The sequence below is a fragment of the Mesorhizobium sp. L2C066B000 genome, from assembly GCF_000502335.1.
Taxonomy (GTDB): domain Bacteria; phylum Pseudomonadota; class Alphaproteobacteria; order Rhizobiales; family Rhizobiaceae; genus Mesorhizobium.
Window position 1 is genome coordinate 115,343 of sequence record NZ_AYWZ01000012.1, and the last position, 57,411, is coordinate 172,753.

At 63.4% G+C, this 57,411-nt stretch carries 51 protein-coding genes and 1 pseudogene (1 of these 52 running past the window's edge); 21 read left to right on the forward strand and 31 right to left on the reverse strand.

The annotated features are described in order from the left end of the window. From X733_RS143645 to X733_RS143625, 5 genes are all read left to right on the forward strand, one after another. A protein-coding gene (locus tag X733_RS143645; protein ID WP_023819512.1) for a glycosyltransferase family 2 protein crosses the window boundary here: on the forward strand, nt 1-363 show its 3' portion. The gene continues 633 nt to the left of window position 1, outside the view; 363 of the gene's 996 nt are visible here — the last part of the coding sequence; the start codon falls outside the window, past its left edge; the stop codon is at nt 361-363. Beyond that, on the forward strand, nt 360-1,307 hold the full coding sequence (locus X733_RS143640) for a glycosyltransferase family 2 protein (protein WP_023668797.1): 948 nt from the start codon (nt 360-362) through the stop codon (nt 1,305-1,307). Before X733_RS143645 ends, X733_RS143640 begins: the two co-directional genes overlap by 4 nt. Further along, the gene (locus tag X733_RS143635) at nt 1,297-2,247 is read left to right on the forward strand and encodes a glycosyltransferase family 2 protein (protein WP_023668796.1); all 951 of its coding nucleotides are present in this window, start codon (nt 1,297-1,299) and stop codon (nt 2,245-2,247) included. The genes X733_RS143640 and X733_RS143635 overlap by 11 nt, the downstream gene beginning before the upstream one ends. 75 nt (nt 2,248-2,322) lie before the next feature. Further along, nucleotides 2,323-3,219, forward strand: a complete 897-nt coding sequence (gene galU, locus X733_RS143630; RefSeq protein WP_023668795.1) for a UTP--glucose-1-phosphate uridylyltransferase GalU — start codon at nt 2,323-2,325, stop codon at nt 3,217-3,219. Between the two features lie 190 nt (nt 3,220-3,409). After that, nucleotides 3,410-5,788: a polysaccharide biosynthesis tyrosine autokinase gene (locus X733_RS143625; protein WP_023816349.1), complete on the forward strand. Its 2,379-nt coding sequence runs from the start codon at nt 3,410-3,412 to the stop codon at nt 5,786-5,788. An 88-nt stretch (nt 5,789-5,876) separates the two neighbouring features. On the opposite strand, the gene X733_RS143620 is transcribed toward X733_RS143625, so the two are convergent. Further along, nucleotides 5,877-6,578 (reverse strand): metallophosphoesterase family protein, encoded by a 702-nt coding sequence (locus X733_RS143620; RefSeq protein ID WP_023689995.1) that lies wholly within the window; start codon nt 6,576-6,578, stop codon nt 5,877-5,879. A 71-nt stretch (nt 6,579-6,649) separates the two neighbouring features. Further along, nucleotides 6,650-8,557, reverse strand: coding sequence for a propionyl-CoA synthetase (locus tag X733_RS143615; RefSeq protein WP_023689996.1), 1,908 nt, complete (start codon nt 8,555-8,557; stop codon nt 6,650-6,652). A gap of 218 nt (nt 8,558-8,775) precedes the next feature. On the opposite strand from X733_RS143615, the gene X733_RS143610 reads away from it, so the two are divergent. From X733_RS143610 to X733_RS143595, 4 genes are all read left to right on the forward strand, one after another. Further along, nucleotides 8,776-9,573, forward strand: coding sequence for a DUF2259 domain-containing protein (locus X733_RS143610; RefSeq protein ID WP_023689998.1), 798 nt, complete (start codon nt 8,776-8,778; stop codon nt 9,571-9,573). 545 nt (nt 9,574-10,118) lie between these two features. Next, nucleotides 10,119-10,406, forward strand: a complete 288-nt coding sequence (locus X733_RS143605; RefSeq protein ID WP_023684213.1) for a PqqD family protein — start codon at nt 10,119-10,121, stop codon at nt 10,404-10,406. After that, a complete protein-coding gene (locus X733_RS143600; protein ID WP_023668789.1) occupies nt 10,406-10,840 on the forward strand; it encodes a lasso peptide biosynthesis B2 protein in 435 nt (144 codons plus the stop codon). Before X733_RS143605 ends, X733_RS143600 begins: the two co-directional genes overlap by 1 nt. After that, on the forward strand, nt 10,837-11,832 hold the full coding sequence (locus X733_RS143595; protein WP_023694189.1) for an HPr kinase: 996 nt from the start codon (nt 10,837-10,839) through the stop codon (nt 11,830-11,832). Before X733_RS143600 ends, X733_RS143595 begins: the two co-directional genes overlap by 4 nt. Nucleotides 11,833-11,840: 8 nt before the next feature. Here the strand turns inward: X733_RS143595 and X733_RS143590 are convergent, their stop codons facing one another. From X733_RS143590 to X733_RS143520, 15 genes are all read right to left on the reverse strand, one after another. Next, nucleotides 11,841-12,866 carry a nucleotidyltransferase family protein gene (locus tag X733_RS143590; protein WP_023703566.1) on the reverse strand — a complete coding sequence of 342 codons (1,026 nt, stop codon included), beginning with the start codon at nt 12,864-12,866 and terminating at the stop codon, nt 11,841-11,843. A gap of 448 nt (nt 12,867-13,314) precedes the next feature. Next, nucleotides 13,315-14,298 carry a dihydroxyacetone kinase subunit DhaK gene (gene dhaK, locus X733_RS143585; protein WP_023819513.1) on the reverse strand — a complete coding sequence of 328 codons (984 nt, stop codon included), beginning with the start codon at nt 14,296-14,298 and terminating at the stop codon, nt 13,315-13,317. Between the two features lie 22 nt (nt 14,299-14,320). Then, nucleotides 14,321-14,746, reverse strand: coding sequence for a hypothetical protein (locus X733_RS143580; RefSeq protein WP_023668784.1), 426 nt, complete (start codon nt 14,744-14,746; stop codon nt 14,321-14,323). 10 nt (nt 14,747-14,756) lie between these two features. Next, complete coding sequence (gene ptsP, locus X733_RS143575) at nt 14,757-16,343, reverse strand: phosphoenolpyruvate--protein phosphotransferase (protein ID WP_023819514.1); 1,587 nt, start codon at nt 16,341-16,343, stop codon at nt 14,757-14,759. Beyond that, nucleotides 16,327-16,629 carry an HPr family phosphocarrier protein gene (locus X733_RS143570; RefSeq protein ID WP_023684207.1) on the reverse strand — a complete coding sequence of 101 codons (303 nt, stop codon included), beginning with the start codon at nt 16,627-16,629 and terminating at the stop codon, nt 16,327-16,329. The genes ptsP and X733_RS143570 overlap by 17 nt, the downstream gene beginning before the upstream one ends. A 21-nt stretch (nt 16,630-16,650) precedes the next feature. Then, nucleotides 16,651-17,040: a dihydroxyacetone kinase phosphoryl donor subunit DhaM gene (dhaM, locus tag X733_RS143565; protein ID WP_023690004.1), complete on the reverse strand. Its 390-nt coding sequence runs from the start codon at nt 17,038-17,040 to the stop codon at nt 16,651-16,653. After that, complete coding sequence (dhaL, locus tag X733_RS143560) at nt 17,037-17,639, reverse strand: dihydroxyacetone kinase subunit DhaL (RefSeq protein WP_023732533.1); 603 nt, start codon at nt 17,637-17,639, stop codon at nt 17,037-17,039. Before dhaL ends, dhaM begins: the two co-directional genes overlap by 4 nt. Nucleotides 17,640-17,709: 70 nt before the next feature. Next, nucleotides 17,710-19,353: a dihydroxyacetone kinase subunit DhaK gene (locus X733_RS143555; protein ID WP_023819515.1), complete on the reverse strand. Its 1,644-nt coding sequence runs from the start codon at nt 19,351-19,353 to the stop codon at nt 17,710-17,712. A gap of 64 nt (nt 19,354-19,417) precedes the next feature. Further along, complete coding sequence (locus X733_RS143550) at nt 19,418-20,431, reverse strand: ABC transporter ATP-binding protein (protein WP_023816344.1); 1,014 nt, start codon at nt 20,429-20,431, stop codon at nt 19,418-19,420. Further along, nucleotides 20,424-21,536: an ABC transporter ATP-binding protein gene (locus X733_RS143545; protein WP_023816343.1), complete on the reverse strand. Its 1,113-nt coding sequence runs from the start codon at nt 21,534-21,536 to the stop codon at nt 20,424-20,426. The genes X733_RS143550 and X733_RS143545 overlap by 8 nt, the downstream gene beginning before the upstream one ends. A 2-nt stretch (nt 21,537-21,538) precedes the next feature. Then, nucleotides 21,539-21,742, reverse strand: a complete 204-nt coding sequence (locus X733_RS143540; RefSeq protein ID WP_023694181.1) for a hypothetical protein — start codon at nt 21,740-21,742, stop codon at nt 21,539-21,541. Nucleotides 21,743-21,956: 214 nt separating this feature from the next. Further along, a complete protein-coding gene (locus tag X733_RS143535) occupies nt 21,957-22,907 on the reverse strand; it encodes a carbohydrate ABC transporter permease (protein WP_023711245.1) in 951 nt (316 codons plus the stop codon). Next, the gene (locus tag X733_RS143530; protein ID WP_031198535.1) at nt 22,904-23,851 is read right to left on the reverse strand and encodes a sugar ABC transporter permease; all 948 of its coding nucleotides are present in this window, start codon (nt 23,849-23,851) and stop codon (nt 22,904-22,906) included. The genes X733_RS143535 and X733_RS143530 overlap by 4 nt, the downstream gene beginning before the upstream one ends. Nucleotides 23,852-24,080: 229 nt before the next feature. Then, complete coding sequence (locus tag X733_RS143525) at nt 24,081-25,529, reverse strand: ABC transporter substrate-binding protein (RefSeq protein WP_023819516.1); 1,449 nt, start codon at nt 25,527-25,529, stop codon at nt 24,081-24,083. Between the two features lie 254 nt (nt 25,530-25,783). Continuing rightward, nucleotides 25,784-26,482 carry a PIG-L deacetylase family protein gene (locus X733_RS143520; protein ID WP_023816342.1) on the reverse strand — a complete coding sequence of 233 codons (699 nt, stop codon included), beginning with the start codon at nt 26,480-26,482 and terminating at the stop codon, nt 25,784-25,786. Between the two features lie 26 nt (nt 26,483-26,508). On the opposite strand from X733_RS143520, the gene X733_RS143515 reads away from it, so the two are divergent. The 5 genes and pseudogenes from X733_RS143515 (at nt 26,509) to nhaA (ending at nt 33,555) form a co-directional block, all read left to right on the forward strand. After that, a complete protein-coding gene (locus X733_RS143515; protein ID WP_023816341.1) occupies nt 26,509-27,399 on the forward strand; it encodes a DMT family transporter in 891 nt (296 codons plus the stop codon). A gap of 40 nt (nt 27,400-27,439) precedes the next feature. Beyond that, a pseudogene (locus X733_RS01000000166485) lies at nt 27,440-29,924 on the forward strand (ATP-dependent helicase C-terminal domain-containing protein). 32 nt (nt 29,925-29,956) lie between these two features. After that, nucleotides 29,957-31,282, forward strand: coding sequence for an ActS/PrrB/RegB family redox-sensitive histidine kinase (locus X733_RS143510; protein ID WP_023692667.1), 1,326 nt, complete (start codon nt 29,957-29,959; stop codon nt 31,280-31,282). Nucleotides 31,283-31,368: 86 nt separating this feature from the next. After that, nucleotides 31,369-31,932: an ActR/PrrA/RegA family redox response regulator transcription factor gene (locus X733_RS143505; protein ID WP_023672848.1), complete on the forward strand. Its 564-nt coding sequence runs from the start codon at nt 31,369-31,371 to the stop codon at nt 31,930-31,932. Nucleotides 31,933-32,367: 435 nt separating this feature from the next. After that, on the forward strand, nt 32,368-33,555 hold the full coding sequence (nhaA, locus tag X733_RS143500; RefSeq protein WP_023819517.1) for a Na+/H+ antiporter NhaA: 1,188 nt from the start codon (nt 32,368-32,370) through the stop codon (nt 33,553-33,555). 51 nt (nt 33,556-33,606) lie between these two features. On the opposite strand, the gene X733_RS143495 is transcribed toward nhaA, so the two are convergent. Further along, entirely contained in the window at nt 33,607-34,107 is a 501-nt protein-coding gene (locus tag X733_RS143495; protein ID WP_023819518.1) for an MmcB family DNA repair protein, read from the reverse strand. Nucleotides 34,108-34,626: 519 nt separating this feature from the next. Between X733_RS143495 and X733_RS143490 the strand changes: the two genes are divergently transcribed. Together X733_RS143490 and X733_RS1000000169725 are read left to right on the forward strand one after the other, a co-directional pair. Then, nucleotides 34,627-34,908 carry an NAD(P)/FAD-dependent oxidoreductase gene (locus tag X733_RS143490; RefSeq protein WP_023819519.1) on the forward strand — a complete coding sequence of 94 codons (282 nt, stop codon included), beginning with the start codon at nt 34,627-34,629 and terminating at the stop codon, nt 34,906-34,908. Then, nucleotides 34,908-35,174, forward strand: coding sequence for a hypothetical protein (locus X733_RS1000000169725; RefSeq protein ID WP_155923952.1), 267 nt, complete (start codon nt 34,908-34,910; stop codon nt 35,172-35,174). Before X733_RS143490 ends, X733_RS1000000169725 begins: the two co-directional genes overlap by 1 nt. Nucleotides 35,175-35,179: 5 nt before the next feature. Here X733_RS1000000169725 and X733_RS143485 read toward each other — a convergent pair whose 3' ends face one another. The 3 genes from X733_RS143485 to cueR form a co-directional block, all read right to left on the reverse strand. Beyond that, the gene (locus X733_RS143485; RefSeq protein WP_023819521.1) at nt 35,180-35,365 is read right to left on the reverse strand and encodes a hypothetical protein; all 186 of its coding nucleotides are present in this window, start codon (nt 35,363-35,365) and stop codon (nt 35,180-35,182) included. A gap of 911 nt (nt 35,366-36,276) precedes the next feature. Continuing rightward, nucleotides 36,277-37,224: an IS1595 family transposase gene (locus X733_RS143480; protein WP_023819522.1), complete on the reverse strand. Its 948-nt coding sequence runs from the start codon at nt 37,222-37,224 to the stop codon at nt 36,277-36,279. A 683-nt stretch (nt 37,225-37,907) separates the two neighbouring features. After that, on the reverse strand, nt 37,908-38,327 hold the full coding sequence (gene cueR, locus X733_RS143470; RefSeq protein WP_023703112.1) for a Cu(I)-responsive transcriptional regulator: 420 nt from the start codon (nt 38,325-38,327) through the stop codon (nt 37,908-37,910). Nucleotides 38,328-38,565: 238 nt separating this feature from the next. Between cueR and X733_RS143465 the strand changes: the two genes are divergently transcribed. Further along, nucleotides 38,566-39,183, forward strand: coding sequence for a L,D-transpeptidase (locus X733_RS143465; protein ID WP_023692663.1), 618 nt, complete (start codon nt 38,566-38,568; stop codon nt 39,181-39,183). A gap of 182 nt (nt 39,184-39,365) precedes the next feature. Here the strand turns inward: X733_RS143465 and X733_RS143460 are convergent, their stop codons facing one another. From X733_RS143460 to X733_RS143435, 6 genes are all read right to left on the reverse strand, one after another. Beyond that, nucleotides 39,366-39,935: a NifU family protein gene (locus X733_RS143460; RefSeq protein WP_023685140.1), complete on the reverse strand. Its 570-nt coding sequence runs from the start codon at nt 39,933-39,935 to the stop codon at nt 39,366-39,368. Between the two features lie 188 nt (nt 39,936-40,123). Further along, nucleotides 40,124-40,615 (reverse strand): universal stress protein, encoded by a 492-nt coding sequence (locus X733_RS143455; protein ID WP_023672856.1) that lies wholly within the window; start codon nt 40,613-40,615, stop codon nt 40,124-40,126. Between the two features lie 101 nt (nt 40,616-40,716). Beyond that, nucleotides 40,717-41,784, reverse strand: coding sequence for a tryptophan--tRNA ligase (gene trpS, locus X733_RS143450; RefSeq protein ID WP_023672858.1), 1,068 nt, complete (start codon nt 41,782-41,784; stop codon nt 40,717-40,719). Nucleotides 41,785-41,956: 172 nt separating this feature from the next. Next, the gene (murJ, locus tag X733_RS143445; protein ID WP_023819524.1) at nt 41,957-43,564 is read right to left on the reverse strand and encodes a murein biosynthesis integral membrane protein MurJ; all 1,608 of its coding nucleotides are present in this window, start codon (nt 43,562-43,564) and stop codon (nt 41,957-41,959) included. A gap of 76 nt (nt 43,565-43,640) precedes the next feature. Then, nucleotides 43,641-46,436, reverse strand: a complete 2,796-nt coding sequence (locus X733_RS143440) for a [protein-PII] uridylyltransferase (protein WP_023690023.1) — start codon at nt 46,434-46,436, stop codon at nt 43,641-43,643. 33 nt (nt 46,437-46,469) lie between these two features. After that, nucleotides 46,470-47,312: a glycosyltransferase family 25 protein gene (locus X733_RS143435; RefSeq protein WP_023819525.1), complete on the reverse strand. Its 843-nt coding sequence runs from the start codon at nt 47,310-47,312 to the stop codon at nt 46,470-46,472. Nucleotides 47,313-47,488: 176 nt separating this feature from the next. Here X733_RS143435 and X733_RS143430 point away from each other — a divergent pair, with 176 nt between their 5' ends. The 3 genes from X733_RS143430 (at nt 47,489) to X733_RS143420 (ending at nt 51,361) form a co-directional block, all read left to right on the forward strand. Continuing rightward, entirely contained in the window at nt 47,489-49,996 is a 2,508-nt protein-coding gene (locus X733_RS143430) for a heavy metal translocating P-type ATPase (RefSeq protein WP_023819526.1), read from the forward strand. A 43-nt stretch (nt 49,997-50,039) separates the two neighbouring features. Continuing rightward, nucleotides 50,040-50,423 (forward strand): DUF305 domain-containing protein, encoded by a 384-nt coding sequence (locus X733_RS143425; RefSeq protein ID WP_023819527.1) that lies wholly within the window; start codon nt 50,040-50,042, stop codon nt 50,421-50,423. Between the two features lie 92 nt (nt 50,424-50,515). Beyond that, entirely contained in the window at nt 50,516-51,361 is an 846-nt protein-coding gene (locus X733_RS143420) for an aldo/keto reductase (RefSeq protein WP_023819528.1), read from the forward strand. Between the two features lie 28 nt (nt 51,362-51,389). Here X733_RS143420 and X733_RS1000000167290 read toward each other — a convergent pair whose 3' ends face one another. The 4 genes from X733_RS1000000167290 to mutS form a co-directional block, all read right to left on the reverse strand. Continuing rightward, on the reverse strand, nt 51,390-51,938 hold the full coding sequence (locus tag X733_RS1000000167290; protein WP_023690027.1) for a hypothetical protein: 549 nt from the start codon (nt 51,936-51,938) through the stop codon (nt 51,390-51,392). 128 nt (nt 51,939-52,066) lie between these two features. Next, a complete protein-coding gene (locus X733_RS143415; protein ID WP_023690028.1) occupies nt 52,067-52,627 on the reverse strand; it encodes a TetR/AcrR family transcriptional regulator in 561 nt (186 codons plus the stop codon). Nucleotides 52,628-52,693: 66 nt separating this feature from the next. After that, nucleotides 52,694-53,158, reverse strand: a complete 465-nt coding sequence (locus X733_RS143410) for a nuclear transport factor 2 family protein (RefSeq protein WP_023685130.1) — start codon at nt 53,156-53,158, stop codon at nt 52,694-52,696. A gap of 73 nt (nt 53,159-53,231) precedes the next feature. Next, the gene (mutS, locus tag X733_RS143405) at nt 53,232-55,961 is read right to left on the reverse strand and encodes a DNA mismatch repair protein MutS (protein WP_023752996.1); all 2,730 of its coding nucleotides are present in this window, start codon (nt 55,959-55,961) and stop codon (nt 53,232-53,234) included. Between the two features lie 164 nt (nt 55,962-56,125). Here mutS and X733_RS143400 point away from each other — a divergent pair, with 164 nt between their 5' ends. Continuing rightward, entirely contained in the window at nt 56,126-57,307 is a 1,182-nt protein-coding gene (locus tag X733_RS143400; RefSeq protein WP_032911386.1) for a glycosyltransferase, read from the forward strand. Nucleotides 57,308-57,411 lie beyond the last annotated feature (104 nt).

Here is a 57,411-nt window from a genome sequence, read left to right on the forward strand (position 1 = left end):
CAGATGGTCTACTATCCGCGTTCGTCGCTGAAGGGCCTGTATTTTCAATATCTCGGCTATGGCCGCGGCCGCGCCAAGAATGTGCTCAAGCACCGCATGATCCCGAAAGCTCGGCAGATGATCCCGCTGCTGGTGGCGCCGGTCGTCCTTCTCGCGGCATTTTCCTTTATCCACTGGCTGGCGGCGGTGCCTCTGCTGGTCTGGGCTTCGGTCTGTCTGGGCTACGGCGCTTTGACCGCCATCAGCCAGCGCAATCCCAGCAATGTGCTGACAGGCATTTCGGCGATGGTCATGCATTTCGGCTGGTCGCTCGGGTTTTGGCTGCAACTGCTCGGCTCGCGATCGCAGCGCGGGGTGGCATGATGGTCGCCGACAGCCGCCGCATCGACATCTGCGTCTGCACGTTCCGGCGGCCGGAACTGGCCGACACGCTGCGGTCGCTCGCTGCCATGGATATGCCTGCCGGTTTCGGCATCGGCGTCATCGTCGCCGACAATGACGACGAGCCGACCGCCGAGCCGCTGGTGACCGCGCTGGCGAGCGAATTGAAGCTCGTGGCCCGCTACCGGCACGCCCCGGCGCGCAACATCTCGGTTGCCCGCAACGCCTGTCTTGATGCCAGCACGGCCGATTTTGTCGCCTTCATCGACGACGATGAAACCGCTTCCCGGCAATGGCTGGCCGAACTGATTGCTATCGCGGAGACAAGCGGCGCCGAGGCCGTGCTCGGTCCGGTGCGGGCGCTCTACCGCTCGGATGCGCCGGACTGGATGCGCAAGGGCGATTTCCATTCGACCTTGCCGGTCTGGGTGCAGGGCGAAATCCGCACCGGCTACACCTGCAACGTCCTTTTGAGGATGAGCGCCGACAGCTTGCGCGACCGTCGTTTCAGCCTGGCGCGCGGCCAGAGCGGCGGCGAGGACACCGAATTCTTCGACCGCATGGTCAAGGCAGGCGGTCGCATCGCCTTTGCGCCGGAGGCGTGGGTCGAGGAAGTCGTGCCGCGTTCGCGAGCCGCTTTCGACTGGCTGCGCCGCCGCCGCTTCCGCTTCGGCCAGACGCACGGCCACCTCATCGGCCATGACGCAGGCGTGATACAGCGTGCGAAGGCTGTCGGCCTTGCCTCGGCCAAGGCCGCCTATTGCTTCGGCATGGCGGCGTTGACTGCGATTAGCCCGGTCCGCCGCAACCGCAGCGTGCTGCGCGGCATCATGCATGTCGGCGTCGTCAGCGGCCTGGTCGGTATCAGCGAAATTCGCCAATACGGACTGTCTTCCCCGCAGCAAGGAGGCAAGCGTGCAGCCTGACGTCTCCTTTGTCATCGCAGCCCACAATGCCGCGGCCACGCTCGACCGGGCGATCGCAAGCGCCATGGCCCAGCGCGATGTCAGCGTCGAAATCATCGTCGCCGATGACCAGTCGCGCGACAACACGCTCGACGTCGCAAGAGCCTATCCAAAAGATGTCGTCAAAGTGGTTGCGCTGCCGGCAAATCGTGGCCCTGGCGGCGCCAGGAATGCCGGCCTCGACCTCGCCACAGGCCGCTGGGTCGCGGTGCTCGATTCCGACGATGCCGTCCTGCCCGGGCGGCTCGCCGCCATGATCGCGCGAGCCGAAAGTGCGGGCGCTGTAATCGCCGTCGACAACCTCCAGGTGGTGCGCGAGGACGGCATTGCCGAAGCGACGATGTTTCCCGCCAAATATCTGGAGGGCCTGCGTGAAATCACGCTCGCCGACTACATCGCTGGCAACATCGTTTTCGAATCCACGTTCAACCTTGGCTATCTCAAGCCGATCTTCCAGCGCCGTTTCCTGATCGAAAACGGGCTTCGCTATGATGAAAGTCTGAGCATAGGCGAGGATTACATCCTGCTCGCCAACGCGCTGGCCAAGAGCGGAAAATGCGTCGTCGAGCCGACGACCGGCTATATCTACCACATCCGCACGGGCTCGATCTCGCGCGTGCTCGAGCTTCACCATATCGAGGCGATGCGCAAGGCCGACGCGGTCTTCGCCGAGACCAATTCCATGGATGCTGCTGCTGCGGCCGCCTTCGCCAAACGCGCCCGCAGCCTGCGCAAGGCGGCATCGTTCCTGTCGCTGGTCCAGCACATCAAGGCGCGTTCGCCGTTGAAAGCGATACGCACCGCGCTAAGTGATCCGGCGGCTGTCAGGCACATGTCGATGCCGATCGCCGTCCGCCTCAAAAGGGTGGCGGCGCAGTTTGCCGTCGGCGCGGAGAGGTAAGGAGGGCGAGTACATGAAGACGTTTGTTCGTGGCCTGCAACAGGCTGAAATCGATCTGCTCAGAAGGAATTTGCGATGAAGAAAATCAGGAAGGCAGTCATCCCTGTGGCGGGGCTTGGAACACGGTTCCTGCCGGCAACCAAGTCGATTCCGAAGGAGATGCTGCCCGTGGTCGACCGGCCGGTCGTCCAATATGCGGTGGACGAGGCCTTCGAAGCCGGCATCGAGCACATCGTGTTCGTCACCGGCCGCAACAAGGCTGTCATCGAGGACTACTTCGACCTGCACCCCGAACTGATTGGAACGCTCGAACAAACCGGCAAGAAGACCCAGCTGGAGGCGCTCGAAAGCATGCTGCCCGTGGCCGGCGCCACCAGCTTCATCCGCCAGCAGTCGCCACATGGTCTCGGCCATGCGGTGTGGTGCGCACGCGAAGTCATCGGCGACGAGCCCTTCGCCCTGCTGCTCCCCGATATGGTGTCGTTCGGTCGCCGAGGTTGCCTGGCTGAAACAGTCGATCTCTATCAGCAGACCGGCGGCAATGTGATCGCCGTCGAGCGCTGTGATCCCAGCGAGACCAGCAAATACGGCATCGTCGGGCGCGGCGCCGAGACAGGCAGCGGCTTCGAGGTGACGGCCATGGTCGAAAAGCCGGCGCCGGCCAATGCGCCGTCGAACTATTACATCAACGGCCGCTACATCCTGCAGCCCGAGATCTTCTCGCTGCTGGGCAACCAGCAGCGCGGCGCCGGCAACGAAATCCAGCTTACCGATGCCATGGTGCGGCTGGCGAAAAGCCAGTCTTTCTTTGCCCAGCCTTTCAATGGCCGCATGTTCGACTGCGGCTCCAAGGAAGGCTTCATAGAGGCGACCATCGCCTTCGCGCTGGCGCGCGACGACATGAAGGGACCTGTGCTGGAAATGCTGCAGGCGTTCGTGCGGTCGCATGAGCGTCAGGAAGTGGCCGCATAATGCCCATCTTTCGAGGGCATATGCGTTTGGACGATGGCGCGGCTCATGCCTGCACGCCTGGCCGCTCAGGCCCGGCGCCGGATGGCATGAAGCTTGCGTTGCATATCTTGCCCCCGATCTCCGCAGCTTCGGACGAGGTGGGACCTGACCCGTCTCGCTCCGGCGCCTGTAACCTAGAATTGGATCGAAGATGAATTATGCCAGCTTTCCTCTCGACAAGAGGATGCCATTGCCCAACCCCGATCAGGAAAAGGGTGAAGACTTCATCGACGTCGAGCGCCTGCTTGGCATGGCGGCGCGTCAGGTCAAGGTGGTGGCGGTCTGCGCCATCATCGGCCTGTTCCTGGGGTTGCTCTATCTGCAGACCACGCCCAAGCAATACATGTCGGTCGCCAGCGTGCTGATCGACGAAGGCCTGAACAAGGTCATCGACGACATCTCGGCTGCATCCGTCACCATGCAGACCGACGCCGCCCTGCTCAGCCAGATCGAAATCATCACCTCGGCGCGGCTGGCCTCGGTGGTGGTCGACAAGCTGAAACTCGACCAGAACGCAGAGTTCATGAACCCGCCGCAATCGGCGCTGGTCAAGGGCATCGGCTTCGTGCGCGGCGTGATCGGCTATTTCCGCTCAAGTTCCGCCGAGCAGATTCCCGGCATGGAAAACGTCGATGAGGCGACACGCCAGGCCATGATGCAGACGGCGCGCCACGACTATGCCGTGCTGAAGCTGCAGAGCGAGGTGCTGGCGCAGCGCAACGGCCGCTCCTATGTGCTCGCCATCGGTTACCAGTCGACCAATCCGGCGCTCGCCACCGCCATCACCAAGGCCTATGCCGACGCCTATCTCGCCGACCAGCTCAATGCCAGCTTCGACGCCACCGAGCGCGCTGCGGTCTGGCTGCAGGGCCGGCTGACCGAGCTTCGTCAGAACTCACAGGCGGCCGCTATGGCGGTCGAGAAATTCAGGGCCGAGCATGGTCTGGCCGCCAACAGCGACGGCCAGCTGATCAGCGACAAGCAGATTGCCGATCTCACCGCGCAACTGATCGTCGCGCAGGCCGATACGGCGCGCGCCAGCGCCCGCTATCAGCAATACAAGACCATCGTCGAAAGCGGCTCGGACAATGCCTTCAACGATTCCGCCATCTCAAGCGATCAGCCGGCAAGCTCCGTCATTGCAACGCTCAAGACCCGCTATCTCGCAGTGGCCAAGCGGCTGCAGGACGTGACGGCCAATTTCGGCGCCGACCATCCGCAGGCGGTGGCGCTGGCCAAGGAAAAGGCCGACCTGTCGACCCAGATTTTCGGCGAGTTGAAGCAACTGACCGAAAGCTATCGCAATGAATATGAAGTCGCGCTTTCACGCGAGACCTCACTGAGGCAGAAGATCGCCGACGCGGCCGGCAAGAGCTCCATCGACAACCAGAGCCAGGTCAAACTGCGCGAACTCGACCAGCAGGCGCAGGCGCTGACCACGCTCTACCAGACCTTCCTTAGCCGCTACGAGGAGGCCTCGCAGCAGCAATCCTTCCCGGTCGGCAAGGTCCGCATCATCTCGGATGCCTCAACGCCGCTTTCCGCCTCAAGCCCGCGCACCTCCAGGGTGCTGGCGCTGTCGCTGGTGCTTGGCGTGCTGCTTGGCGCCGGCTTTGGTGGCCTGAATGAGTTCAACGAGCGCTTCTTCAGGACCGGCGAGGACATTCGCGATCGCGTCGGCCTCAAATTCCTCGGCTATTTGCCGATGATCGGCGGCAGGCTCGGCAAGGACGCCGACGACGGTGCGGCGGATGCCAAAGGCGCCAACACATTGTCGGCGGCCGAGAAACGGGCGCGCTTGCGGGTCAGCGTCGATGCGCCGGCATCGATGTTCTCCGAAACGCTGCGCAACGCCAAGATCGCCTTCGACGTCGTCATGGAAGGGCAAGGCAGCCGGGTCATAGGCGTGGTCTCGGTCCTGCCCGGCGAGGGCAAGTCTACGGTCGCCGCCAATCTCGCCGGATTGCTGGCCGCCAACGGCTCGAAGACGCTTTTGATCGACGCCGATCTGCGCAATCCTGGCCTCAGCCGCAACCTCGGCATGGAGGCCGAGCAGGGGCTGATGGAAGCCGTGGTCAACGGCCAGACCTGGCAGTCGGTCGGCAAGGTCGACCGCCAGACCAAGCTGGCGATCATCCCGGCCGTGCTGCGTGGGCAGTTCTCGCATACCAGCGAGCTGCTGTCGTCGGCCGGCATGCGGCGCTTCATCGACAACGCCAAGGAGACGTTCGAGTACATCATCGTCGACCTGCCGCCGCTTGGCCCCGTGGTCGACGCCAAGGCGTTTGCGCCGCTGGTCGACGGCTTCGTGCTGGTTGCCGAATGGGGCCGCACGCCGCGCGCCATGGTGCGCTCGCTGCTGGAGCAGGAACCCTACGTCGCAAGCAAGGTCGTCGGCGCCGTGCTCAACAAGGTCGATCTGAAGAAGCTGCCGAAATACGGCTCGCTCGGCGGCTCGGAAAAGTTCTTCGACCGCTATTCGACCTACTATCTGGAGAAATCGGACGTGCGAGCCAAGACCGCCGCCTGAACGGAGCGCGATCCTGAAAAGGAGCGTGATCCGGACAGCGGATCCGGTTTTCGGAAAAGATCACGCTCAAACGAAGAAGCACGGCAGGTCAGGAAAAGATCAGCTTGCCGAACTTACCCGCGATCCTGAGCGCTGTCAGCCGTCCGCTCTGAAAGGCGCCGGTGTCGATGCCGAGCCTTCGCCCGTCAAGCCTGGGGATATCGACCGGCGTGTGCCCATGCACCACAAGGCGGTCGAGCAGATGTGCGGCCTTGAAGAACTCGTCGCGGATGTTGAGCAGATCCTGCTCATCCTGTGCGACCAGGTCGATGCCCGGCCTGATGCCGGCATGGACGAAAACGAATTTATCCGAACAGAGCAGCACCGGCAGGCTGCGCAGGAAGTCGATATGGCTGGCCGGAATGACCTCCTTCACGCGCCGGTCGACCGCGTCGCTCGAGGCATAGAGGCTGGCAAGCCGCGCCGGATCGACCCCATAGGAAAACAGAGTCTCGCGGCCGCCGACCGCCAGCCAGCGGTCCCGCGACAGATAGCCGTCGAGATAGTTCAGCATGGCCACTTCGTGGTTTCCCGCCAGGCAGACGCGCAGGAACCCTGTTGGCGGCAGCGCCAAGAGGTGGTCGAGCACGCGCGCCGATTGCGGCCCGCGATCGATATAGTCGCCGAGCATGACGATAATCTTGCGGCCGCGAAATTGCAGCGCGTCGAGCTGGATCTTCTGCTCCAGCGACAGCAATTCCTTGTAGCAGCCATGCACGTCGCCGATCGCGTAGACGACGGTGTCGTCCATATCCATTTCCAGGCGCTCGCGCGGCGCCGGCCGGGGGGGCCTGGATCGCTGGAACAACGCCACTGGGGCCGTCAGACCCCGATGCCGCGGGCTTTGAGCGCCGCGGTGATCTCGTCAAGAATGGCGGGATCGTCGATAGTCGCCGGCATCGTCCATTCTTCCTTGTCGGCGATCTTCTGCATGGTGCCGCGCAGGATCTTGCCGGAGCGCGTCTTGGGCAGGCGCTTGATCGTCACCACGGTCTTGAAGGCCGCGACCGGGCCGATCCGTTCGCGCACCAGCCCCACCACTTCGCCTTCGATGGCAGCGGTATCGCGCGACACACCGGCATTGAGCACGACGAAGCCGAGCGGGACCTGGCCCTTCATAGCGTCAGCGACGCCGATGACGGCGCATTCGGCAACATCGGGATGCGCTGAAAGCACCTCCTCCATGGCTCCGGTCGACAGCCGGTGTCCGGCGACATTGATGATGTCGTCTGTGCGCGCCATGACATAGAGGTAGCCGTCGTCGTCGATCATGCCGGCATCGGCCGTCTTGTAGAAGCCGGGAAATTCCTCGAGATAGGCTTGCCGGAAACGCTCGTCGGCATTCCACAGCGTCGGCAGGCAGCCGGCCGGCAGCGGCAGTTTCACCGCCACATTGCCAAGTGTGCCGCGCGGCACTTCATGGCCGGCATCGTCGAGCACGCGAATGTCGTAGCCCGGCATCGGCACGCCGGGCGAGCCGTATTTCACCGGCAGCAGGCCGAGGCCCGCCGGGTTGATGGTCATCGGCGAGCCGGTCTCGGTCTGCCACCAATGATCGACCACCGGCACGTTGAGTTTCTGCTCCGCCCATTTGATGGTTTCCGGGTCTGCGCGTTCGCCGGCCAGGAACAGAGTGCGGAATTTCGACAGATCGTATTTCGGCACGAATTCGCCCTTGGGGTCCTGCCCCTTGATGGCGCGGAAGGCCGTCGGCGCGGTGAACAGCGCGACCACGCCGTGTTCTGCGATCACCCGCCAATAGGTGCCGGCGTCGGGTGTGCCGATCGGCTTGCCCTCGAACAGCACGCTTGTCGCACCATGCAGCAGCGGTCCGTAAACGATGTAGGAATGGCCGACCACCCAGCCGACATCGGAGGCCGCCCAGAATACTTCGCCCGGTCTGACGCCGAACTCGTTTTCCATCGTCCATTTGAGCGCGACCATGTGGCCGCCATTGTCGCGCACGATGCCCTTCGGCTGGCCGGTCGTGCCGGAGGTGTAGATGATGTAGAGCGGGTCGGTGGCGAGCACCGGAACGCAATCGACGTTGGCGCCCGCGGCGCGCTCGCGGGCAACGGCGTCGGCAAAATCGATATCGTAATGCTCCCTCAGATCGCAGCGCAGCTGGTCGCGCTGCAGGATCAGGCAGGCGTCCGGCTTGTGGCGGGACATTTCGATCGCCTTGTCGAGCAGCGGCTTGTAGGCCACGACACGTCCAGGCTCCAGGCCGCAGGACGCGGAGATGACCAGCTTCGGCTTGGCGTCGTCGATGCGGGTGGCGAGCTCGTGCGAGGCAAAGCCGCCGAACACCACCGAATGCACCGCGCCGATGCGGGCACAGGCAAGCATCGCGACCGCCGCTTCGGCCACCATCGGCATGTAGATGATGACGCGGTCGCCTTTGCGAATGCCGCGGTTCTTGAGCACCGAAGTCAGCGCTACCACTTCGCGCTTCAATTCGGCATAGGTGAATTTCTTGACCGTGCCGGTGATCGCGCTGTCGTAGATAAGTGCGATCTGGTCGGCACGGCCGCCTGCGACATGGCGATCGAGAGCGTTGAAGCAGGTGTTGCAGCTGGCGCCGTTGAACCAGCGCCCGTAAACGCCGGCCTTGGCATCGAAGACGCTGGTCCACGGCGAATACCAGTCGATCGCCTCGGCCGCATCGGCCCAGAATTGTTCTGGGTCGCGTTTCCAGCCGTCATAGACCTCGTGGTAGCGTGACGCCATTCATCCCTCCTCGGGAAAACTCTCTATCTTGCAATAGCCTATGCGGGTTTTCCCGGCCACGTCTTTCCCCAAATGCCATGTCTTTCCCGAAATTTGGCGCTTGGCCGATCTCGCCTTGGCCATAAATTGCAGGCACCATGGCCGGGTTTGAAATCGGGGCAGGGCGCGCAATGACGGTACGATACGGGGTTGGATCTGCCGTTGGAGCAGCGCTGCTGTTGACGATCGTTTCCGCCGCCCAGGCCGGCGATGCCGCCGCGCGGCGCATCATCGGCTTTTCCCCCGACGGCAAATATTTCGCCTTCGAGCAATATGGCGAGCTCGACGCTGCCGTTTCCGGCTGGTCGCAGATCGACATCATCGACACAAGCACAGACGAGTTCGTCGGCGGCAAGCCGATCCTTGTCCTCGACGAATCGGAAGAGGCGACCACGACGGTGGAGCAGGCACGGGCGCAGGCCGCAAAGCAGGCCGCGCCAATCCTGGCCAAATACGGCATCGCCGAGCGCGGCACGCGCACGGCCTCCGACAGGTTCACCTTCCCGGACGACACGGTCGAGTACAACGACATTTCCCGCCTCGAGCAGGCCGCGCAGAAATGGCTGTCGCCGTTCTATGGCGAAACACAGATTTCGACCATCCAGCTCGATGAGATTTTGGCCGACAGCAAGACGGACTGCTCGGCAAGCTTCGATGACGCCAAGCCAAGCGACCAGGCTCTTCCGAGCGACAAGACACTTCAGGGCGAAAAGAAACTTCAAGGCGCCAAGACGGGCAAGGCGCGCGGCTTCCGCCTGTCGCTGCAGGGGCAGGACGGCAAGCCGTTCAAGGTGCTGCACGAGGACAAGGCCGTGCCGGGCTCGCGCAACTGCCCGACTTCCTACAGCCTGTCGGAATCCTACGAATACACCCCGCCCGGCAGGCCGGCGGTAGTGGCGGTGCTGGTGCAGCGCTTCAGCCAGGGCTTCGAAGGACGCGACCGCCGCTTCATCGCCGTAACCGGCCATGCACGCTAAGCCGCGGCCCGTCTTGTGGCAGGCAGAAAAAGCTCATGCGCCCGGAGAAAGCAGGGCGTTCGTGTCGGATATCAGTCTTAAAGCGGCAAGGCCGCCAGCATCAGCCCGACGCCACCCGCAATCAATATGGCGGCTGCCAACGCTTTTCGATGACGTTCGAACGCGGTCGGCGCCCGCTCCCAGTTGTAACGCATACCCAATGCTCTCCCAAAACCCCGCGACTCCATAGCTTACTTTAGGTAAGAAAAGCAACACCTTGACCCTGCGAGATAGCTGGCTTGACCGTTTGCGGCGGTGATTCCCAGCCGCAATCACCGACTATTTCTGGGGTGCTTCCCCGTTCTCAGGCTCTGAATGATGTGGAAGTTACCACAATCTGAAATTGGATGTCTCCATTAGGCTTCGGTTGCCTGTGTCGTGAGGATGGTGGCGTTGCCGGATTGCCACAGAACGGTCAGGCCGGCTTGTTCTCCCTCTCGTCCGCGCAATGGACAGACCCGCATCGCCGCGCTATCTGCTCTCCAGGAAAATGGTGGAGGGGCTCCATGGCCCAAATCGGTTCTGAAATGGTTCTGCGGCTGGCGGACGACGCCTCGGTCCAGCATGTCGGCGATGGCGCCGTCGTGCTCTTGGCGCGCAGCGGCCAGCTTTACACCTGCAACGGCACCACCGAAGCCTTTCTCGACAAGGTGGACGGCGCCCGCAGCCTTGACCAGATCGTCGTCCTGTTGTCTGACGAGTTCGAGGTCGACAAGGGCACGCTCGACCAGGACATGGCGGCGCTGGCCGCCGAACTGGTGAGCGAAGGCATTCTCGCCGACCCGGCTCCCTGATGGTGGACGGCGTTCTCCTGCGCGCTTTGTTTCGTGTCCATTTATGGGCAAGCGCGCGGCTGATGCCGACCCTGATCGGCCGCCGCAGCTTCGAATCGGTGCTGAAATGGGCGCCGCTCAGCGCACCCACCCCTTATCGCGGCCTGTCGTCAGCCTACATCGTCGCTGCCGTCAACCGGACCGTCCGGCACCCCTGGCTGATGCGCGACCGCAGATGCCTGCGCGAGGGCCTGCTCGCCCACCGCTTCCTGCGCTTTGCCGGCTTCGATCCGGATCTGCGCTTCGGCGTCGATCCGAAGTCGATGCAGGCGCCGCGTATGTCTGCCCATTGCTGGGTCTGTCTCGATGGCCGCCCGGTGGTCTCGGACAGCCTCCCCGGCATGGTGCAGATCTATCGCCATCACGCCGATGCCGGAAAGGCGCACGCTGCTTGACCGGTCCGGCGACCACCTTCTGCTATGATCTCCAGGGCCAGGTCATCAGCATATCGGCCTCGCGGGCCGATCTCTGGCCGAGCTTCGACCTCTTGCTCGGCACGTTGCGCGTGAGCGGGCCGGTCGAGCCCGATTTCCGCGTCGACATCGTCGAGACGCGGGAGTTACCGGAATCGCCTGCCGGAAAACTCGCTTTCGACGGCGAGGTGCCGGAGGACGGCCATTGCCGGCTGATCGACGGTGGCGGCACCGTTCATCTGGTCTTTCCCGGCCTGCAGACCGTCTCGATCAATGCCGATGGAGGCTGGGCCGAGATACGAGTCCATCCCGATGCCAAGGTCAAATGGACGGTGCTGATGATGGTGCTGGATGCAGCACTTGATGCCGGCGACCAGCACATGCTGCACACCGCCGGCCTGACATTGCCCGGCCGCGAGGCGCTCGTGCTGATCCATGCGCCGAGCGGCACCGGCAAGTCGACGACGTCGCTGGCGCTGGCGTCGCAAGGTTTCGGCCTGTGCTCGGATGACGCCATGATCCTCAAGGTTTTGGCCGGTGGCGGCATCACGGCCTGGGGCTTGCCGCGCAAGGTGAAGGTCCACCGCCACACCGCGGCAATGCTGCCCTTCGTGGCGCCTTGCCTTGGCGACAAATGGGACGCCAATGGCGAGCAGGCCGTCTCGCTGGAACGTCTCGCCGAGATCATCCGCATCGAGGAAACTGTCGGCAGACCGGTTGCGGCACTGTTTCATCTCGCCCGCTCGGCGGACGCGCAAACCCGGCTCGTGCCCATGACCAGGACAGACGCCATGGTGGCGCTTGCCACCGACAATGTCAGGACCGGCATGACCGGCCTTTTGCCGGCGCAGAAGCGCCGCATGGCAACCATCGCAACGCTGGTCAAAGCCGTCCCGACATTTACCCTGGAAGTCGGCGCGAACCCGGCCGAGGCGGCCCCGCTGATCCGCTCGGCGCTGGCGGCGCGAGACTAAAGCACACTTCAGGCAGAATGCGGCTTTGGCCTGGCGAGGCGCTGGATCCAGCGGAAGGCGTCGCGGCGCAGGCGCGAATGCATCTTGTCCCTGGAATTAACGCCGAGCAGCGTATCGCCGGTGATCAGCCATTTGGCCAAAAATATCGAGAGGCCGGGCTTGATGCGGTCGGCCAGTTCGATCGCGCGCGGTGCATCAAACAGCCGCCCCGTCACATTGAGAACCGTCGCCAGTTCGAGCTCGATGCCGCTGATGCGCGCCGCCTCGAAAAGCCGGTCTTCATCCGCGGGCGACCGCAGCGCGCGCACGCCCTGCAGCACATCGACGCAAAGCTGCAGCCGGTGGAACTTGTGCCCGCCGGCGGCGTGGACAATGGCGATGGTCAGCAGCGCGGCCGGCGTGTCGGCCTCGCCGCCGTCGATGATCTGCAATTCGCGAAAGCCCAGCGACAGCCGCCGCCGCATGCCGGAATCATGCACCAGGTTGCCGTGCAGTTCGATCAGCAGGCTGGTATTCTCCTTCTCCAGCCACTTGAACTCCTGCAGATCCTGCGACTGCGCCTCGCCGCTCCAGAGCTCGAAGCCGCATCCGGCAATCACCGTGTTGGCTTCAATGATGCTGGCCGGCTCGACCAGAATGTCGATGTCGGTGAACGGCCGGTCAGCGGCGTGGCGGTAAAGTTTGCGTGCGAAGACCGGACCCTTGACGATGCGGGCCGGAACATTTTTCGCCGCCAATGCCTTCATGATGCGGTCGCCATGATATTGCAGCAGCATCGATTGGCCGGTCGCCAGCGTCGAGCGATCACGCAGTTCCGACAGCTTTTGCCGCAAGGCTGCGTCCGCAGGCAGTTGGGCGTCGCCAATCTCGCTGAGCTTGCGCAGCATGATCGGCAGCACGCCGTGGAACTCGGCATTGGCGAGCAGTGCCAGCAAGCTTTCGGCAGCAACGTCACGGCCAATGGCAACCGTCGCCTCCGGGTCGGCGAAGGTCAGCAGCAGTTTTTCATCGGCAGGCGCAAGAGATGGCAGCATCAAACCCGGATTGCGTTCGCCCACATCAGCAATTCCCGTCCGGAATTGCGTCAAACAACCAACTCAGAGGAGCGTATGTTGCAGAAAAGCATGCATGAAGCCAGCGTGTGGTGGCAGAACCAGCTCATGAATTGACTTTCCACGGTTTCGGTCCATTCTTTTGCACTGGACTGAAAAGGGTGTTTGGAATGGCCAAGAAAAAGTATGAAGCGCCCGTGCTGCGCAAGGCAGGAAAGTTGTCCAGCGTGGTGGCCGGGCCGTCGCTGCCGATACCGCGATAAGACTTCTACGGCTTCGGTTCGGATGAAGCCGGAGCGGTCGGCCGCAAGGCAAGCCGCGCTGCAGGCGGGCAATCTGTCGGCGTGACTGCGGGTAACGGTCCGCCCGGTCCCGCAGGCTAAGGCAAGTTCATAAGCCGCCTGTTCGGGATATGGGCAAGGCCCCTCCGTTACAGTCCCCAGCGCAGCGCGGCTGTGTGCACCGGCGCGTCCCACATTGACGTTGCCTCGTCATCCAGCATGGTCAGCGTGATCGAGCAGCCGGCCATGTCGAGCGATGTCACGTAGGACCCGACCAGCGAGCGGGTCACCGTCACGCCCTGTTTTTCGAAGATGTTTCGGGCGCTGTTGTACATCAGATAGAGCTCCATCAGCGGCGTGCCGCCAAAGCCGTTGATGAACAACAGTGCCGGGCCTTTCGCCCTGTCGCCGAGATCGCCCAGGATCGCGGCGCAAATCTCTTCGGCGATCGCATCGGCGCTTTTCAACGTGTCGCGACGCCGGCCGGGCTCGCCATGAATGCCGACGCCGAATTCCATCTCGCCATCGCCAATCTCGAAGGTCGGCCTGCCGGCCGCCGGCACCGTGCAACTGGTCAGCGCCACGCCCATCGAACGCGTCGCGCTGTTGATGCGACCGCCGAGCGCCTTGAGATCCGCCAGCGCCATGCCTTGCTCGGCGGCGGCGCCGACGATCTTCTCCACCACCAGCGTGCCGGCGACGCCGCGCCGGCCGGTCGTAAAGGACGAATTCTCGACGGCGACGTCATCATTGATCACCACCTGCAGGACGCCGTCGGCCATTTCGCCGGCCATGTCGAAATTCATCACGTCGCCTTCATAGTTCTTGACGATGAACAGGCAGCCGGCGCCGGTATCGGCGGCGGNCGCCGCCAGTATCTGGTCCGGCGTTGGCGAGGTGAAGACCTGGCCGGGGCAGGCGGCGTCCAGCATGCCGTGACCGACAAAGCCGGCATGCAACGGCTCGTGGCCGGAACCGCCGCCCGAGATCAGCGCCACCTTCCCCGGCTTCATCACCTTGCGGCGAATAAATTTGTGCTCCTCGCCCAGCACCAGGATGTCGGCATGAGCTGCAACGAAGCCGTTGAGGCTTTCGGTCAGCACCGTGTCGACGGAATTCATAAACTTCTTCATGTGTCCTCCCGACACAACACGATCAGCCGCCACTCCTGCCGGTGATGCTGGTGATCTTCTGGATGAATTCATTGATCGCCTTGTCGAGCGCTGCATTCTGCTTGTCGTCGCCGAAATCGGGCACGATCAGCGAGACATGCCGGGTCTTGCGCATGCCTGCCGCAACCGACATCTTGCCGGGATGCGCCAGATGATAGGCAGCCAGAAACTGATCGCGCTCGGCCGGACTGAAATGGCAGACCGAAAAAATAGCCGGCAGATGTTTTGACGGGATCGGGGTCGAATAGGCCGCGCTGGAAATCTGGGTGACGAAGCTGCGGTGCTTGCCAAGCGCGTCGGCAAGGCGTTGTCGCATACCCGACGGTCGCTGGTCGATGACCTGCGACAGGATCGTCTTGTAGGCGCGGATCGCCTCTTCGGAGCCGGCTTCTGGTGTCTTGTCGGCCATCTCAGTCATCCTAGACCGATGCATCCGAGATGGCCGCCTTGGCCATGGCGAGTTGGGCGGGAGCCACCGAGAGATCCCGCAGGCCGGCCTCGAGCAGTGCCGGGATCGATGCCGGATCGCCGCCGGCATCGCCGCACAGGCTGACTGGGATTTTCGCGCGCAGGCCAAAAGCGGCAACCGAGCCGATCAGCCGCAACACGGCGGGATGGCGGACAGAATTAAGATGCGCCACGGCTGCGTTATCGCGGGCAGCCGCCATTACATATTGGGTCAGATCGTTCGAACCGATCGAGAAGAAGGCGACATCGGCGAACGCCTCCGGCGCGATCGCCACCGAAGGCACCTCGACCATGATGCCGAGCGGCGGCATTTTTTGCGCGATGCCGCGCGCGGCAAGCCCGGCCTGCTCCTCCACGAACAGAGCGGCGGCGCGTTGGTATTCCTCCGCGACGGCGATCATCGGAAACATCACCTTCAGATTGCCGTGCACCGCCGCGCGCAGCAGCGCCCGGATCTGTACGCGAAACACCTCCGGCCTTGCCAGCGACAGCCTGATGCCACGCAGCCCGAGGAACGGGTTGCTCTCCTCGACGGTGAAGCCCGGCACCGGCTTGTCGCCGCCGGCATCGACGGTACGGATGGTCACCGGCTTGTCGCCTGCCCATTCCAGCACCTTGCGATAGGCCTGGTATTGCGTCTCCTCGTCCGGCGGCGCCTTGCCGAACAGGAATTCGGTGCGCGTCAGCCCGACCCCGTCGCAGGTCGAAATGTCGATGCCGTCGACCTCGGACGGATCGGCGATGTTGACCTGCACGCGCACTGTCGTCCCGGCCCGGGTTACCGCCGGTTTCGCGAGATAGACTCCGGCCTTGTCTCGATGTGCCACAAACGAGGACGAGGACCGGTGGAACGCTTCGATCTCGGTCGTGGTCGGCGAAAGCACGATACCGCCATGCTCCGCATCGAGCAGAGCCAGACCGACGGGATTAGCCGGCGACGCGCCAAGCCCCACAACCATCGGCACGCCGCGCGAGCGCGCCAGCATGGCGACGTGGCTGGCGGCGCTGCCGGCCCTCAGCGCGATGCCGCCGCCGGTGCTCCAGTCGGTCTCGAGAAAGCGCGTCGGCGCGATGTCCTCGCCATAGAGAATGGCGCCCGCTGGTGGAGCGCTCTCCTGCTCCTCGGTAAGGGCGCGCAGCACGCGGTCGCGGATATCGCTGATATCGGCGGCGCGAGCCCGGAAATAGTCCTGGTCTGACGTTTCGTAGCCGGAGATCTCGGCGTCCAGCGCCTGTCGCCAGGCCATGTCAGCCGGCATGCCGGACGCGATCGCGGCAAAAGCCGGGCCGGTCAGTGCCTCGTCCCCAAGCATGGCGAGCTGGAATTCGAGAATGCCGGCGGCCTCGTCATCGGCGGTTTCGATCAGGGTCGCGAGCCGGTCCGTCGCGCTGGCGATAGCTGCTTCCAATGCGGCCTTCTCCTCGCCGGCTGTCGCCTTCCCTGAGTAGCGCGCAGGGCCGCCATCAAGGTTGAACAACGGCCCCTCGGCATAGCCGGCCGAGGCCGAAATGCCTTGCAGCCTAAGCGGTTCGGGCATGGCCCGCATCCTCGTCGAAACCGCGTCGCACCAGCTCGGCCAGCGCTCTCACGGCATCATCGGCGCCGTCGCCTGTGGCCCGGATGTGCAGCATGGTGCCTTTCGGCGCCCTGGCCGCCATCACCTTGACGATGCTCTTGGCGTCGAACCATGGGCCGTTGGCGGCAAGCGCAATCTCCACCTCGGCGGCAAAGCTCTTGGCAAGCTTGGTGAACTTCACCGAAGGGCGCGCGTGCAGACCTACCTCGTGGGTGATCAGGACGGTGGCCTCGGCAAATGCGGACATCAGGTCAAAATTCCCGTTCGCTCACGACGGCGACAATTCATGCGCCGTCGCCACCACTTCCTTCAGCGAGGCCCCGCCGGACGCCTCCGTCGCAGCCATCACCGCGCCTTCGACTATCGGCGCGTTGCAGACGACGATCTTCTGCGCCCGCGGCTCGCCGATCATTTCCACCGCCATTTCCGAATTGGTCTCGGCGCCGCCGAGATCGACCAGTATGGCGACGCCCGCCTCCGACCACGCCTTGTCGATGGCGCCCATGATCGCTTCGACGCTGGTGCCGAGCCCGCCATGGCCGTTTCCGCCGCACCATGCAAGCGGCACTTCGTCGCCCACCATCTGCCGCACCATGTCGGCCGTGCCTTCGGCAACCAGCGGCGAATGCGAGACGATGACGATGCCGACATTGCTCATGCTTGGCCCTCGACGGTTTCGGCGACGGTCCGCACCAGCAGCGCCACAGAGCGTCCGCCGGCATCCATATGACCGATTGAGCGGTCGCCGAGGAATGAGGCGCGACCGCGTGTTGCCTTCATCGGCACGGTCGCTTCGGCAGCCGCGTCGGCAATATCAGCGATTTCCGAGCCTGTCTTTCCATTCGCGAGCGCGTCATGCACCGGATACAGCACATCGAGCATCGTCTTCTGGCCGACCTGCGATTTGCCTCTGGCGGCCACCGCCTCGATTGCCTTGCCGAAAGCAGCCGTCAGCTTGGGGCGATCCGGCTCTCCTGAAATCTCCTTGCCCAGCGCCAGGAACAATGTACCGAACAGCGGCCCGGACGCACCGCCAACCGTCATCACCAGCTTGGTGCCGATCGCCTTCAGCGCCTCGGGCAGCGGCTTTGCAGCGAACGCCCCGGCATCGGCGCGCACAGCCTCGAAGCCGCGCTTCATGTTCAGCCCATGGTCACCGTCCCCGATCGCCTGGTCGAGCGCGGTCAACTCTTCCGAGTGAGCGGCGATCGTGTCCGCGGCGGCTGTGATCAGCCTGGCAAGGTCGAACGCTGCCATGTCCAGATTCCCGGTTTCGATCCTGCCGGCAGTATCGCAAGAGTTTTCATTCGACAATCGAAGCATGCCGTCAGGCCGCTGCATGCAGCGCGGCGGCGGCCGCGAACACTTCGGCCACGGCATGGGCGCCAGGGTCGACTACGCCCTGCAATTTGGTGCCGACATAGGCGGAGCGCCCGGCCTTCGCCTTCTCCATGGCCGCGGTCGCCTCGGCGCCGTGCCGTGCCGCTGTAGCCGCGGCATGCAGCCCCTTGGCATCGAGCGCCTTCAGCCCCGGCTCCAAGGCATCGACCATGGTGCGGTCGCCGACCCTGGCGCCGCCATAGAAGGTCATCCGGTCAAGCCCGGCAAGCAGCGCCTTGGACAGGGTTGCTCCGCCGTTCGAAGCCTGAGCCGCCGCCGTGAAGAAGATCGACAGCAAGACGCCTGAGGAGCCGCCCATTGCGACGCCCAGACTATCGCCTATAGCCGCAAGTGTGGCGGCAGGGTCGGCCAGCGGCAGCGCATCGAGCCGTTCCAGCACGCTGCGCGCGCCGGTCGCAACCGTCGAACCGGTATCGCCATCGCCCGCCTTGGCGTCGAGCCCGTTCAGTGTCTCTTCGAGCGCGATCAGCCGTTCGCAGACCGTGATGATCAAACGCCTGGTGCCGGAATCCTGGCTGGCCCTTTGGGCTGCGCTGTTTCCAGCCGCTTTCGCCATAGGCACGATAGCCGGCGCGACGACGGTTTTGGCCGGCATCCAGGCATGTGGGCCGACAGGCGCCAGCAAGCCTGCCTCGCGCGCCGCATCGAGCTTGATCAGCGACAGCGAAAAACCGTTCATGTTGAGCGCCGTCATCAGCGGTCCGGGGCCGATCGCAAGCTTCACGGTCTTGGCCAGCGGCGAGGCCAGCACGGCATTGGCGACCAGCGACATTTCGAGCGGCGGCACCGAGCCGAGATTGTTGATGAGCAACGCGTGGCTGGCGTTCGGGTCGAGCCGCGCGGCCAGCCGCTCCGCCATGATCGCCACAAGTCTGTCGGCGCTCTGCACGGCGATGCGCTCGACGCCCGGCTCGCCATGGATGCCGAGGCCGAGTTCGCCGTCATTTTCGCCGAACCGCTCTTCATGTGGCTGGCCGGGGATCGAGCAGGACGACAGCGACATGCCGAGCGAGATGATGTCCTTCGCCGCCGCGCGAGCCGCTGTCGCGATCGCTGTCAGACCGCTTCCCGTCTCCGACAAATGGCCTGATATCTTGTGCACGAACAAGGTGCCGGCGACGCCGCGCGGCTGGTTGATATCGGGCAAGGCAATGTCGTCGGCGACGATCGCCATCTCGACGCGAAACCCCTCGGCGCGCGCCTTCTCGGCCGCGAGGCCGAAATTGAGGCGGTCGCCGGTGTAGTTCTTGACGATCAGCAGGCAGCCAGCCGGGCCGGTCACCGCGCGAATGGCGGCCAGCACCGCCTCGACGCTGGGCGAGGCAAAGATCTCGCCCGAGACCGCCGCCGTCAGCATGCCCTTGCCGACAAACCCGGCATGCGACGGCTCGTGCCCGGCACCGCCGCCGGAGACGACGGCAACCTTTGCCTTGTCCCAGTCGGCGCGCAGCACGACCTTGATCTCGGGATAGCCGTCGAGGCGGGCGAGATCGCCGGAACCGATAGTCCGCAACAGCCCGTCCAGCGCCTCGGTGACGATCGTTTCCCTGCGGTTGAAAAAGTGCTTCATCGAATTCGTCCTGTATTCGTCAATCAGAAGCCGGTGCCGTGCCCTTGGCGAGACACCGAAAACCTCACATCAGTCTTTGTCCGTCGGCGCCGAAATAAAGTGGCGAGCGGTAGCGGATCACCACTTTGTCGCCCTCGGCCAGATCCGTATCGGGGTCGGTGAGCGTCACCAGTTTCTTCGGGCCGACCGTAACATGCAGATGGTTCTGGTCCCCGAGATGTTCGACCCAGTCGACGACGCCGTCGGCATGGCCGCTTGCGGTCTTCTCGATCGACAGATGCTCGGTGCGCGCGCCGATGGTCTTGGTTCCGGTCGGCGCCCCACCATCAGGCAGCAGCCCGGCCGGCAGCAGGTTGATCGCCGGCTGGCCGAGGCGGGCCGCGACATGAAGGTTGGCCGGCTCCGAATAGATTGTGCGCGGCGTGCCGATCTGCACCAGCACGCCGTCATTGAGGATGCCGATGCGATCGGCCATGGTCATCGCCTCGATCTGGTCGTGCGTGACATAGAGCATGGTGGCGCCGAGTTCGGCCTGGATGCGCTTGAGTTCGAGCCTGAGATCGGCGCGCAATTTGGCATCCAGCGACGACAGCGGTTCGTCCATCAGATAGATCGACGGTTTGCGCACCAACGCTCGGCCGATGGCGACGCGCTGCATCTCGCCGCCCGACAGCTTGGTCGAGCGGTTGGCGAGCTTGTGGTGGATGCGCACCATCTTTGCCACCTCTTCGACGCGGCGGCGAATCTGGTCCTCCGGTACTTTCCGCGCCGGCGAGCGCAGCGGGAAGGCGAGGTTGTCGTAGACTGACAGATGCGGGTAGAGCGAATATTGCTGGAAGACGAAAGCGGTGTCGCGCTCGGCCGGCGACAGCGTCGTCGCATCGTGGCCGCCAATATCGATCCTGCCGCCATCCGGCCGCTCCAGTCCGGCGATCAATCTCAGCGTCGTCGTCTTGCCGGCGCCGGTCGGGCCGAGCAGCACGACGAATTCGCCATCGGCGATGTTGAGGTCGAGGCCATTGACGGCGACATGATCGCCGAAGCTTTTGGTCACGCCCTTGATGTGCACGTCAGCCATGCTGCGCTCTCCCTTGAGAGGCGGTATCGTGGATCGCGGTGCGCACCGCCCGACCCGAGCCCTTGTCGAACAGCGACAGCCGCGCGCTGTTCAACGTCAGCCCGACATGATCGCCGGCAGCGAGCCGGATTTCGGCCGGCACCCGCGCCTTGATGATGCCGTCCGCCGTCTCCACCGCCACGATCTGCGTCGTGCCGAGATATTCGGTGCCGTAGATGGCGCCGCGCAGTTTCGACGCATCGTCGAAACGGATGTGCTCGGGACGGATGCCGAGCGCCATGTCGGCGGGCGCAATTTCCTCGCGCACTTCCGGCACCGCCACCTTGGCGCCCTGGACGACGATTTCCTTCGCCCCCTTCGCCAGCCCGCCACCGAAGCCCAGGAAATTCATCGGCGGCGAGCCGATGAAGTCGGCGACGAACATGGTTGCCGGGCGGTCGTAGATTTCGCGCGGGCTGCCGAACTGTTCGATGACGCCATGGTTCATGACGGCGATCTTGTCGGCCATCGACATCGCTTCCATCTGGTCGTGCGTGACATAGACGGTGGTGGCGTGGATGCGGTTGTGCAGCTCGCGCAGCTCATGCACCATCAGATCGCGGAATTCGGTGTCGAGCGTGCCGAGCGGCTCGTCCATCAGAAAACACTTTGGCCGTCGCACGATGGCGCGGCCGAGCGCGACCCGCTGGCGGTCGCCGCCGGCAAGCCCTGAGACCGATTTGTTGAGCAGGTGGTCGATGCGCAGCAGCTTCGCCGTTTCCTCGACACGGCTTCGAATCTCGGCCGACGGCATGCCTTGCGCGAGAAGCGGGAAGCCGATGTTCTTGCGCACATTCATATGCGGATAGAGCGCGAAAAGCTGGAAGACGAAGGCGATGTCGCGTTCGCGCGCCCGGCGCATGGTGACATCCTCGCCGCCGAGCAGGATCTGGCCGCCCGTCGGCAGTTCCAGCCCGGCGATCATGCGCAGCGTCGTCGTCTTGCCGCAGCCCGACGGGCCAAGCATGACGAAGAACTCGCCATCCTCGACGATGAAGCTGGAATCCTGCACGGCGACGAAATCGCCGAAGGCCTTTCTCAAATGTTGGACGCGGATTTCGGCCATGATTATTCCGGGAATTTCGAGACGATGATGAACATCACTGTGCCGGCGAGCATGGTGATGAAGGAGTAGGTGTAGAGCGCGAGCGCGAAAGGCTGGAACAGCATCAGGAAGCCGACGGCGATGAGCGCCGTCGCAATGTTTTCCATGAGGCCGCGCCGGGCCCAGCGAGGCCAGGATGACTTTTTGGAGATGGCTGGGCGCGTCATGCGTAGCTGCCTTCCTTCTGCCCGGCAACGGGGCGAGACGGTTGCCAGGTGGTTCCCCCACTCCGTCGCTGCTTCGCAGCGTCACCTCTCCCCCCTCCGGAGGGAGAGGAAGGCAGCCTGCCTGAATGAAGTGCGCGTCCTTCCTCTACCCCGTCGATGGGGGGAGAGGTGTCGAGCGAAGCTCGACGGAGTGGGGGTCGACCTGGCACACCACTCATTTGCGAACCGCGCCGAAAGTGATGCCGCGCAGCAACTGCTTGCGTAGCAGGATGGTGAAGACCAGGATCGGCACCAGGAAGATCGTCGTGCCCGCCGCCACCGCCGGCCAGTCCTGGCCGCCTTCGCCGATGATAGTCGGGATGAAGGGCGGTGCGGTTTGCGCCGTGCCGGAGGTGAGCAGTGCCGCGAAGGCATATTCGTTCCAGGCGAAGATCAGGCAGAAGATGGCGGTCGCGGCGATGCCGGTGGTGGCTTGCGGCAGCACGGTGCGCCAGAAGGCCTGCAGCCTGGTATAGCCGTCGATCATCGCCGCTTCCTCATACTCGCGCGGGATCTCGTCGATGAAGCCTTTCAGCAGCCACACCGCCAGCGACACGTTTACCGCCGTGTAGAGCAGGATCATGCCCAGCGCGGTGTCGGACAGGCCGAGCTCGCGGTACATCAGGTAGATGGGAATCGCGACCGCGATCGGCGGCATGAAGCGCGTCGACAGGATGAAGAACAGAAGGTCATCGGCCAGCGGCACCTTGAAGCGCGAGAAACCATAGGCAGACAGCGTGCCGAGGAAGACCGCGCAGAAGGTCGAGCCGAAGGCGATTATCAGCGAATTGACGAAGCGCGGCAGGAAATTGGACGGGCCGGCAATCACCATGTTGCGCTTGCGCGAGGTCTCGTCGCAGAAACCGGTCGCGGGTCCGAGCGAGTTGATGTACTCGGGCGTTTGCCTGGTGCGCGTCGTGAACAGGTTGCAATAGCCCTCGATGCTCGGCTGGAACAGAATCTTGGGCGGATAGGCGATCGAATCCGGCGGCGTCTTGAAGCTGGTGGCGAAGATCCACAGCAGCGGCACGATCGAGATCAGCGCGTAGAGCACGATGATCGTGCCGGCGATCCGCTTCGAATTGGCCGAGGGGGCGACGACGGAGTGGGCGGTGGTCAGGCTCATCTCTGCTTCACCTTGTTCAGCGCCTTGACGTAGATGTTGGCCAGCCCAAACACCGCGACGAACAGGATGATGGCGAAGGCCGAGGAATATCCGGTGCGCCAGCTCTCGAACGCTTGCCGTTTCAGCGTGATGGAAGCGACCTCGGTGGTCGAGCCCGGCCCGCCACCGGTCAGCAGGTTGACCATGTCGAACATCTTGAAGTTCTCGATGCCGCGAAACAGCACCGCCAGCATGATGAAGGGCAGCGCCATCGGCAGCGTGATCGACCAGAACTGCCGCCAGTTGGATGCGCGGTCGACCTCGGCCGCCTCATAGATGTATTCGGGGATCGAGCGCAGGCCGGCGAGACAGATCAGCATGACATAGGGCGTCCACATCCAGGTGTCGACGATGATGATCGACCACGGCGCCAGCGACACGTTGGACAGCATCTGGATGTCGGTCGGTGGTATCCGGGTGACGAACGAGATGGCGTAGGCGAACAGGCCGATCTGCGGCTCGTAGAGGAAACGCCAGAAATTGCCGACCACCGCCGGCGACAGCATCATCGGCACCAGGATGATGGTCGTCCAGAAGGCGTGGCCGCGAAACTTCCTGTCGATCAGCCATGCCAGCGTGAAACCGATCAGCGTCTGCAGCAAGATCGTCCAGAACACGAAATGCGCCGTCGTCTGCATGGCGATCCAGATGTCCTGGTCGCCGAGGATGCGCTGGTAATTGGCGAAGCCGAGGTTCTTCACCACCTCGTTCGGGCGGTTCGCCCGGAAGTTGGTGAAGGACAGGTAGATCGCCCAGAACAGCGGGAAGATGTTGATGGCCAAGAGCAACAGGATCGTCGGCGAGATGAACAGCCAGGCGAGGCCCTTGTCGCTGATCCCCCGGACCTTGCGGGCCAACGGCTCCGGGGTCGCCCGGGCAACGTTCTCCGCAGTCCGATTGAGCATGGTGAGTCCTGCTTCGGTCACGTCAAGTCTCGACACTGGAATTTATCTGAACTGCGTCCCGTGCCAAGGGCAGCACGGGACCAAGAGCATGATGCCGAAAAGTGTGAAGCGGTTTTCGGACGACATCATGCTCTCTCTCTTTTTAGCCCTGAGGCGGATGATTTCTGGTCGATTCGGCCTGAAAATCATCCGCCTCTGGGGTCAGGCTCGGGAGGAGCCGTTGGTCCGGTTACATCTTGCCGTCGTCCTGGAACACTTGCGTCCAGTCCTTGACCAGGCCGTCAAGCGCGTCCTTGGCCGAACCCTGGCCGGCAACGACATAGTCGTGGAAGCGCTTCTGCGACGCCTGCAGCAGCGGTGCGTAGCTCGGCTCGGCCCAGAAGTCCTTCACGATCGCCATCGAGTCGAGGAAGGTCTGCGCATAAGGCTGGCTGGACGGGAAGGCCGGGTCCTTGACCACCGCGTTCAGGCAGGAATAGCCGCCGAGCGACCACCATTTGGCCTGCACATCCTTGTTGGCGAACCACTTGATGTATTTCAGCGCCGATTCCTGCTTGTCTGAATAGGACACCACCGAAATGCCCTGGCCGCCAAGCTGCGCAAACTGGGCGCCACCGGGACCCTTCGGATTGACGAAGTAGCCGATCNTGTATTTCAGCGCCGATTCCTGCTTGTCTGAATAGGACACGACCGAAATGCCCTGGCCGCCAAGCTGCGCAAACTGGGCGCCACCGGGACCCTTCGGATTGACGAAGTAGCCGATCTTGTCGCCGCCGACATTCTCGTCCTTCTGCAGGCCGGGCCAGGTGAAGGCGAAGTTCATGTGCATGGCCACCTGACCGGATTTGAAAGCGTCGACGCCTTCGCCCATATAGCTGTTCGAGGCACCCGGAGGCGTGCAGCAATCGTAGAGCGACTTGTAGAACTCCAGGCCTTTGACCGCGTCTGGCGAATTGACGAAGCCTTCCATCTCGTAGGGCTTCTTGGGGTTTTCATACTGGAAGCCGTAGCTGTAGAGCACGTCCATGGCGCCCATGGTGATGCCTTCCGAGCCACGCTCGGTGTAGATCGAAGCGCCATAGACGGTCTTGCCGTCGATCTCGCGCTTCTGGAAGAACTCGGCGACCTGCTTCAGCTGGTCGAAGGTGGTCGGTGGGCCGAGGTCCCAACCATACTTTTCCTTGAATTCCTTCTGCAGTTCCGGCTTGGAGAACCAGTCCTTGCGGTAGGTCCAGCCGACGACGTCGCCCATGGCCGGCAGCGCCCAGTAGTTCGGCGTGTTCTTCGGCCATTCGGAATAGCCGACGACGGTTGCCGGCACGAAGTCGTCCATGCTGATCTTCTCCTTGTCGAAGAAGTCGTTCAGCTTGACGTAGTGGCCGTTCTCGGCCGAGCCGCCGATCCACTGGCTGTCGCCGATGATCAGGTCGCAAAGTTTGCCGTGCGAGTTGAGCTCGTTGAGGAAGCGGTCGGCATAGTTGGTCCACGGCACGAATTCGAATTTCATGCCGATGCCGGTTTCCTTGGTAAAATCCTTGGACAGTTCGACCAGCGCGTTTGCCGGATCCCAGGCGGCCCAGCAAAGCGTCAGGTCTTCAGCGTGCGCCGCGTTCGAGACGGCTGTCGACGCGGTAATCGCCGAGGCCAGCCCCAACGCCAGTTTCAAGCTCGATTTCATGCCTTCCTCCCATTTGCGAAACGCGCCCGGATGGCCGTTTCAAGAACCCCCCAACCCTCGCTCCTCCGAGGGGCTAAACACGGCGCGCTATGCGTCGCCAGGGCGGCGCGGTGCGCCGCAGATGTTTAGTAATTTGTTTAGTGATGCAATTTTTACTAAACAAGGCAAGCGAATTCGTCGCTGCGCCGCAACATGGCGAAACGGCGATTGAAATCGTTGGGAAATGATTGCCGGACGGCTCGCCCGGAAGTTGCTTAGCCGGGGTCGCCTATAATTTTCGTCTGCGGCGTCACCGGCCGAACAGGGGGCGCGGGCGGCAGCAGCGCGCGGATGTCGGCGAAGGGAAATGTCGGCTCGAATCGGAAGGCCTCGGCCAGGGAGCCGGGAACGCTGTTGCATTGCCCGGCGCGAAACTCATTCTGGACGCGCGCTCTGTCGACATATTGCTCCGGCCACTGCGACTGGTGCGCTCGGATCGCCTGCGTCTTGATATCGCCGTAGGCGGAAATGTCGACGTAATGCGTCGGCGCAAAGCCGGTGCCGCCCATCGTGTCGGCATGCAGCACGGGGACGCCGAACGAGGCCGCGATGCGCACGCTGTCCGACAAAGCACGATGGTCGGCGTGATAGTCGTTGGGGGCATGCGTGATCACCAGATCCGCCGCGGTCTCGCGTATCAGCGCTTTCAGCGAAGCGATCAGTGCCGCATCAGCCACCAGTTCGCCGTCGGGAAAGTCGAGAAAGCGAAGGGTTGCGCCGAGCAGCGCCGCAGCGGCCGCCGCCTCGTCGCGGCGGACACGAGCCAAAACGCTCGGGTCGCCCATGCCGCCCCTGGCGCCATCCGTGGCCACGGCAAAAGTCAGTTCTGCGCCTTGCGTGGCATAGGCAGCCAGCGTACCGAACATGAATATCTCGATGTCGTCGGGATGCGCGCCGAGCGCCAATACCTTCACTGCACTCTCCCCGGAAATGGAAAAACGTGACGAACGGAATCCTGCTCGCCCTCATCGCCTATGCAAGCTATTCGTGCAGCGATGCCGTTATCAAGAGCCTTGGCGGACAGTTCACCGTCTTCGAGATCGGCTTCTTCATCACGCTGTTTGCCGGCTGCTTCCTGTTTTTCAGCCGCCCAGTCGGTGAGCGCTGGCGCGACTTCTGGCGCACCGGGCGGCCATGGGCGGTGCAGGCCCGCGCCTGGGCCGGCATCGCCTCGGGCGTGCTCAGCGTCTACGCCTTCACCACCATTCCGCTGGCCGAGACCTATGCACTGATCTTCCTGGCGCCGCTTTGCGTTACCATTCTCTCGACCGTCATCCTGAAAGAAAAGGTCGGTCCATGGCGCTGGCTGGCGGTGGTTGCCGGCTTTGCAGGTGTCATGCTGGTGGTGCGGCCAGGTTTTCGCGAGTTGCATCTCGGACACCTTGCCGCCTTCACGGTGGCCTTCCTCGCCGCGGCCAGCGTCATCCTGATGCGGTCGCTCGCCCAGCAGGAAAAGCGCACCACCATGCTCGGCGTGCTCATCGGTTACGGGCTGCTGTTCAACGGGGCCGGCACCATCGCCACATCGTTCACCCTCCCCAACGCCATGCAGCTGCTGTGGCTGGTGCTGGGCGGCGCCTTTACCGCCGGCGGCCAATTGCTGCAGCTGCTGGCCGCCAAATACGCACCGGCCAACCGCATCGCGCCGACGCATTATTCGCAGATCGTCTGGGCGGTGATCCTTGGCGCGCTGTTCTTCCAGGAGTATCCGGACTGGATATCGCTGGTCGGCTTGGCCGTCGTCGGCGCGTCCGGCCTGCTCACCATGGTGCGCGAGGAGGTGCGGCTGGGCACGGTGCGCTGGAACCCGTTTTCACGCACAAGGCTTTGAGCCGTTGCACGGTTGTGGTGACCGCTGATATGCGGACGCAATGACGACGAGATCCTTGCCGGAGCTTCCGGTATCCGCCGTGCTGCCGGCCCTGAGCCAGGCGCTCGGCTCCGGCAACAGCGCCGTTCTGGTGGCGCCGCCCGGCGCCGGCAAGACGACGCTGGTGCCGCTGGCGCTGCTCGATGCGCCCTGGCTGGTCGCCGGCAAGATCGTCCTGCTCGAACCGCGCCGGCTCGCCGCCCGCGCCGCCGCCCGCCGCATGGCCGAATTGCTTGATGAAGAGCCTGGCGCCACCGTCGGCTATGCCATGCGCATGGAAAACCGCACATCGGCCCGGACAAAAATCCTGGTCGTCACCGAAGGCGTCCTGGCGCGCATGATCCTAGACGATCCCGAGCTGCCCGGCGTCTCGGCGGTGATTTTCGACGAATTCCACGAGCGCTCGCTCGACGGCGATTTCGGCCTGGCGCTGGCGCTCGACGTGCAGGGCGCGCTGCGGCCGGATTTGCGGCTGCTGGTGATGTCGGCAACGCTCGATGGCGCGCGCGTCGCGAAACTCCTGTCCGGCGCCCCGGTGATCGAAAGCCAAGGCCGTGCGTTCCCCGTAGATGTCAGATACGACGAGCGGCCAGCCGGCGTTCCCATCGAAGACGCCATGGCCAAGGCGATCCGCTCCGCTCTTGCCGGCGAGAGCGGCAGCGTGCTCGCCTTCCTGCCCGGCCAGCGCGAGATCGAGCGCACGGCCGAGCGGCTGCAGGGCCGCCTCGGCGCCGACACCGACATCGTGCCGCTCTACGGCCAGCTCGACAACAGGGCGCAGGATGCAGCCATCAAACCGGCGCTGCCGGGCCGCCGCAAGGTGGTGCTGGCGACGTCGATCGCCGAGACCTCGATCACCATCGACGGCGTGCGCGTCGTCATCGATTCCGGCCTGTCGCGGCTGCCGCGCTACGAGCCGGCAAGCGGCCTGACCCGGCTGGAGACGGTGCGCGTTTCCAGGGCGTCCGCCGACCAGCGCGCCGGCCGCGCCNCGGCCGCCGACCAGCGCGCCGGCCGCGCCGGGCGCACGCAGCCAGGCGTCACCATCCGCCTCTGGCGGGCCGAGCAGACGGCGGCCCTTCCCGCGTTCACCCCGCCCGAGATTCTGGAAGCCGACCTGTCCGGCCTGCTGCTCGATTGCGCCGCCTTCGGCGTCGCCGATCCGGCGAGCCTGTCCTTCCTCGACCCGCCGCCGGCCCCGGCGCTCAACGAGGCGAGGGCGCTGCTCATGGCGCTGCACGCCATCGACGCGGCCGGACGGCTGACGGAGCAGGGCGGCGCGATGCGCAAGCTGGCGCTGCCGGTAAGGCTGGCGCACATGGTCGCCGAGGCGGCAGGCACCGGCCACGCGCTCGAGGCTGCGATGCTAGCCGTCCTGCTCACCGAGCGTGGTCTCGGCGGCGACGGCGCCGACCTCGAACGGCGCTTGATGCGCTTCCGCACCGAAAAGTCACCGCGCGCCTTCCTTTCACCAATATTTGCCCTGAAAAGGCCGCCAACGGTGCNAGAGCAGCGAAGCCGCTTCTGCCGGTCTTTTGCTCATCCACGCCTGGCCGGACCGCGTCGCCAGGGCGCGCGGCGAGCGTGGCCGTTTCGTGCTCGCCAACGGCTCCGGTGCAATGGTCGACGCCGCCGATCCGCTGGCCGGCGAGACCTGGCTGGTCGTCGCCGATCTGCAAGGCAAGGCGCAAAATGCCCGCATCACGGCGGCGGCAGCCGTCGACGAGGCCGACATCCGCGCCGCACTCTCCGACAGCATCGAGACGCGCCGCGAGACAAGCTTCGACCGCGAGCGGCGCGCGGCGCGCGTGCGCGAGACCGCCAGGCTCGGCGCCATCACTTTGTCGGAGCGCATGCTGCCCGCACCAACTGGAACAGACGCCGACCGCGCCATAACAGATGCCTTGCGCGAGCACGGCCTGTCGCTGCTGGAATGGGGCAAGGACGGCGAGACGCTGCGCCAACGGCTCGGCTGGCTGCATCGCGGCCTCGGCGCGCCTTGGCCCGATGTTTCGGAACCCGCCCTGCTCGAAGGCCTCGACGACTGGCTGCTGCCGTTCCTTTCGGGCAAGGCATCCTTCGCCGCGATCGATCCCGGCGTGCTGTCGTCAGGCCTGATGGCGCTGGTGCCGCACGAATTGCAACGCAAGGTCGGCACACTGGCGCCGACCCATTTCGACGCGCCCTCCGGCAGCCATGTGCCGATCCGCTATGACGGCGAATGGCCGGTGCTGGCCATCCGCGTGCAGGAACTGTTCGGCCTTGACCGCCATCCGGCAATCGCCAACGGCACCGTGCCGCTGACGCTCGAGCTGTTGTCGCCGGCGCACCGGCCGATCCAGACGACGCGCGACCTGCCCGGCTTCTGGCGCGGCTCCTGGGCCGATGTGCGCACCGACATGCGCGGCCGCTATCCCCGCCATGTCTGGCCGGAAAATCCGCTGCTCGCTGCGGCCACCGCCCGCGCCAAACCGCGAGGGACCTAGCGCTCGTCCTTTCCCGGCTATAATCCTTGGCCATGATCAACATCGTGCACGCGCCAGACTTCCAGCAAAGCCAGCGGCTGCGCCTCAACACGCTGATCCGGCTGCGCTGGCTGGCCATCGTCGGCCAGAGCCTGGCGGTGCTGGTCGTCGCCTATGGGCTCAAATTCCCGCTGCCGGTCAGCCTCTGCTTCGCGCTGGTCGCCTGCTCGGCCTGGCTTAACCTGGTGCTGACCTTCCGCTATCCGGCAGCGCACCGGCTGACCCCGTTCTCAGCCTTTTTCATCCTGACCTTCGACAGCCTGCAGCTTGCCGGCCTGCTCTTTTTGACTGGCGGCCTCACCAACCCGTTCTCGGTGCTGATGACCGTGCCCGTCGTCATCTCGGCGGCGTCGCTGCCGCTGCGGCTGACTGCGGTGCTCGGCGCGCTGGTCATGGCGGCGGCCACGTTGCTGGTCTTCTTCCACCAGCCGCTGCCATGGTACGAGGGCGCGCCGCTGCCCATGCCATTCATCTATGTCGCCGGCATATGGATGGCGGTGTTTTCCTCGATCGCCTTCACTGCCATCTATGCCTTCCGCGTTGCCGAGGAAGCCCGCCTGCTCGCCAATGCGCTTGCCGCCACCGAACTGGTGTTGCAGCGCGAGCAGCATCTGTCGGCTCTGGATGGGCTTGCCGCCGCCGCCGCGCACGAACTCGGCACGCCGCTCGCCACCATCGCCCTTGTCTCCAAGGAGATGGAAAAGGCACTTGGCGACGACCCAAAATACGGTGAGGACGTCAAACTTCTGCGGTCGCAGAGCGAGCGCTGCCGCGAGATCCTGAAGCGGCTGACCAGCCTGTCCTCCGAGGGTGAGGCGCATCTGTCGCGTCTGCCGCTGACTTCGCTGGTCGAGGAGGTGACGGCGCCGCACCGCGATTTCGGCATCTCGATCAAGCTTCGGCCGGGCGAGCGCGTCGGCCCCGAACCGGTAGGACGGCGCAACCCCGGCGTCATCTACGGCCTCGGCAATCTCGTCGAGAACGCGGTCGACTTCGCCCGCAACAGTGTAACGGTGCGATGGAGTTGGGACGAACTCGACGTCACCTTCTCGATCATCGATGACGGGCCGGGCTTTCCCCCCGAAATCATCGACCGCATCGGCGAGCCCTATATGTCGACGCGCCAGGGCAACGAAGCCGGCGGTGGCCTGGGCCTCGGGCTGTTCATCGCCAAGACCTTGCTCGAACGCTCCGGCGCCACGCTCGATTTCCGCAATTCGAGCGGGCTGGGCGAGGGCGCCATCGTGCAGATATCGTGGCCCCGCACCGTCTTCCTTAACCCGGAATCGGTGGGGATCTCGATGTTCGACACCGCGTAAAAGCCTTGGCGGAGGCGGCAAAATTGGACAATGGCGTTCAGGAACTATATCTGCGTAAAATTAAGGCAGCAGGATTTTTTAAGATAATGACTGGCGAAGAAGCAATTGGCGCAATGGTCGAAGGCGAGGACACCTCGCTGCTCATCGTTGACGACGACAAGCCGTTCCTGACGCGGCTGGCCCGCGCCATGGAAACCAGGGGTTTCGTGGTCGAGACGGCCGAGAGCGTCGAGGAGGCGGTGGCCAAGGCGCGCGCCCATCCGCCGGCCTATGCGGTGGTCGACATGCGGCTCGGCGACGGCAACGGCCTCGACGTCGTCGCCGCCATCCGCGAGAAGCGCGACGATGCCCGCACCGTCATCCTCACCGGCTACGGCAACATCGCCACCGCGGTGACCGCGGTGAAGCTCGGCGCCATCGACTATCTGTCGAAGCCGGCTGACGCCGACGACGTGTTTGCAGCGCTCACCCGCACCGCCGGCGAACGCGCCGCCCCCCCGGAAAACCCGATGTCGGCTGACCGGGTGCGCTGGGAACACATCCAGCGCGTCTACGAAATGTGCGACCGCAACGTGTCGGAAACCGCGCGCCGGCTCAACATGCATCGCCGCACGCTGCAGCGGATACTCGCCAAGCGCGCACCACGCTGAGGTTCACGCGCCGGCGGCGCCGGCCGCCAATTGCCGACCTCAGCGCTGCCCCTCACCTGCCTGCCGGCGTCCTCTCCCCGTATAGAGACGGGGGAGAGGGGCGCTCTCATCGCCGGCTTCGCCAATCGCCGGCGTTGCAGGAGACGACGGCGAGGCTGAAGCTGCTGTCCAGCCGATAGATGGGTAACACTTTGAACCGGATACATAGGTGACACTTCTCTCCCCCTATGCGTCCGCCGCAGCGCCAAGCGGATTGGTTGGNACACTTTGAACCGGATACATAGGTGACACTTCTCTCCCCCTATGCGTCCGCCGCAGCGCCAAGCGGATTGGTTGGGGCGGCGCCAACGCTGGAAACAGTTGCGCTTGCCGTGCCATCGACCTTTGCCCATCATCGGCAATAACGCCGCCGGAAAACCCGGCAACGGAGCACAGATGCGCGACAAGCAGCCGAAATCCATCCTTCGCGAATTCCTCGACGGCGAGGCGGCGGGGGGCATCATCCTGATGATTGCGGCAGCCCTTGCGCTGATCGTCGCCAATTCACCATTGGCCGAAACCTATTTCGCCGCTCTCCACGCCTATCTCGGCCCGCTCAGCGTGTCGCACTGGATCAACGATGGGCTGATGGCGGTGTTCTTCCTGCTGGTCGGCCTCGAGATCAAGCGCGAGATGCTCGACGGCCAGCTCTCGACCTGGCCGCGCCGCGTGCTGCCAGGCGTCGCCGCCGCCGGCGGCATGCTGGTTCCCGCACTGGTCTATGTCGCCATCAACCGCAACAACGCCGCCGCGCTCTCCGGCTGGGCGATCCCGACCGCCACCGACATCGCCTTTGCGCTCGGCGTGCTGTCGCTGCTCGGCAGCCGCGTGCCGGCCTCGCTGAAAATCTTCCTTACCGCGCTCGCCATCATCGACGATCTCGGCGCCGTCATCATCATCGCCATCTTCTACACAAGCGCCCTGTCGTTGGCCTATCTCGGTGCGGCCTTCGCCGTCATCGCGGTGCTCATCGTGCTCAACCGCATGCGGGTGACGACGCTGACGCCCTATCTCGTTCTGGGCGCCGTGCTGTGGGTGCTGGTGCTGAAATCGGGCGTGCATGCCACGCTGGCCGGCGTCGCGCTGGCGCTCACCATTCCGCTGAAAATCTCTGACGGCAGCGGCCACGATCTCGACCATTCGCCGTTGCACCGGCTTGAACACGGCCTGCACAAGATCGTGCCCTTCTTCGTCATCCCGATCTTCGGCTTTGCCAATGCCGGCGTGTCGCTGGCCGGCCTCAGCGCCTCTGCCCTGGTCGAGCCGCTGACGCTCGGCGTTGCCGCTGGCCTGGTGCTGGGGAAGCTGGTCGGCGTCTTCGGCTCGTCCGCGCTTGCCATCCGGCTCGGCTTCGCCGACCTGCCGGTCAATGCCGGCTGGCTGCACATGATCGGCATTTCGCTGCTCTGCGGCATCGGCTTCACCATGAGCCTGTTCATCGGCCTGCTCGCCTTCGCCAACGACATGGCGCTGCAGGACGCCGTCAAGGTCGGCATCCTGGCGGGCTCGTTCGTTGCAGCGCTGCTGGGGGCAACCGTGCTGTTGGTGGCGCCAACTGCGGGGGCGGAGGAAGAGGTGGACTAGGTGTTCTTGGGTTCCTCTCCCCACTTCGTGGGCGAGGAACTTGAGCTTCGTCTACTCGCTCTCCCCCGCCAGCGCCGGCACCGCCACACCCGCCAGCTCCGCCGCCAGCAGCCGCGCCGCACCCGCCCGCGCGATGCGCAGCATCAGCGCCTTGCGCGTTGCCGCCGCCATCCGGTGCTCCGGCGCATCGCGCAGGATCTCCGCGCCATAGCCGTCGGAAAGGATGAAGCCGCATTCCTCCGGGAAGATCTCCGAGGGCACGCCCGGATGGGTGGCGAAGAAGAAGCGGTCGGAGTGCAGCCGATAATCCGGCCATTTGCGGTCGACGCGAAAATCCTCGATCGAGGATTTGATCTCGATGATCCAGATGCCGCCCTGCCGGGTCAGCGCCACAAGGTCGGCGCGCCGCCCGGTGGCCAGCGACAGTTCGGGCAGCACATGCATGCCCATTTGCGTCAGCAGCCGCTGCACGCCACGCCGCACCAGCATGGCGCGTTCGGACTGGCGGCCGTCGATGAGAGGATTGAGGAGAATCGGGGAGATGATCGGCATGGCAGCCACCATGCCAGATTTTGTTCATGGTTTGAACCCGTGCTTGGACGGCGATTATCCGGTTGACAAACCCAAAGTCAAATAGGATTACATGCTTGACAGGGCGGCACAGGGGAAGCTTCAGGCCCCGCTATCAATCTTTAATATATAACTCAAAAAAGGACACAATTATTCCAATAATTACGGCGAGATGAAGTGCCATGTAGACGTATAGCAGGGGTTTCCTCTCGCTCTTTTCCCACCTATTTGCTCTGTTATCTAAAAGACTGAAATATATAAATATCAAGACTGGCGTTACAGCAAAAAGAAACATCGGAAGTGGCACGGAGCGCCTCAAAGAATATGGAACGCGAACCATACCGTGCGCAATTTCCGAAAGCTACCCAGCCGTAGGGGCATGGCTCTCCTAACAGGAACCAGAAATGCGAGGACTCGTTAACTGATTCGAGTCAAGAGGGCTGGTATGGCTTTTCATGGCAAATCACTTTACGATCCCGTTGAACCTCTGGGGAGGCGGCCATGAAGAAAATCGACTATTCGCACTTGGAGCATGTATCGGTGGTCTTCGAGAAGCGGCCAGACGGCGGGCTTCGTGTATCCAGCCCTGACGTTCCAGGGTTTAGGCTTTCGCATAGCATCCCAGCTTTGGTCACTGCCGACATCATACCTGCGCTGGAAACCATCATCAGTGAGATGGTTGGGAAATCGGTTCGAGTGACGATGACCAGCGCGCGCCTGCCGCTTCCAGATGCGCCTTCTGAGCAGACAACCGCTGACTACGTGGCCAAGATAGCCGCCTAATGATCGCCGTTCGGCTGCTTCAGCGGCATGAATGGGAGAAGCGGCTTCGATCCTATGGCTGTTGTCCCACTGACGGTCTAACTAAACTCAACACTGCCGAATGGTGGCGCTGGCCTTGGGGCGGCCCGCCCTTCAACGTGTCATGTGAGTTCGACGGATCAATGGACGAATGGATGTTTCAGGGCATCATGCGCGATATGGCCGAACTTGCGCCGCCAGACTGGGAATTTAGCGATCCCTACAATGCAGGAAAGCCGAAGACCTAGGAGCTTCAGCCCTGTGCCTCACCGCGCTTCCGCCGCACCAATTCCCTTATCTGCTCATTGGTGAGCTTCGGCGCGTGGGCGATCTTGTTGACGATAGCCTCAAAAGCGGCGTCGGATTTATCCGTTTTCAACTCGTTGGCGGCTTCTTTGAACTTGTCGAGTTGACTCTTGGACTTTTCCTTGATTCCCATGATGGATGCCTTGTTCTTTCTCAGCCTATGTTGACGAAGCAGGAGACGAAGGTTTCGGAAAACTTCGGCTCCCCGGAACTACGGGCCAATCCCATTGGCTTGGCGTTGGCGCTGTTCTCGTCTCCGAGAGGAATGACCGCTTTATGCCGTCTTGGCGCGACGAGATCGTATCACTTTTCCCGAAGAAAAAGAATCAACGGGATCTACATTTCCGACACCTCAATCACAGCCAACGTGTAGCTGCTTGCAATATCCTTCGTGAGAAGCCCCTAGGCATTTGCGTCATAGCCTCAAACAAGGAAACGATCCTCGACAGCCAGGAACTAGAGGTATTCAAGCGAAAGCAGCATCTCTACAACTATCTTGTTCGCTGGCTTCTTGAGCGCCTCACAGCGGCTTGCCGGGAAAAGGCTGGAAAATCACGCTGTGCGAGCCGGATTGCAGATTGCCGATGTAGTGACGAGCGCAACGTGCGCTGGCTTGGAGCCAAACGAATACGGGAATGTAGAACCGCGCTATGCGCTATCGCTGAAGGCCCGCTACTTGAAGGAACGGAAGCGCATATTGAACTGCGGCCTCACATTGATCCCGCCGATAGGGCGCTCCCCGCTCAGTAAAGAGCAGGGAGCATTTATCGCCGAATTAATCAAGGTGACAGGCCCCCGGACCCCTGATGCACATCGCTAGGATGCTGCTGCCCTAGGGCAACTCGGGGTAGCTCCGGCGCTTGCCTGCCATCCCAAATATGACATTTTTCCTATCGGCGTTCAATACGTTGTACAGAAAAAGCTGTCGAATCAACTGGTTACATCTGTAACCCCTTGAAAATGATTCACTTTTTCTTGCGCGGTACGTATCGCCAGTATGGAAATTCAAGTTGAACAGGCTTTCGGAAGTGCGTCCGCTTCTCGTCAAGCAGGTCTATGATAGGTGAGGCGCTTACCAGCGGCCCCCTTCAACGCGATGAAAGCGCCGTCATCAACACCCATGGCAATGCGGTTGCTGTAGCGGAAGTCGAATTCAGCAAGGTAGCGGTGCAGATGGTGTTCGCCACAATGCTGATAGACGCCCTTCATGCCGCGCTTGAAAATCGAATAGAAGCCTTCCACGGTGTTCGTGTGGATGGTCTTTACGCCTTCATAGCGAACGTACTCGTCCTTGAAATGCGTGACGACATCGTGAGAAGCGAAATCCTGGCTGGCACGACGATAGATGCCGCTCTCGTCGCTCATCAATGCGCTCTCGCGAGCGATGTTGGCGCGAACGATCGGCATCACGTTGCCCATGCGGGCGGTATCGACGTGGAAGGAACGGGCGCGGCCACCACGCTCGACAAGCGTAACGACCGTGTTCTTGTGAGCGCCACCGCCACGCTTGACGGGAGCGTTAGCGAGGCGGCCAATGTACGTCTCGTCAACTTCCACGGTCTTGCCGTTGCCGACAAGCGGGGAGAAGTCGCCAGACGCCATTGCAAGGCGAATGCGGTGGCACAGAAACCACGCGGTCTCATACTTGCATTCGAGTATGCGGTGCATCTGGTGGGCGCTGATGCCCTTCCTAGAGGCACACATAAGGTGGATAGCCTGAAGCCACTTGGTCAGTGGCATATGGCTTTCCTCAAAGATCGAACCCATGCGGACGGTGAACTGCGAGCGGCAAGCGCTGCACTTGTACAGGCCGTGACGCTCGACACCATTGGGGTTCTTCTTGGAGGGCTTGGTGCGAACGCCCTTCAACGAGTAGTGGCGATCAACAGAGCCGCACTTTGGGCAGACCGGACCATTCGGCCAAAGGATGCCTTCCACATGCTCGAAAGCCTTGGCTTCGTCGTGGAACTCGGGGCGGGACAGAACGGACATGGAAATCTCCTATGCCCTTACCCCACGTAATCGCTTTGGGTTTGTCAACCGGATAATCGCCTGTGCCATGGCGATGTATGATTGACAAACCATATGCGAATTTTCTCTCGCAATGATAAGAAGCACGGTCCTTGGCACGAGGGGAGACACCATGGGGTTTTTGGGATTCATCAACCGGCTTTTCCCCGCGACCGAAGAGTTGCGCCGGTACTCAGCGATCGCGGGTCCCTATTCATTCATGTTTCTGGTGAAGCGCATCCCAGCCGAAAACCGGAAATTCGTACGCTTCCGCCTCAGCCATATGGGAGCGGTCCAGGATAGTTGCACATTCAGCGTCGAGGAGTTCGGTTCCCTCGTTGATGCCGTCCTGAACACAAAGGCAGAGCTAGATGACCCACTGCTCACGAGCGCTACCCAGCCGTAGGGGAATGGCGGCGATTATACGGTTGACAGAACTGAGGCTGCGACTTGATCCGAGCGCCTTCCGCGATCGCACCATATCTGTATCGGCGCGGTCCGGTATTGCTCCGGAACGCCCCTGCGTCCGCCGATCAACTTCCGTTCTTAGCTATAAGGCGGCCGGACTAAAGTCTTGCGCCGTGAACGCAAAGGTCTGATGTAACCGCTTTGGTTCCGTTCTTGTCCCTTGGACGTTCCCGTATTTTAGTCAGTCGAGATACTACCTATATGGCCGAAGCCGGCCTGTTCTCGAGTAGCGCAGCCCCCGCAATGTCATCCAAAATCGGGCAATCCGGCCGGTCGTCACCATGGCAGGCCTGGATCAGCGTCTGCAAGGTCGTGCGCATCGACTGCAGCTCGCGCACCTTTTCCTCGATGGCGCTGACATGGGCGGCGGCAATCTCGCGCACATCGTGGCTGGCGCGGCTGCGGTCCCGGTAGAGCGCCATCAGCTGCCGGCAATCGTCGATTGAAAAGCCGAGGTTGCGGGCGCGGCGCAGGAAGGCCAGCCGATGGATGTCGTCGCTGGAATAATCGCGATAGCCATTGCCGGCGCGCGCCGGCGCGATCAGGCCGATCTCTTCATAGTAGCGGATGGTCTTGGCCGGCAGGCCGGACCGCGCCGCGGCATCGCCTACATTCATTGTGATTCCTCGATGTGGTTCCCTGATTCTAGGCTATCCGACAGGGCCGCCCATTGTTTTTCCTTCACAATCCCGTGAGTCCTGTTGCCGAAATGCCATAGTTGACGGCTTACCGGCACGTAAGCTCCTGCATATAGGCATCGCGCGCTTGGCAAGCAAAGCAAATGCCAGCATGAATGGTTTCAGGAAAAGCGGCCGTAACGTGTCGCGACATCTTGGCGGGGCATCGGACCATTTCATGCGCATGAAGTCATTTGCAATCGTCGCCGCACTTGCGTTGTCGGCCGCGATCTCGGGTTGCAGCACGATCGGCTCGCAACTGTTCACCAACAACTACGGTTCGGTGAACGATGCAGGCTACCAACTGCCGCGCATCCCGATCGAGAGGGTGCCGCTGAAGTACCACCGGCAAGAGGTGAACTACGACACCTCGGAAAAGCCGGGCACCATCGTCGTCGATACCCAGAACAAGTTTCTCTACTTCGTCGAAGGCGACGGCCGGGCGATCCGCTACGGCATCGGCGTCGGCCGCGAAGGCTTTGAATGGCACGGCACCGCCCATATCGCGCTGAAGCGCGAATGGCCGACCTGGACGCCGCCGCGGCAGATGATCCAGCGCCAGCCGGAGCTAGCGAAGTTCGCGAGCGGCATGGAGCCGGGCTTGAAGAACCCGCTCGGCGCGCGCGCCATGTATCTGTTCAACAAGGGCGGCGACATGGGCTACCGCCTGCACGGCAGTCCGGAATGGAATTCGATCGGCAAGGCGATGTCGTCAGGCTGCATCCGGCTGATGAACCAGGACATCATCGACCTCTACGACCGCACGTCGGTCGGTGCCAAGGTCATCGTGATGTAGGACCATGATCCGGAACCGAGGTCCACGAAAGCGAAAAGTGGAACCGGTTTTCGGGAAGATCATGGTCAAAATAGGCGTTACCCTTCGTACGCGGACCGTCTAGGCAACAACGGACGTCCAAAACAGAAAACCGGGCAATCTGGCCCGGTTTTTTGTTGCTCGCTCGAATGCGTGAAGGGGTCTTAGGAGACCTGCTCGACCTGCTGTACTTCCGGCACGAAGTGGCGGAGCAGGTTCTGGATGCCGTGCTTCAGCGTCGCCGTCGAGGACGGGCAGCCGGCGCAGGCGCCCTTCATGTGCAGGAACACGGTGCCGTTCTCGAAGCCGCGGAAGGTGATGTCGCCGCCATCCTGGGCAACCGCCGGGCGCACCCTGGTGTCGAGCAGTTCCTTGATGGTGATGACCAGTTGCTCGTCGGCCTTGTCGTAGAATTCGCCGGTCTGGCTGGTCTCGGCGGCGGGGCCGGCATTGACCATGACGGGCGCGCCCGACATGAAATGCTCCATGATGGCGCCGAGGATCGCCGGCTTCAGATGCTGCCAGTCGGGGCCGTCCTTGGTCACGGTGATGAAGTCATAGCCGAAGAAGACGCCGGTCACGCCGGGGATCTCGAACAGCCGGCCGGCCAGCGGCGAGGCGCTGGCTGCACTGTCGGCGTCGCGGAAATCGGCGGTGCCTTCAACAAGGACTTCCTTGCCGGGCAAGAACTTCAGCGTTGCCGGGTTCGGCGTCGATTCGGTCTGGATGAACATGGCCGTCTCCGTGCCCAGTCGGGCAGCTAGTTTGGAATGGTTCTAAATAGGCTCAATCGGCTGGACATTCAAGCGAAACGCGTCGCTCAAAATGGCTGGCTGGCGGAATGTTTTTGCTGGCTGGGAATGAATCCCGCACGGGCTATAAAATCCATCCGAAACCGCTTCACACTTTCCGGCATCACTCTTTATGCGAGGCTGTCGATCTCCTCGTCAGACAGGTTCTGCGGCACCACTGTGACGGGAATAGGGAAGGCGGCGCCCTTGCCGGCAACAGCCCCGACCAGCGGCCCGGGTCCTTCCTTGCCGGCACCTGCCGCCAACACCAGGATGGCGATGTCCTGGTCTTCCTCGATCAGCTTGTGGATCTCTTCGGTAGGCTTGCCTTCGCGCACCACCATCTCGGGCTCGATGCCGAGCTTCTGGCGCACCTTGTTGGCGTAGCCGTCGAGTGCCGCGCGCGCCGTGGCGTTGGCTTCCTCGCGCATGATCTTCTCGACGCCCAGCCAGTGCTGAAAGTCGTCCGGTGTGATGATGTAGAGCAGCACCAGCGTGCCGCTGGTGCTCTGCGCCCGCTTGGAGGCGTACGCGACGGCGCGCTCGCACTCCGGCGTGTCGTCGATGATCGTCAGGAATTTCCTGCGATGGCCGGCTTCGCGACTGAGGCGTTTGGAGACCATGTCTATCTACTCGATGTTTTCGGCCGCAATCTGCCACCGCGACAGACCGGCGGCAAGCCGCCGGCCTTGGGCCAGAATGGTGCGGTGCACTGACGGTAGGATCAGCCCTGCAACAGGCCGATAATGTCGCGTACCGTCTTCATGGTGGTCTCAGCCAGCGCGCCGGCGCGTTCGCCGCCGTCTCTCAGCACCGCGTCGACATAGGCGCGGTCGCCCTCGATACGGCGCATCTCGCCGGCGATCGGCGCAAGTTTTTCCACAGCAAGGTCGGCGAGCGCCGGCTTGAACACGGAAAACTGCTGGCCGCCGAATTCCTTCAGCACGTCCGCCTTCGACATCTCGGCCAGCCCGGCATAGATGCCGACCAGGTTTTCCGCTTCCGGGCGGCTTTCCAGTCCGTCGACTTCGCTTGGCAACGCTTCCGGGTCGGTCTTGGCCTTGCGGATCTTCTTCGAGATGGTGTCGGCATCGTCGGTCAAATTGATGCGCGACAGGTCGGACGGGTCCGACTTCGACATTTTCTTCGAACCGTCGCGCAGGCTCATGATGCGCGCCGCCGGCCCGCCGATCACCGGTTCGGTTATCGGGAAGAACCCGTTTACCGTCTCCTCGCCAACCTGCATCTCGACGCCGACGCCAAGACTGGCGATGCGGCTCGAAAAATCATTATTGAACTTTTGCGCGATGTCGCGGGTCAGCTCCAGATGCTGCTTTTGGTCCTCGCCCACCGGCACATGGGTCGCGCGGTAGAGCAGGATGTCGGCCGCCATCAGCGAGGGATAGGCAAGCAGGCCCAGCGAGGCGTTCTCGCGGTCCTTGCCGGCCTTGTCCTTGAACTGCGTCATCTTGTTCATCCAGCCGATGCGCGCCACGCAATTGAAGATCCAGGCAAGCTCGGCATGCTGCATCACCCGCGACTGGTTGAAGACGATGTGCTTCTTCGGGTCGATGCCGGAGGCAAGGAAGGCCGCGGTAATCGAGCGGGTCTGGTCGGCGAGGTCGTCATGGACGAGTTGTGCCGTCAGCGAATGCAGGTCGACGACGCAATAGATGCAGTCTGACGTGTCCTGCAGGGCGACGAATTTCTTGATGGCGCCGAGATAGTTGCCGAGATGCAGATTGCCGGTCGGCTGTACCCCGGAAAAGACGAGCTGTTTGAAGGCGGTCATGGGTTCCTCATGGCTTGTGGAGGGCCGTATAAGCGTGATTCCGAAAAGTTGCAGACTTTTCGGAGCCAATCACGCGGCTGGAAACCACGCGCGGCGAAAGTCTTGCGACGGCGCGCTTATGGACGAAGGGGCGGAGAGGATCAAGACCGATGTTGCTGTTAGCTCGCCCGGACTATTCGTCCAGATCGGCCTTTGGCGCTGGCGCCGCTGCCTTGCCCGAGCCGCGTTTCACATTGCGCCGGATCATTCCGAAATCGGCGCCGCCGGTGGCGAAAGCCGTGACGAAGTAGAGCAGCGCCCCGCCGGCTACCAATGAGAGAAGCGTCACGGCCTTGATCACCAGTGGCGAGCCGGGGCCGAGCCTGACGGCCAGCCAGTGCTCGGCGAAATAGAGCGCCACTGCCATCGCCGCAGCCGACAGCACCAGGCGCGGAATGCGCTTCAGCAATGGCACGTCGCGGCCCCAATGGCCGCGTCGGATCAGCACGGCGAGCAGCATCACAGCGTTGACCCAGCCGGCCACGGCCGAGGCCACCGCAATGCCGGGCGCGCCCATTTTCGGGAACAGCGTCAGTGCCGTGATCACGTTCACGCCGACCGAAATGGCGGCGAACATCATCGGCGTGCGCGTATCCTCGCGGGCGAAATAGCCGGGAGTGAAGGCCTTGATCAGCACGAAGGCCGGCAGGCCGAGGCCGAAAATCGCCAGGATTGCGGCCACGGTCGGCGTCGAGCCGTTGGCGGCGAAGGCGCCGCGCTCATAGACCAGCCGCACGATCGGCTCCGCCATTACCCAAAGGGCCGCCGCCGCGGGCAAGGTCATGAACAGGGTGAACTCGACCGAGCGGTTCTGCAGATTGGCTGCCTCGACCAGATTGCCCGATTTCAGCGCCCGCGACAGCTCCGGCAACAGCACGATGGCCACCGCGACGCCGACGACGCCGAGCGGCAGCTGGTAGATGCGGTCGGCGTAAGCAAGCGACGACACGGCGCTGTCCTGCGCCGACGCGATCGCCGTGCCGATCAGCTGGTTGATCTGGGTGATGCCGCCGGTGATCGCCGCCGGCAGCGCCAGGATCAGCAGGCGCTTGACGTTGGGCGTCATCTTCGGCCGGCGAAAGCCGATGGCGATGCCGGCATTGCGCACCGCCACCCAGACGATGGCAAGCTGCACCAGCCCCGCCGCCAGCACGCCCCAGGACAGGCTGAAACCGACCTCACGGGCATCCATGCCGTGGTACCAGGCGTAGCCGAGCACGCTGATCAGGATGATGTTGAGGAAAGCCGGCGCCACGGCAGCCGCGAAATAGCGGCGCAGCGAATTCAGCATGCCGGCCATCATCGCTGCGAGCGACATGCAGATGAGATACGGGAACATGATCGTCGCCAGCAGGACGGTCGTCTCGAATTTGCCCGGCGTGTCGGCAAAGCCCGGCGCCACGAGATAGCGCACGATCAGCGGCATCGCCAATTCCATGACGATGGTCAGCGCCAGAAGTGCGGTGAACAGGACGCCGAACACTTCCTCCGAAAAGCGCTTGGCGCCGTCGGTGCCGTGGGTCTCGATCTCCTTGGCAAACAGCGGCACGAAGGCGGCGTTGAAAGCGCCTTCGGCAAACAGCCGGCGAAACGTGTTGGGAAACTGGAAGGCGGCGTTGAAGGCGTCCGCCACCGGCCCGGTGCCGAGTGCGGCCGCCATCAGCATTTCGCGGCCAAAGCCAAGGGCGCGGCTCATCAGCGTGCCGGACGCAACCGTGGCGAATTTTTTGACGAGACTCATGCGCGCGGAGATTGCCTGGATGATTGGGACAAAGGGGATGATTGGGACAAAGGGGGTGATTGGGACAAAGTGATGGTCACTCGGCCGCCGCCTTGGCCTTGCCGCCGCGCTCTGGGACAACGCCTTCAAGCGCCGCGATCAGCCTGGCGTGGATGGTGGCGGTGCGTGCCGGGTTGTCGATCTTCTGCCCCGTAAGGTCGGTGACATAGAAAGTGTCGATCACCTTCTCGCCGAAGGTGGTGATGTGAGCCGAGGCGATGTCGAGCGAGAGATCGGACAACGCACTGGTGATTTCCGACAACAGCCCAGGCCGGTCCAGTCCCTCGACCTCGATCACCGAAAACCGGTTCGACAGCGTGTTGCGGATTTCGGCGCGCGGCGGAATCTTGAACACCTTGGCGCCGCGCCGCGGCCGGGTGCGCTTCTCGATCATCTCCGGCAGCCAGCTCTTGCCCGACAGCACGTCCTCGATCAGCCGGCCGACGCGCTCGGCGCGACGGCGCTCATCCTCGTCGCGGTCGAATTCCCGTGAGATCAGGATGATGTCCAGCGCGCGGCCGTCGGACGTGGTGAAGATCTGCGCGTCGACGATGTTGCCGCCGGCGCCGGCACAGGCGCCGGCAATAACCGAAAGCAGGCGCGGATGGTCCTGCGCCAGCACGGTGATCTCGGTCACCGCCTCGAATTGGTGGGTCCTGACCACGGTGGCGAGCTTCTTGCCTGCCGCATCGGCTTCGCGAATGAATTCGGCATGGCGCAGCTGATCGGGGAGGTCGACCGTCAGCAGATAGTTCTCGTAATGCAGGCCGACATAGCGCTTGCGGGCCTTGTCCGGCCAATCGGCCAGCGCCTCGGCCAGCCGCTCGCGCGCCGCCGCCGTCCGCTTGGCGCGCGACACTTCCGAGAAGCCGCCGGTCAAAAGCAGTTCGGTCTCGTAGTAGAGCGTGCGCAGGAGCTGGCCCTTCCAACCGTTCCACACGCCCGGCCCGACACCCCTGATGTCGCAGACGGTCAGGATCAACAGCATTTTCAGCCGCTCGACCGATTGCACGATCGAGGCGAAATCCTCGATCGTCTTGCGGTCGTTGAGGTCGCGCGTCTGCGCCGTCATCGACATCACGAGATGGTTCTCGACCAGCCAGGCGACTGTCTCGGTGTCGGCCGCCGACAGCCCCATATGCGGGCAGATGCGGCGCGCGATCCGGGCGCCGGCCTCTGAGTGATCCTCCGGCCGGCCCTTGGCGATGTCGTGCAGCAGCACCGCGACATAGAGCGCCTCGCGGCTCTTCTCTAGCCCCGGCATCAGCGTGTGCGAGAGCGGATGCACCTTTTCGCCGTCGCCGCGCTCGATCTCGGCCAAGACGCCGATGCAGCGGATCAGGTGCTCGTCCACCGTATAGTGGTGGTACATCGAGAACTGCATCATGGCGACTATTCTGCCGAAATCGGGGATCAGCCTGCCGAGCAGGCCGGCCTCGTTCATGCGCCGCAAATTAAGCTCGGCATTGCGGTCCGAGGTCAGGATGTCGAGGAACAGCCGGTTGGCCTCCTCGTCGCGCCGCAGCGACTTGTTGACCAGACCGAGCGAGCGGGTGAGCAGCTTCAGCGCATCGGGATGGAACTCCAGCCCGTGCTTGTCGGCGAACCAGAACAGCCTGAGCAGATTGACCGGGTCGCGCTCGAACACGCTGTCGTCGGCGACGTTGATGCGGTGATTGTCGACAATGAAGTCCGACGTGCCTGCCAGCTTGCGCTTGCGGCGCTGGAAGGTGAGGAAGATGCGGTTGAAGCCGGGCACATGCTTGGCCTGCTCTTCCTCGAGCGCGGCGCAGAAGATGCGGGTGAGGTCGCCGACATCCTTGGCGACGAGGAAGTAATGCTTCATGAAGCGCTCGACCGCCGACAGACCGGGATGGGTGGTGTAGCCCAGCCGTTCGGCGATCTCGCGCTGGATATCGAAATGCAGCCGTTCCTCTGGCTTGCCGGTGAGGAAATGCATGTGGCAGCGCACCGCCCACAGGAAGTCTTCGGCCTTCTGGAATTCGCGGTACTCGGCCTCGGTGAAGACACCTTTCTCGACCAATTCCTCGCCGGTGCGCACGCGATAAAAATACTTGGCGATCCAGAACAGCGTCTGCAAATCGCGCAGGCCGCCCTTGCCGTCCTTGACGTTGGGCTCGACCAGATAGCGGCTTTCGCCGGCCTTGGCATGGCGATCGTCGCGTTCGGCGAGCTTGGCCTGCACATATTCCGGTCCGGTGGTGCGCACCACTTCATGGTCGAAGCGGGTGAGCAATTCGTCGAAGAGCTTCTGTTCGCCCCACAGGAACCGCGCTTCCAGGATCGTGGTGCGGATGGTGATATCGCTGCGCGACAGCCTGAGACACTCGTCGATGTTGCGGGTGGCGTGGCCAACCTTCAACCCGAGGTCCCACAGCATATAGAGCATATATTCGACGATCTGTTCGCCCCACGGCGTCTGCTTGTAGGGCAGCAGGAACAACAGGTCGATGTCGGAGCCCGGCGCCAGCGTGCCGCGGCCGTAGCCGCCGACGGCAACGACCGCCATGCGCTCTGCGGTCGAGGGGCTTTTCACCCGGTAGACGTGGGTCGCGGCGAACTCGTAGAGGGCGCGGATGATCTCGTCCATCAGATGCGACAGCCGGGCGGCGCAGGCCGTGCCGCTGCCATCGTCCATCAGCATGCGCTCGGCAACCTTGCGGCCCTCGGTCAGCCGATCCTTCAGCAGCCGGAGCGCACCGACGCGCGCGCCGGGCTCGATGCCGCTGGCCGCCGAGATCAGCGCCGTCATGTCGCGGCGCAAAGCCTCGCTGTCGATCAGCGCGTCGAGCTTGAGGGAGATTTTTGCCATGGATTGCCGGTGGGCCTCGCCTTTGCGCGGCGTCTATAGCGCGTTTTCACGGCGCTGTGTATGGGGCGGACGGACGCGTCGGCCGCGATACCAGAAAGGGATGATCATCTCGCGCCGGAGCCGGAAGAGATCGGCGATCTGCCGCGTCAACCGCCTGGTCTCGATCCTTGCCTTGGCGGTGATTGGCCTGGGGCGCCGTTTACCTATCCCGCTTGCCACCCATTCCTCTGTTCGCTCCTGCTTGAGCAGGCTTGGCAATCTCACCGGACTGTCGCCGAGGAATTGTGCCTGCAGGCACAATGCTGGGACGAGTTGGTAAATGACCTTGTCGGACGAGGTAGCAAAACGCGGATTGAAGATGAGGTGATCGACGGGAATGCTGATCTCATTCGTTGCCGCAAGAAGGTCCCGCGCGGCCTGTCTGGACAGGATGTATCCCGCCGTACCGATATGGAGCCCGTGCAGTCTGCTCGCAGAAAAACCGTGGCCGCAGGCAACTTGCTTGCGTGAAATTACGGTCCGGTTGAAGAACGTTTCCAACTTGACGATGTCCGCATCGGCGGGAATCCAGCCCGCATCGGCAAGCAAAGCGCCGGCTTTGTCCGGGAAAACGACATCGTCCTCGAAAATCGCCGCGTAAGCATCCTCACCTGCAGCGATCGTCGACCAACACTGTTGGTGGCTGAGCAGGCAGGCAATCTCGGCGTCGGCCAGACGCAAATGCTTCTTGCCCTGCGGCATTTCGGCCAGATCCGGCCGATCTCGCGCATCGATGGCGGCGACCCGCTCGAAGGCGATGCCGATGCGGGCGAACTCCGCCGTTACATGGGCGAGGCGATCGCGAGACCGATCGAGATTGATAATCAGGCATTTCATTTGGGTGGGATCGATGCAGTGGGACGCGCGTCCATAGCATGGGAACAAAGTCGCGTAAGCGATTTTCCCTCGATGTGCGCGATGACGGCCACGATCGAAAAGTGGAAATCGCCCCTTGACCTTCCAGTTACTGGAAGCACTACCTCCTCACCCAGACAGATATAAGGCACTTTTCGATGGCGCATTCCGAGCATCACCACCACGCGGCCGATGGCAGCTGTTGTGCGGCAAAGGCTGCTGAGCCGGCCGCCGAAGCCGTGGTGCGCGATCCGGTGTGCGGCATGAGCGTCGATCCGGCAGCCGGCAAGCCGACGGCCGAGCATGGCGGCCGTCTTTTTCACTTCTGCAGCGAGGGTTGCCGTACGAAATTCGTCGCCGGGCCTGAAAAATACCTGACCGCCACCGACCCCGTCTGTGGCATGAGTGTCGACCGCGCTACCGCCAGGCATTTTTTCCGCCACGAAGGCCAGGGTTTCTATTTCTGCTCGGCCGGCTGCCGGGCGAAGTTCGAGGCCGAGCCGCAAAACTATCTCGGCGATAGGCCGGCGGCGTCGCCAGTGCCGAAAGGCACTCAATACACCTGCCCGATGCACCCCGAAGTGATAAGAGACAAGCCCGGCTCCTGCCCGATCTGCGGCATGGCGCTTGAGCCGATGGGCGTTCCCACTGGCGATGAGGGCCCGAACCCCGAACTGGTAGACTTCACCAGACGGTTCTGGGTCAGCGCGGTGCTGTCCCTGCCGCTGCTGATCGTTGCCATGGCGCCGATGCTCGGCCTGACGTTCCAGGCGTTTGTCGACGGGCGAACGATGGTCTGGCTGGAATTGGCGCTGGCCAGCCCAGTGGTGCTGTGGGCGGCCTTCCCCTTCTTCCACCGCGGCTGGGAGTCGCTGGTCAACCGCAGCCCCAACATGTGGACGCTGATTTCGCTGGGTGTGGGTGCGGCCTACCTCTACAGCGTCGTCGCCGCACTGTTTCCGGACATCTTTCCGCATCAGTTCCGTGGCCATGGCGGCACCGTCCCGGTCTATTTCGAGGCAGCTTCCGTCATCGTCGCGCTGGTATTCCTCGGTCAGGTGCTCGAATTGCGGGCGCGCGAAAAGACCGGCTCGGCCATCCGTGCGCTGCTCGACCTGGCGCCGAAGACGGCACGGCTGATCGGGGAGGACGGCTCCGACACCGACGTGCCGCTCGATGCGGTCAAGACCGGCGACCACCTGCGCCTCCGTCCAGGCGACGCCGTGCCGGTCGACGGCATCGTAACGGAAGGCCGTTCCTCCATCGACGAATCGATGATCTCGGGCGAGCCGCTGCCGGTCGAAAAAACGAAAGGCGATGCCTTGACCGGCGGCACGCTCAACAAGAATGGTTCGCTGATCATGCGCGCCGAAAAGGTCGGCTCCGAAACGACGCTTTCGCGCATCGTCGAGCTGGTCGCAAAGGCGCAGCGTTCGCGCGCGCCGATTCAAGGTCTGGCCGATCGCGTCTCCTTCTACTTCGTGCCGGCCGTCGTGCTGGTCGCGCTCGCGGCCTTTGCCGCCTGGGCGATCTTCGGCCCTGAACCCAGCCTGGTCTTCGCCATCGTCTCGGCGGTGTCGGTGCTGATCATCGCCTGCCCCTGCGCGCTCGGCCTGGCGACGCCGATGTCGATCATGACCGCCACCGGGCGCGGGGCGCACGCGGGCGTGCTGATCAAGGACGCGGCCGCGCTCGAGCGCTTCGCTTCAGTCGACACGTTGATCGTCGACAAGACCGGCACCTTGACCGAAGGCAAGCCTCGCTTGACCGATGTCGTCGCTGCCGAAGGCCTGTCTGAGAATGAATTGCTGGCGCTCGCCGCCGGGCTGGAAAAGGGCTCGGAGCATCCGCTGGCCGAGGCCATTGTCGGCGGCGCCGGCGAACGCGGCCTGACGCTCGTTGAGGCCAGTGGCTTTGACGCCGTCACCGGCAAGGGCGTATCCGGCACGGTGTCTGGCAGGAAGGTTTCGCTCGGCAACGCCGCCATGATGGCCGATGTCGGCATCGACACCGCTTCCCTGTCGGCCGAGGCCGAGGCGCTGCAGGCAGAAGGCAAGACGGCGATGTTCGTTGCGGTGGACAAAAGACTGGCCGGCATTGTCGCGGTCGCCGATCCGGTCAAGGCAACGACAGCCGAGGCGATCAGGGCGCTGCACGACAGAGGCTTGCGGATCATCATGGCGACCGGCGACAATGAGCGCACGGCGCGCGCCATCGCCAAAAGCCTTGGCATCGACGAGGTGCGCGCCGGCCTGCTGCCGGAACAAAAGGCCGCCCTTGTCGAGGAGTTGGGTGCGAAAGGTGCGGGCGTCGCCATGGCCGGCGACGGCGTCAACGATGCGCCGGCCCTGGCCAGCGCCGATGTCGGCATCGCCATGGGCACCGGCGCCGATGTCGCTGTCGAGAGCGCCGGCATTACGCTGGTCAAGGGCGATCTCAACGGCATCGTCAGGGCGCGAACGCTCGCCCAGGGGACGATCCGCAACATCCGCCAGAATCTGTTTTTCGCCTTCCTGTACAATGTGCTTGGCGTGCCGGTTGCCGCCGGCGTGCTCTATCCGCTCACCGGCACGCTTTTGTCGCCGATGCTAGCGGCGGCGGCCATGAGCCTGTCTTCGGTTTCGGTCATCGCCAACGCATTGCGGCTGCGGACGTTGAAACTCTGAGCAAAGCCCCCAGATACGAATTTCAATCAACAGGAGATCATGGATGGCCTTGGCTAAGAAAATCGTGCTTTTGATGATGGCGGCGGGAATGCTGCTTGCCGTTTTCCTCGAAAGCGTCCCGGCGCAATCCGAAGAGATGAAACACGACATGGGCGCGATGGGCGCGCAAGGTCCTTCGACCGACGGCTACAAGGCGGCGATGGACAAGATGCACACCGACATGATGATCGAATATTCCGGCGATGCCGATGTCGATTTCGTGCGCGGCATGATCCCGCATCATCGGGGCGCGATCGACATGGCCAAGGTGGAACTCGCCAATGGCAAGGATCCCGAAATCCGCAAGCTGGCCGAAGATGTCATCGCCGCGCAGGAAGCCGAGATCGCCAAGATGCAGGCCTGGCTCGCCGCCCATCCGGCGAAGTAAGGCAGCAACGGCCATGCCGGAGAGATCCATTCTGGATTTCTCTCCGTGGTTGTGATGCCATTCACATCGATTACACGGCGCCAGGAGCCCACATGCCATCGACGATAAGAGCCACCACGCTGCCTTCGGGCGAGGCCGTCCAGGTGCTGGGACAGGGCACATGGAAGATGGGCGAGGATTCCCGCCGCCGCGCCGGGGAGGTCAATGCCCTGAAGCTCGGGCTGGACCTCGGCATGACGTTGATCGACACCGCTGAAATGTATGCCAGCGGCGGCGCCGAGGAGGTGGTGGCGGAAGCCATTGCCGGGCGCCGCGACGAACTCTTTCTTGTCTCCAAGGTATTGCCGTCCAATGCCTCGCGCGCCGGCGTGGCGCGGGCCTGCGAAAACAGCTTGAAGCGCCTGCGCACTGACCGCATCGATCTCTATCTCCTGCACTGGCCGGGCAGTGTGCCTCTATCTGAAACCGTCGAGGCGTTCGAGGCGCTGAAGGAGGCCGGCAAGATACGCCACTGGGGTGTCAGCAATTTCGACACCGACGAGATGGAGGAGTTGACCGGCCTGTCGTCTGGCGATCATGTCCAGACCAACCAGGTGCTCTACAATCTGTCGCGGCGCGGCCCCGAATTCGATCTCGCACCGTGGAGCCGGCAGCGCGGCATCCCGCTGATGGCCTATTCGCCGGTCGAGCAGGGCGCGCTGGCGCGCAATTCCAGGCTGGAAACCATCGCCGCCCGCCACAACGCCACGGCAGCACAGATCGCGCTTGCCTGGGTGATGGCGCAGCCCGGTGTCATCGCCATTCCGAAGGCGAGCAGCCACGACCATGTCCGCCAGAATGTCGCCGCGCTCGATATCAGGCTGACGGCCGAAGACCTCGCCGAACTCGACCGCGCCTTTCCACCGCCGACGCGCAAGCGCGGGCTGGAGATGATCTGAATTGATTGCGGTTGGTCAGACTGGCCGTCTACTTGCTGCCCAGTCGTAGGTTTTCGATCTCGCGCGCTGCGTTTCGCACATCGCGGACACCGACAAAGCTCACTGTGGTTGTGGTTGGTTCGTCGCCCGTATCAACCGTTTCCCGGCGAAAGGTAATCGATCCTCTACCGTTCGAGCGTTCGTTTCGCTCAATGGTGTTTATGGCATTAGGGGCCATGGCAAGGACATGCCGCCACCACAAATCGCTGATGATAAGGATTCGACGGTCGGTCACGGCGTAGACCGTTCGCCATACAGCCAAAGTATTCCAGACGGCATTGCCGAGCAGGCATAGTCCAAAGCCAATAGCGACAAACCACGTGATCAGCGAGAGTGAATTCCACCCAATGTGCTTAAGGAATGGTTCGCTTAGAGCGCTGAGGAGGAGTGGAGTACAGAAACAGGTCAAGGCGATGGCAAAAATAATCGGAAATAACTGGGTCCGAAGCATACCCATAAAGGATGGAGATCCAGTCCAGCGCACGGTTTCTCCAGGTTGCAGTTCAGTCTTGACGACCTCGTGCGGAGTCCAAATCATGTGGGCAGTATCCTCACGGCAATGCTTCATGAGATCGCGCCATTTGCCTTCCCAATTTCGTTATGGATGGGCCTAGGAGGTGGCAATGAACAACTCGCATTCTGAATGCCAGACGCCCATGCAATTGGCTAGGTGGTTTCCAGCGCCGCCCGCGCTCGTTGCAGGGCGCGGGAAAACACTGCCGTGTCGTCGAAGGCGCGTGCCAGCGTGAGCGCGCCCTGGATGGCGCCGACCGCTTCTTCGGCGAGTTCGTCCGCCCTGCCAGCGCTGTGCCCGCTTCGGGTCAGCGCTTCGGCAAGATGCGCCACCCAGCGGCCGAAATAGCTTTTGATCGCAATGGCGAAGAGGTCGCGGGATTCGTCCAGCGCGAAGGCGCCGATCAGGCACACCCGGCGTCCCGAGCGGAAATAGCTGTCGGTCGCTTCGAACATCCGATCGATGCCCGTGCGAGGGTAGGCCCTGTCCTGCAACGGCACGAAGACATTCTCCTCGAACCAGCCATCTATATGGGCAATGACAGCCGCCGCCATCTCTTCCTTGCCGCCGGGGAAGAAGTGGTAAAGGCTGCCTTTGCCTAGGCCGGTCGCCGCACCGATCCGCGCCAGGCTCGCCCCTTCATAGCCGTGTTCGCGGAAAACCTCGCCGATGATGGAGAGCAAATCGGCGCGATCGGGCGCGATCCTGCGCATGCGCTAGTTTTTCCGCTTGAGCATGATCTTTGCCGAAAACCGCGACACAGCTCTAGGGATCATATTCTAAAATCCGAGTTCGGACAGGCCGGGATGGTCGTCCGGCCGGCGGCCGAGCGGCCAGTGATATTTGCGCTCACCCTCGGCGATCGGCAGGTCGTTGATGCTGGCGACGCGCCTACGCATCAGCCCGGCCGCGTCGAATTCCCAATTCTCATTGCCGTAGGAGCGGAACCAGTGGCCACTGTCGTCGCGCCATTCATAGGCAAAGCGCACCGCGATGCGGTTGTCGTTCCAGGTCCAGACCTCCTTGATCAGGCGGTAGTCGAGCTCGCGAGCCCATTTGCGCGTGAGGAAGGAGACGATCTCGTTTCTGCCCGAGACGAACTCGGCGCGGTTGCGCCAGGTGCTGTCCTGCGTATAGGCGAGCGAAACCCGTTCGGGATCGCGGCTGTTCCAGGCGTCTTCGGCAAGCCGAGCCTTCTGCGCGGCGGTCTCGGCGGTGAAGGGCGGCAGCGGCGGACGGCTCATGTCATTCTCCCATCGGCAAAGGCGATGGCGAGCATTGTACCAATCGGTACAATTGGTCAAGGCCGAAATCGGGCTAGGTTTTCCCCGCCAGCCCCTTCAGCCGGTAGAGCGCTTCCAGCGCCTCGCGCGGCGTCATCTCGTCTGGATTGATCTCACCCAGCGCTGCGCCCAATGCGTCGCTCTCCGCAGGCTTTGCCGCTTCCCGCTTCATTGCCACCGAAAACAGCGGCAGATCGTCGACCAGTCGGTTGGCCTTGCCGGAGACATCGCCTTCCTCGAGCTGATGCAGCACCTCTTTGGCGCGGCCGACCACCGCTTCCGGCAGACCGGCAAGGCGAGCGACCTGAACGCCATAGGAGCGATCGGCGGCACCCTTGCCGACCTCGTGCAGGAAGACGACGTCGCCTTCCCACTCCTTGACCCGCATCGTGACATTGTGCAGTCGCGGCAGCTTGCCGGAGAGTGCCGTCATTTCGTGGAAATGAGTGGCGAAGATCGCCCGGCAGCGGTTCTTCTCGTGCAGATACTCGACCGCCGCCCAGGCGATCGACAGGCCATCGAAGGTGGCGGTGCCGCGGCCGATTTCGTCGAGGATCACCAGCGCCCGCTCACCGGCCTGGTTGAGGATCGCGGCCGTCTCTACCATCTCGACCATAAAGGTGGAGCGGCCACGCGCCAGATCGTCCGAGGCGCCGACGCGCGAGAACAGCCTGTCGACGACGCCGATATGGGCCGATGTCGCCGGCACGAAGGAGCCGGTCTGGGCAAGGATGGCGATCAGTGCGTTTTGCCGCAGGAAGGTCGACTTACCGCCCATATTCGGACCGGTGAGCAGCCAGATGGCGCCGGCCTTGGCACCGTCTTGCGGCGACAGATCGCAATCATTGGCGACGAACGGCCCTTCGCCCGAACGGCGAAGCGCCTGTTCGACCACCGGATGGCGTCCGCCCGAGATGTCGAAGGCGAGGCTGGAATCGACCAGCGGCCGGCACCAGGCTTCGCTCTCCGACAACAGCGCGAGCGCCGCCGACACGTCGAGTACGGCGAGCGCATCGGCGCCGGCGCGGATCTTCTGCGCCTCGCCGACCGCCTCAGCCGTCAGCGTATCGAAAGCGGCAAGCTCGATGCTCAGCGCCCGGTCAGCGGCATTGGCGATTTTGGTCTCGAGTTCGGCAAGTTCCGTCGTGGTGAAACGCATGGCATTGGCCATGGTCTGGCGGTGGATGAAGCGTGCCTTGGCGCCATCGCTGCCGGTCATGATCGAATGATGGTTGGCGGTCACCTCGATGTAATAGCCCAGCACATTGTTGTGGCGGATCTTCAGCGAGCGGATGCCAGTCTCCTCGATCAGCGAGCGCTCCAGCCCGGCGATCACCTTGCGAGACTCATCGCGCAGCGCCCGCATCTCGTCGAGCTCGGCATGGTAGCCGCCGCGCACGAAGCCGCCGTCGCGCCTCAGCAGCGGCAGTTCCTCGCCAAGAGCCTGGGTCAGATGCCCGGCCAGCGCGCGCGGCAGCGCCTTTATCGCGGCAAGTGCCGCTGTCAGCTCCGCGGGCAGGACGGCCGTTCCGAACAGTTCGGCAATGGTGGCCGCCGCTTCGAAGCCGGCACGCAGCGCGCCGAGATCGCGCGGGCCGCCGCGGTTGAGCGCCAGCCGCGACAGCGCCCGCGGCATGTCGGCGACGCTCTTCAGGCCTGACCGCACCGCCTGGCAAAGCTGCGTCTCCGCACGGAAGAACGACACAGAATCGAGCCTGGCGCCGATCGCCGCCGGGTCAGTCAGCGGCGCCATCAGCCGGTCGGCGAGCAGCCTGGCGCCGCCGCCGGTGACCGTGCGGTCTATAGCCTTGAACAGCGAGCCGTCGCGGCTGCCCGACAGCGTGCGCAACAGTTCCAGATTGCCGCGTGTCGCAGGATCGATGAACAGCGTCGAGCCCTGCTCCTCGCGTTCGGGACGCGACAAAGGCGGCCGCTCGGCCTTCTGCGTCTTTTCGACATAGGCGATGGCGCCCGAGATCGCCGACAATTCGGCGCGCGAGAAGGCGCCGAAACTGTCCGGCGTCGCCACTTCGAAGAAACGCGCGATCCGCCCCGCTGCCGAAGCCGAATCGAAAAGCGACGGCGGCTGCGGGCTGGCAACGCGGCCAATGACGTCGAACACCGGCTTCAACTCGGGATCGTAAAACACCGGCTCGGCGACGATCAGCTCGCGCGGGTCGACGCGGAAGACATCGGCCAGCAGGCGGTCGGTCGTGGTTTCGGCGACGCGGAAGACGCCGGTCGAGATCTCGATCCAGGCCAGGGCGAAGGCGTCACCGCTGTTGCCGCCCTTCACCCGCCCTAGCGCCATCAGGAAGCTCGATTCCGACGGCGCCAGCAATTTATCCTCGGTGATGGTGCCTGGCGTCACCAGGCGCACCACGTCACGGCGTACGACCGATTTGCCGCCGCGCTTCCTGGCTTCCGCCGGGTCCTCGATCTGCTCGCAGACGGCAACGCGAAAACCTTGGCCGATCAGCTTTTGCAGATAGTCGTCGGCCGCATGCACCGGCACGCCGCACATCGGAATGTCGTTACCCTGGTGCTTGCCGCGCTTGGTCAGGACGATGCCCAGCGCCTTGCTCGCCTTTTCGGCGTCGTCGAAGAACAGCTCGTAAAAATCGCCCATGCGGTAGAACAGCAGAGAATCCGGGTTCGCCGCCTTGATCTCGATATATTGCTCCATCATCGGCGTGACGCTGCCGACGGGCGCAGGCGGTGTCACCTCGGGGGCGTCGGTTTCTGCTGAAGTGTGCATGTTCATGCCGCACGCTAGCAGATGTGGGTGCGGGGTTTAATGCCGGCGGCCCGAAAAGCAGGGGACGACCGGCCTCGACGGCGGCTTGTGCTCCCTCTACGCCGGGTGAAGCCGTTGGTTGCTTCGGGCGCCAACCAGACCCTATGATCGCCATGGCGGGGATAAGCGGCATGGATCAGGACAAACAGGAGGCGTTCGAAGAGCTGGTCGGTCCGGCTGGATCGGCGCTTGAGCGCCTGCTGCTGTTGGCGGCGCGGCGCGTCCACCGCACCAAAGGCAAGCTCAGGGGGACACTGCGCAAGCGCGTCCCCTTCCTCCTGCCGACACGCGGGCCGCTGTCCGATGTCGATGGCGGCATCGACATGTCGCTGCATGTGCTCAGCCGCGACCCGCTGGTGCTCTATGTCCCGATTGGCGGGTCGCGGCCGCTCTATCCGCTGGCAGCGCTCGGCCGGCGCCTGGCGGCGCGCCGCGTCACCTTCCTGACGATGCAGACCTGGACCATGGAGCGGCCGGCTGTCATCGCCCGGATGGGCCGCGATCTCGCCTGGTATGCCGGCCGGTTTCCGCTGCACGAAATCATCTTCCTGTGCAACACCGAGGAAGAGCGCCGTCTCATCGCAGCTGCGGGCGGCAATGCCATCTTCTCCAACCACAATCTGATGGTGTCGGAGGATATATTCCGGCCGCTGCCGGACGTGCCGGTCGAATTCGACGCGGTCTACAATGGCCGCATCTCGCCGATCAAACGCCATCACCTGGCCTTCGACATAGAGCGGCTGGCCCACATCACCTATTCGATCGGCGAATTGCCGCCGGTTGCCGCCCGCGCCTTTGTTCGGCGACTGCAGGCGCGTTCGCCGCTCCACCAGATCGCCAATCCGCTCGTCGACGGCTGGCCGGGCAAGCTGACGGCGCAACAGGTCAACCACGTCTACAACCAGGCCGCCGTCGGGCTGTGCCTGTCGGCCGTGGAAGGAGCGATGTACTCCTCGATGGAATATCTGATGGCCGGCCTGCCGATCGTCAGTACGCCGAGCCTTGGCGGTCGCGACGTCTATTTCGATCCGGATTATTGCATCGTCGCCGATCCGGAACCGGCTGCCATTCGCCGCGCCGTCGAGACGCTGCGAGATCGTGCCATACCGCGTCAGCACATCCGCCGCCGCACGCTGGAGAAGGTTCACGCCCAGCGCATCGAACTCATGGCGTTCCTGACTGCATTGCTGCGGCGCAAGGGAAGCCGTGCGCCACCCATCGAGACGTGGCCTTTCCCCGGCACAGACGGCATGATGCGTCGGGGAACGGTGCGCGAAATCGCTGCCTTCGTCAGCGAGCCAGCGCCGACGTGACGCCGTTCGACCTTGGGGGATTTCGCTGCGGGCGTGAAGATCGCTTGGCGGTTTACAGCGGTGGCGTGTAGCCTTAATTCGGAAGTTTCAAAAACACGCACCCG

Excerpts from the sequence above, each read along its gene's own strand:
- X733_RS143605 (WP_023684213.1), top strand. The coding sequence starts at position 10,119 with ATGGCCCAAATCGGTTCTGAAATGGTTCTGCGGCTGGCGGACGACGCC.
- X733_RS143415 (WP_023690028.1), bottom strand. The coding sequence starts at position 52,627 with ATGCGCAGGATCGCGCCCGATCGCGCCGATTTGCTCTCCATCATCGGC.
- X733_RS143510 (WP_023692667.1), top strand. The coding sequence starts at position 29,957 with ATGATCAACATCGTGCACGCGCCAGACTTCCAGCAAAGCCAGCGGCTG.
- dhaM (WP_023690004.1), bottom strand. The coding sequence starts at position 17,040 with ATGAGCAATGTCGGCATCGTCATCGTCTCGCATTCGCCGCTGGTTGCC.
- X733_RS143440 (WP_023690023.1), bottom strand. The coding sequence starts at position 46,436 with ATGGCAAAAATCTCCCTCAAGCTCGACGCGCTGATCGACAGCGAGGCT.
- galU (WP_023668795.1), top strand. The coding sequence starts at position 2,323 with ATGAAGAAAATCAGGAAGGCAGTCATCCCTGTGGCGGGGCTTGGAACA.
- X733_RS143640 (WP_023668797.1), top strand. The coding sequence starts at position 360 with ATGATGGTCGCCGACAGCCGCCGCATCGACATCTGCGTCTGCACGTTC.
- X733_RS143600 (WP_023668789.1), top strand. The coding sequence starts at position 10,406 with ATGGTGGACGGCGTTCTCCTGCGCGCTTTGTTTCGTGTCCATTTATGG.
- X733_RS143550 (WP_023816344.1), bottom strand. The coding sequence starts at position 20,431 with ATGGCTGACGTGCACATCAAGGGCGTGACCAAAAGCTTCGGCGATCAT.
- X733_RS143625 (WP_023816349.1), top strand. The coding sequence starts at position 3,410 with ATGAATTATGCCAGCTTTCCTCTCGACAAGAGGATGCCATTGCCCAAC.
- X733_RS143435 (WP_023819525.1), bottom strand. The coding sequence starts at position 47,312 with ATGAAATGCCTGATTATCAATCTCGATCGGTCTCGCGATCGCCTCGCC.
- nhaA (WP_023819517.1), top strand. The coding sequence starts at position 32,368 with ATGCGCGACAAGCAGCCGAAATCCATCCTTCGCGAATTCCTCGACGGC.
- X733_RS143425 (WP_023819527.1), top strand. The coding sequence starts at position 50,040 with ATGGCCTTGGCTAAGAAAATCGTGCTTTTGATGATGGCGGCGGGAATG.
- X733_RS143540 (WP_023694181.1), bottom strand. The coding sequence starts at position 21,742 with ATGACGCGCCCAGCCATCTCCAAAAAGTCATCCTGGCCTCGCTGGGCC.
- X733_RS143460 (WP_023685140.1), bottom strand. The coding sequence starts at position 39,935 with ATGTTCATCCAGACCGAATCGACGCCGAACCCGGCAACGCTGAAGTTC.
- X733_RS143590 (WP_023703566.1), bottom strand. The coding sequence starts at position 12,866 with ATGCTGCCATCTCTTGCGCCTGCCGATGAAAAACTGCTGCTGACCTTC.
- ptsP (WP_023819514.1), bottom strand. The coding sequence starts at position 16,343 with ATGCCCGAACCGCTTAGGCTGCAAGGCATTTCGGCCTCGGCCGGCTAT.
- X733_RS1000000169725 (WP_155923952.1), top strand. The coding sequence starts at position 34,908 with ATGATCGCCGTTCGGCTGCTTCAGCGGCATGAATGGGAGAAGCGGCTT.
- X733_RS143485 (WP_023819521.1), bottom strand. The coding sequence starts at position 35,365 with ATGGGAATCAAGGAAAAGTCCAAGAGTCAACTCGACAAGTTCAAAGAA.
- X733_RS143570 (WP_023684207.1), bottom strand. The coding sequence starts at position 16,629 with ATGTCCGCATTTGCCGAGGCCACCGTCCTGATCACCCACGAGGTAGGT.
- dhaL (WP_023732533.1), bottom strand. The coding sequence starts at position 17,639 with ATGGCAGCGTTCGACCTTGCCAGGCTGATCACAGCCGCCGCGGACACG.
- X733_RS143615 (WP_023689996.1), bottom strand. The coding sequence starts at position 8,557 with ATGGCGTCACGCTACCACGAGGTCTATGACGGCTGGAAACGCGACCCA.
- X733_RS143420 (WP_023819528.1), top strand. The coding sequence starts at position 50,516 with ATGCCATCGACGATAAGAGCCACCACGCTGCCTTCGGGCGAGGCCGTC.
- X733_RS143410 (WP_023685130.1), bottom strand. The coding sequence starts at position 53,158 with ATGAGCCGTCCGCCGCTGCCGCCCTTCACCGCCGAGACCGCCGCGCAG.
- X733_RS143545 (WP_023816343.1), bottom strand. The coding sequence starts at position 21,536 with ATGGCCGAAATCCGCGTCCAACATTTGAGAAAGGCCTTCGGCGATTTC.
- cueR (WP_023703112.1), bottom strand. The coding sequence starts at position 38,327 with ATGAATGTAGGCGATGCCGCGGCGCGGTCCGGCCTGCCGGCCAAGACC.
- X733_RS143490 (WP_023819519.1), top strand. The coding sequence starts at position 34,627 with ATGAAGAAAATCGACTATTCGCACTTGGAGCATGTATCGGTGGTCTTC.
- X733_RS1000000167290 (WP_023690027.1), bottom strand. The coding sequence starts at position 51,938 with ATGATTTGGACTCCGCACGAGGTCGTCAAGACTGAACTGCAACCTGGA.
- X733_RS143555 (WP_023819515.1), bottom strand. The coding sequence starts at position 19,353 with ATGAAGCACTTTTTCAACCGCAGGGAAACGATCGTCACCGAGGCGCTG.
- trpS (WP_023672858.1), bottom strand. The coding sequence starts at position 41,784 with ATGACCGCCTTCAAACAGCTCGTCTTTTCCGGGGTACAGCCGACCGGC.
- X733_RS143400 (WP_032911386.1), top strand. The coding sequence starts at position 56,126 with ATGGATCAGGACAAACAGGAGGCGTTCGAAGAGCTGGTCGGTCCGGCT.
- X733_RS143530 (WP_031198535.1), bottom strand. The coding sequence starts at position 23,851 with ATGCTCAATCGGACTGCGGAGAACGTTGCCCGGGCGACCCCGGAGCCG.
- X733_RS143465 (WP_023692663.1), top strand. The coding sequence starts at position 38,566 with ATGCGCATGAAGTCATTTGCAATCGTCGCCGCACTTGCGTTGTCGGCC.
- mutS (WP_023752996.1), bottom strand. The coding sequence starts at position 55,961 with ATGAACATGCACACTTCAGCAGAAACCGACGCCCCCGAGGTGACACCG.
- X733_RS143455 (WP_023672856.1), bottom strand. The coding sequence starts at position 40,615 with ATGGTCTCCAAACGCCTCAGTCGCGAAGCCGGCCATCGCAGGAAATTC.
- X733_RS143580 (WP_023668784.1), bottom strand. The coding sequence starts at position 14,746 with ATGGCCGACAAGACACCAGAAGCCGGCTCCGAAGAGGCGATCCGCGCC.
- X733_RS143620 (WP_023689995.1), bottom strand. The coding sequence starts at position 6,578 with ATGGACGACACCGTCGTCTACGCGATCGGCGACGTGCATGGCTGCTAC.
- X733_RS143480 (WP_023819522.1), bottom strand. The coding sequence starts at position 37,224 with ATGTCCGTTCTGTCCCGCCCCGAGTTCCACGACGAAGCCAAGGCTTTC.
- X733_RS143505 (WP_023672848.1), top strand. The coding sequence starts at position 31,369 with ATGACTGGCGAAGAAGCAATTGGCGCAATGGTCGAAGGCGAGGACACC.
- X733_RS143430 (WP_023819526.1), top strand. The coding sequence starts at position 47,489 with ATGGCGCATTCCGAGCATCACCACCACGCGGCCGATGGCAGCTGTTGT.
- murJ (WP_023819524.1), bottom strand. The coding sequence starts at position 43,564 with ATGAGTCTCGTCAAAAAATTCGCCACGGTTGCGTCCGGCACGCTGATG.
- X733_RS143495 (WP_023819518.1), bottom strand. The coding sequence starts at position 34,107 with ATGCCGATCATCTCCCCGATTCTCCTCAATCCTCTCATCGACGGCCGC.
- X733_RS143535 (WP_023711245.1), bottom strand. The coding sequence starts at position 22,907 with ATGAGCCTGACCACCGCCCACTCCGTCGTCGCCCCCTCGGCCAATTCG.